At 49.4% G+C, this 57,671-nt stretch carries 45 protein-coding genes; 13 read left to right on the top strand and 32 right to left on the bottom strand.

The window, feature by feature from the left end:
• Nucleotides 1-87: 87 nt before the first annotated feature.
• The 6 genes from ACQ661_RS09650 to ACQ661_RS09625 all read right to left on the bottom strand — a co-directional run bounded on the left by ACQ661_RS09650 (nucleotide 88) and on the right by ACQ661_RS09625 (nucleotide 10,235).
• Complete coding sequence (locus tag ACQ661_RS09650) at nucleotides 88-2,055, bottom strand: S9 family peptidase (protein WP_313932536.1); 1,968 nt, start codon at nucleotides 2,053-2,055, stop codon at nucleotides 88-90.
• Between the two features lie 146 nt (nucleotides 2,056-2,201).
• On the bottom strand, nucleotides 2,202-5,141 hold the full coding sequence (locus ACQ661_RS09645) for a TonB-dependent receptor plug domain-containing protein (RefSeq protein ID WP_313932537.1): 2,940 nt from the start codon (nucleotides 5,139-5,141) through the stop codon (nucleotides 2,202-2,204).
• 300 nt (nucleotides 5,142-5,441) lie between these two features.
• Nucleotides 5,442-6,083 carry a 3'-5' exonuclease gene (locus ACQ661_RS09640; protein ID WP_431668240.1) on the bottom strand — a complete coding sequence of 214 codons (642 nt, stop codon included), beginning with the start codon at nucleotides 6,081-6,083 and terminating at the stop codon, nucleotides 5,442-5,444.
• On the bottom strand, nucleotides 6,083-8,179 hold the full coding sequence (locus ACQ661_RS09635) for a DUF294 nucleotidyltransferase-like domain-containing protein (protein ID WP_431668239.1): 2,097 nt from the start codon (nucleotides 8,177-8,179) through the stop codon (nucleotides 6,083-6,085). Before ACQ661_RS09635 ends, ACQ661_RS09640 begins: the two co-directional genes overlap by 1 nt.
• 62 nt (nucleotides 8,180-8,241) lie before the next feature.
• The gene (locus ACQ661_RS09630; protein ID WP_153825954.1) at nucleotides 8,242-9,957 is read right to left on the bottom strand and encodes a sodium:solute symporter family protein; all 1,716 of its coding nucleotides are present in this window, start codon (nucleotides 9,955-9,957) and stop codon (nucleotides 8,242-8,244) included.
• Nucleotides 9,958-9,968: 11 nt separating this feature from the next.
• On the bottom strand, nucleotides 9,969-10,235 hold the full coding sequence (locus tag ACQ661_RS09625; protein ID WP_110076073.1) for a DUF4212 domain-containing protein: 267 nt from the start codon (nucleotides 10,233-10,235) through the stop codon (nucleotides 9,969-9,971).
• Between the two features lie 410 nt (nucleotides 10,236-10,645).
• Here ACQ661_RS09625 and ACQ661_RS09620 point away from each other — a divergent pair, with 410 nt between their 5' ends.
• The gene (locus ACQ661_RS09620; RefSeq protein ID WP_431668238.1) at nucleotides 10,646-14,098 is read left to right on the top strand and encodes a hybrid sensor histidine kinase/response regulator; all 3,453 of its coding nucleotides are present in this window, start codon (nucleotides 10,646-10,648) and stop codon (nucleotides 14,096-14,098) included.
• Nucleotides 14,099-14,132: 34 nt separating this feature from the next.
• On the opposite strand, the gene ACQ661_RS09615 is transcribed toward ACQ661_RS09620, so the two are convergent.
• The 5 genes from ACQ661_RS09615 to acs form a co-directional block, all read right to left on the bottom strand.
• Complete coding sequence (locus tag ACQ661_RS09615; protein ID WP_153825956.1) at nucleotides 14,133-14,585, bottom strand: hypothetical protein; 453 nt, start codon at nucleotides 14,583-14,585, stop codon at nucleotides 14,133-14,135.
• 101 nt (nucleotides 14,586-14,686) lie between these two features.
• Nucleotides 14,687-18,631 carry a S8 family serine peptidase gene (locus ACQ661_RS09610; protein ID WP_431668237.1) on the bottom strand — a complete coding sequence of 1,315 codons (3,945 nt, stop codon included), beginning with the start codon at nucleotides 18,629-18,631 and terminating at the stop codon, nucleotides 14,687-14,689.
• A gap of 135 nt (nucleotides 18,632-18,766) precedes the next feature.
• Nucleotides 18,767-19,246: a hypothetical protein gene (locus tag ACQ661_RS09605; protein ID WP_431668236.1), complete on the bottom strand. Its 480-nt coding sequence runs from the start codon at nucleotides 19,244-19,246 to the stop codon at nucleotides 18,767-18,769.
• A 358-nt stretch (nucleotides 19,247-19,604) separates the two neighbouring features.
• Nucleotides 19,605-20,249, bottom strand: a complete 645-nt coding sequence (locus tag ACQ661_RS09600; protein WP_110076068.1) for a response regulator transcription factor — start codon at nucleotides 20,247-20,249, stop codon at nucleotides 19,605-19,607.
• A 92-nt stretch (nucleotides 20,250-20,341) separates the two neighbouring features.
• Entirely contained in the window at nucleotides 20,342-22,285 is a 1,944-nt protein-coding gene (gene acs, locus ACQ661_RS09595; RefSeq protein ID WP_431668235.1) for an acetate--CoA ligase, read from the bottom strand.
• A gap of 353 nt (nucleotides 22,286-22,638) precedes the next feature.
• Here acs and ACQ661_RS09590 point away from each other — a divergent pair, with 353 nt between their 5' ends.
• The 3 genes from ACQ661_RS09590 (at nucleotide 22,639) to ACQ661_RS09580 (ending at nucleotide 24,596) form a co-directional block, all read left to right on the top strand.
• Nucleotides 22,639-23,817, top strand: coding sequence for a DcaP family trimeric outer membrane transporter (locus ACQ661_RS09590; protein ID WP_431668234.1), 1,179 nt, complete (start codon nucleotides 22,639-22,641; stop codon nucleotides 23,815-23,817).
• Between the two features lie 124 nt (nucleotides 23,818-23,941).
• Nucleotides 23,942-24,301: a type II toxin-antitoxin system RelE/ParE family toxin gene (locus ACQ661_RS09585; protein WP_110076065.1), complete on the top strand. Its 360-nt coding sequence runs from the start codon at nucleotides 23,942-23,944 to the stop codon at nucleotides 24,299-24,301.
• Nucleotides 24,294-24,596 (top strand): helix-turn-helix domain-containing protein, encoded by a 303-nt coding sequence (locus ACQ661_RS09580; protein WP_110076064.1) that lies wholly within the window; start codon nucleotides 24,294-24,296, stop codon nucleotides 24,594-24,596. The genes ACQ661_RS09585 and ACQ661_RS09580 overlap by 8 nt, the downstream gene beginning before the upstream one ends.
• 74 nt (nucleotides 24,597-24,670) lie before the next feature.
• Here ACQ661_RS09580 and ACQ661_RS09575 read toward each other — a convergent pair whose 3' ends face one another.
• Genes ACQ661_RS09575 through ACQ661_RS09535 form a run of 9 tightly spaced genes read right to left on the bottom strand, consistent with a single transcriptional unit; the run spans nucleotide 24,671 to nucleotide 33,012 of the window.
• Entirely contained in the window at nucleotides 24,671-25,258 is a 588-nt protein-coding gene (locus ACQ661_RS09575) for a hypothetical protein (protein WP_110076063.1), read from the bottom strand.
• Entirely contained in the window at nucleotides 25,255-26,466 is a 1,212-nt protein-coding gene (locus tag ACQ661_RS09570) for a transglycosylase SLT domain-containing protein (RefSeq protein ID WP_431668233.1), read from the bottom strand. The genes ACQ661_RS09575 and ACQ661_RS09570 overlap by 4 nt, the downstream gene beginning before the upstream one ends.
• Nucleotides 26,420-27,148 carry a hypothetical protein gene (locus tag ACQ661_RS09565; RefSeq protein WP_431668232.1) on the bottom strand — a complete coding sequence of 243 codons (729 nt, stop codon included), beginning with the start codon at nucleotides 27,146-27,148 and terminating at the stop codon, nucleotides 26,420-26,422. The genes ACQ661_RS09570 and ACQ661_RS09565 overlap by 47 nt, the downstream gene beginning before the upstream one ends.
• On the bottom strand, nucleotides 27,148-28,419 hold the full coding sequence (locus ACQ661_RS09560) for a hypothetical protein (protein ID WP_313932546.1): 1,272 nt from the start codon (nucleotides 28,417-28,419) through the stop codon (nucleotides 27,148-27,150). The genes ACQ661_RS09565 and ACQ661_RS09560 overlap by 1 nt, the downstream gene beginning before the upstream one ends.
• 24 nt (nucleotides 28,420-28,443) lie before the next feature.
• Nucleotides 28,444-29,883 (bottom strand): hypothetical protein, encoded by a 1,440-nt coding sequence (locus ACQ661_RS09555; RefSeq protein WP_431668231.1) that lies wholly within the window; start codon nucleotides 29,881-29,883, stop codon nucleotides 28,444-28,446.
• Nucleotides 29,880-31,004, bottom strand: coding sequence for a hypothetical protein (locus ACQ661_RS09550; RefSeq protein WP_369743479.1), 1,125 nt, complete (start codon nucleotides 31,002-31,004; stop codon nucleotides 29,880-29,882). Before ACQ661_RS09550 ends, ACQ661_RS09555 begins: the two co-directional genes overlap by 4 nt.
• Before the next feature lie 15 nt (nucleotides 31,005-31,019).
• Nucleotides 31,020-32,042 carry a hypothetical protein gene (locus tag ACQ661_RS09545; RefSeq protein ID WP_431668230.1) on the bottom strand — a complete coding sequence of 341 codons (1,023 nt, stop codon included), beginning with the start codon at nucleotides 32,040-32,042 and terminating at the stop codon, nucleotides 31,020-31,022.
• Nucleotides 32,042-32,260: a hypothetical protein gene (locus ACQ661_RS09540; protein WP_431668229.1), complete on the bottom strand. Its 219-nt coding sequence runs from the start codon at nucleotides 32,258-32,260 to the stop codon at nucleotides 32,042-32,044. Before ACQ661_RS09540 ends, ACQ661_RS09545 begins: the two co-directional genes overlap by 1 nt.
• Before the next feature lie 59 nt (nucleotides 32,261-32,319).
• Entirely contained in the window at nucleotides 32,320-33,012 is a 693-nt protein-coding gene (locus ACQ661_RS09535; protein WP_431668228.1) for a hypothetical protein, read from the bottom strand.
• A 301-nt stretch (nucleotides 33,013-33,313) separates the two neighbouring features.
• Between ACQ661_RS09535 and ACQ661_RS09530 the strand changes: the two genes are divergently transcribed.
• The 3 genes from ACQ661_RS09530 to ACQ661_RS09520 all read left to right on the top strand — a co-directional run bounded on the left by ACQ661_RS09530 (nucleotide 33,314) and on the right by ACQ661_RS09520 (nucleotide 36,338).
• Nucleotides 33,314-34,030 (top strand): hypothetical protein, encoded by a 717-nt coding sequence (locus ACQ661_RS09530; RefSeq protein ID WP_313932551.1) that lies wholly within the window; start codon nucleotides 33,314-33,316, stop codon nucleotides 34,028-34,030.
• A gap of 92 nt (nucleotides 34,031-34,122) precedes the next feature.
• Nucleotides 34,123-35,118, top strand: a complete 996-nt coding sequence (locus ACQ661_RS09525; protein ID WP_431668227.1) for a hypothetical protein — start codon at nucleotides 34,123-34,125, stop codon at nucleotides 35,116-35,118.
• A 38-nt stretch (nucleotides 35,119-35,156) separates the two neighbouring features.
• Nucleotides 35,157-36,338, top strand: coding sequence for a hypothetical protein (locus ACQ661_RS09520; RefSeq protein ID WP_431668226.1), 1,182 nt, complete (start codon nucleotides 35,157-35,159; stop codon nucleotides 36,336-36,338).
• On the opposite strand, the gene ACQ661_RS09515 is transcribed toward ACQ661_RS09520, so the two are convergent.
• The 3 genes from ACQ661_RS09515 to ACQ661_RS09505 form a co-directional block, all read right to left on the bottom strand.
• The gene (locus ACQ661_RS09515; RefSeq protein WP_431668225.1) at nucleotides 36,307-36,939 is read right to left on the bottom strand and encodes a hypothetical protein; all 633 of its coding nucleotides are present in this window, start codon (nucleotides 36,937-36,939) and stop codon (nucleotides 36,307-36,309) included. The genes ACQ661_RS09520 and ACQ661_RS09515 overlap by 32 nt on opposite strands.
• Before the next feature lie 26 nt (nucleotides 36,940-36,965).
• Nucleotides 36,966-39,686 (bottom strand): putative bifunctional diguanylate cyclase/phosphodiesterase, encoded by a 2,721-nt coding sequence (locus tag ACQ661_RS09510; RefSeq protein WP_431668224.1) that lies wholly within the window; start codon nucleotides 39,684-39,686, stop codon nucleotides 36,966-36,968.
• Between the two features lie 279 nt (nucleotides 39,687-39,965).
• Nucleotides 39,966-40,220, bottom strand: coding sequence for a hypothetical protein (locus ACQ661_RS09505; protein ID WP_431668223.1), 255 nt, complete (start codon nucleotides 40,218-40,220; stop codon nucleotides 39,966-39,968).
• 486 nt (nucleotides 40,221-40,706) lie between these two features.
• Here ACQ661_RS09505 and ACQ661_RS09500 point away from each other — a divergent pair, with 486 nt between their 5' ends.
• Both ACQ661_RS09500 and ACQ661_RS09495 read left to right on the top strand, forming a co-directional pair.
• Nucleotides 40,707-42,206: an MBL fold metallo-hydrolase RNA specificity domain-containing protein gene (locus tag ACQ661_RS09500; protein WP_431668222.1), complete on the top strand. Its 1,500-nt coding sequence runs from the start codon at nucleotides 40,707-40,709 to the stop codon at nucleotides 42,204-42,206.
• A 198-nt stretch (nucleotides 42,207-42,404) separates the two neighbouring features.
• The gene (locus tag ACQ661_RS09495) at nucleotides 42,405-42,998 is read left to right on the top strand and encodes a hypothetical protein (protein ID WP_153825977.1); all 594 of its coding nucleotides are present in this window, start codon (nucleotides 42,405-42,407) and stop codon (nucleotides 42,996-42,998) included.
• A 92-nt stretch (nucleotides 42,999-43,090) separates the two neighbouring features.
• Here the strand turns inward: ACQ661_RS09495 and ACQ661_RS09490 are convergent, their stop codons facing one another.
• From ACQ661_RS09490 to ACQ661_RS09470, 5 genes are read right to left on the bottom strand one after another with little or no spacing between them, the layout of a single operon-like run.
• Nucleotides 43,091-44,125, bottom strand: a complete 1,035-nt coding sequence (locus ACQ661_RS09490) for a cyclase family protein (protein ID WP_153825978.1) — start codon at nucleotides 44,123-44,125, stop codon at nucleotides 43,091-43,093.
• Between the two features lie 32 nt (nucleotides 44,126-44,157).
• On the bottom strand, nucleotides 44,158-45,600 hold the full coding sequence (locus tag ACQ661_RS09485) for an NAD-dependent succinate-semialdehyde dehydrogenase (RefSeq protein WP_431668221.1): 1,443 nt from the start codon (nucleotides 45,598-45,600) through the stop codon (nucleotides 44,158-44,160).
• Nucleotides 45,593-46,972 carry a sigma-54 interaction domain-containing protein gene (locus tag ACQ661_RS09480; protein WP_431668220.1) on the bottom strand — a complete coding sequence of 460 codons (1,380 nt, stop codon included), beginning with the start codon at nucleotides 46,970-46,972 and terminating at the stop codon, nucleotides 45,593-45,595. Before ACQ661_RS09480 ends, ACQ661_RS09485 begins: the two co-directional genes overlap by 8 nt.
• A complete protein-coding gene (locus ACQ661_RS09475) occupies nucleotides 46,969-48,312 on the bottom strand; it encodes a hypothetical protein (protein ID WP_128352372.1) in 1,344 nt (447 codons plus the stop codon). The genes ACQ661_RS09480 and ACQ661_RS09475 overlap by 4 nt, the downstream gene beginning before the upstream one ends.
• A 10-nt stretch (nucleotides 48,313-48,322) precedes the next feature.
• A complete protein-coding gene (locus ACQ661_RS09470) occupies nucleotides 48,323-49,486 on the bottom strand; it encodes an iron-containing alcohol dehydrogenase (protein ID WP_431668219.1) in 1,164 nt (387 codons plus the stop codon).
• Between the two features lie 362 nt (nucleotides 49,487-49,848).
• On the opposite strand from ACQ661_RS09470, the gene ACQ661_RS09465 reads away from it, so the two are divergent.
• On the top strand, nucleotides 49,849-51,021 hold the full coding sequence (locus ACQ661_RS09465) for a porin (protein ID WP_153825983.1): 1,173 nt from the start codon (nucleotides 49,849-49,851) through the stop codon (nucleotides 51,019-51,021).
• A 148-nt stretch (nucleotides 51,022-51,169) separates the two neighbouring features.
• On the top strand, nucleotides 51,170-52,684 hold the full coding sequence (locus ACQ661_RS09460) for an IS1096 element passenger TnpR family protein (protein ID WP_431668218.1): 1,515 nt from the start codon (nucleotides 51,170-51,172) through the stop codon (nucleotides 52,682-52,684).
• Between the two features lie 26 nt (nucleotides 52,685-52,710).
• Here ACQ661_RS09460 and ACQ661_RS09455 read toward each other — a convergent pair whose 3' ends face one another.
• A complete protein-coding gene (locus ACQ661_RS09455) occupies nucleotides 52,711-53,208 on the bottom strand; it encodes a hypothetical protein (protein WP_431668217.1) in 498 nt (165 codons plus the stop codon).
• A gap of 4 nt (nucleotides 53,209-53,212) precedes the next feature.
• A complete protein-coding gene (locus ACQ661_RS09450; protein WP_431668216.1) occupies nucleotides 53,213-54,439 on the bottom strand; it encodes a hypothetical protein in 1,227 nt (408 codons plus the stop codon).
• A gap of 280 nt (nucleotides 54,440-54,719) precedes the next feature.
• Here ACQ661_RS09450 and sugE point away from each other — a divergent pair, with 280 nt between their 5' ends.
• Both sugE and ACQ661_RS09440 read left to right on the top strand, forming a co-directional pair.
• Entirely contained in the window at nucleotides 54,720-55,037 is a 318-nt protein-coding gene (sugE, locus tag ACQ661_RS09445) for a quaternary ammonium compound efflux SMR transporter SugE (RefSeq protein WP_431668215.1), read from the top strand.
• 209 nt (nucleotides 55,038-55,246) lie between these two features.
• The gene (locus ACQ661_RS09440) at nucleotides 55,247-55,402 is read left to right on the top strand and encodes a hypothetical protein (RefSeq protein WP_313933483.1); all 156 of its coding nucleotides are present in this window, start codon (nucleotides 55,247-55,249) and stop codon (nucleotides 55,400-55,402) included.
• 716 nt (nucleotides 55,403-56,118) lie between these two features.
• Here ACQ661_RS09440 and ACQ661_RS09435 read toward each other — a convergent pair.
• Nucleotides 56,119-56,994 carry a hypothetical protein gene (locus ACQ661_RS09435; protein ID WP_431668214.1) on the bottom strand — a complete coding sequence of 292 codons (876 nt, stop codon included), beginning with the start codon at nucleotides 56,992-56,994 and terminating at the stop codon, nucleotides 56,119-56,121.
• A gap of 107 nt (nucleotides 56,995-57,101) precedes the next feature.
• Nucleotides 57,102-57,488 carry a hypothetical protein gene (locus ACQ661_RS09430; RefSeq protein WP_431668213.1) on the bottom strand — a complete coding sequence of 129 codons (387 nt, stop codon included), beginning with the start codon at nucleotides 57,486-57,488 and terminating at the stop codon, nucleotides 57,102-57,104.
• Between the last annotated feature and the right edge of the window lie 183 nt (nucleotides 57,489-57,671).

The following is a 57,671-nucleotide window of genomic DNA, read 5'->3' as shown; positions in this document are numbered from 1 at the left end:
TCATTTAACATGGTTAAGGTCTTGCTTTTGAGCAAAAAAAAGCCTCACTGCAAAACAGTGAGGCTTTTCTCTATCGCGAACGTTTAATTAGTCGCCAATGTGCTCTTCGAAGAAGGCAAGCATCTTCTGCCAGCGCTCAACGTTATTTTCTGGTTTGTAGAATCCGTGGCCTTCACCTTTCTTATACAACCACTCGTACGGATGCTCACGCTCTTTCAAGGCATCACGCAAGCGGAAGGCATGCTCTTCTGGCACCCGGATGTCGGCACCACCTTGAATAATGAACACTGGCGCTTTGAGCTTATCCACGTTATCAATCGGTGATTGCTCAGTACGGCCTTCGCTATCACTAGGTAGTACTTGATCTAAATAGTTACGGCCCGCTTGAGCTTCAGAAATATCGCCCTGTTCGTACATGAGGTTCAAATCATACACCCCAACAAAGCCAACAATACACTTATACAAGTCTGGCTCACGAATACCACTTTGTACCGCAGCATAACCACCATAAGAAGCACCGTACACGCACACACGATCAGGATCAGCTATCTTCTCTTTCACTAAATGCATCACCCCATCGGTCATATCGTTGATCATGGTGGTGCCCCAGTTTTTATAACCAAGTTCCATAAATTTCCGACCGAAACCACCTGAGCCACGGAAGTTAGGCTGTAATACCGCATAGCCATGTTCTGCTAACACTTTGGCATCAGAGTCCATGCTGCCCATGCTGTCGCGAATACCATGCGGGCCGCCATGTGGTAATAAGATCAACGGCAAATCTTTGGCTTCTTTACCGTTAGGCAAGGTTAGTAGAGCATGAATATCTAATCCGTCACGGCTTTTATAGACAATAGTTTGCGTCGTTGGAATCGTATGTCCATCCAACCAAGGTTTAGCCGCAGCAATCGGCGTAAGCGCACGCTTATCGCGGTCGAACAAATAAAACTTTGCAGGAGCATTCACTGACTCTACCCGCACAATCAATTTACGATTATCACGCGTTGACGAGTTAATGCCCACCGACTGACCTGGGAAAGTAGCGATCAAGCTTTGCACCAAGCGGGCGTAATCTTTATCTTCAACATCGTCAAAAAAGAAGGTATCAATACCATTGTATTCAAAGGCAGCACCAATCACTTCGTTGGCACGACCATTCTTCACACTCATGATCGGCATCAAATCGGTATTTGGATGCTCAGCCATCACGGTTTCTTGTTTGGTGCTTAAATCCAACACACTCAACGAGCGAGTATCCGATTGGCTATCACTCAGACCTAACACTTGGTCGGTACCTGGCAACATCAGTAAGGGCATAAAACCGCCATCGGTTTCGTAATAACTGTCAACTTCGTACCAGTCTTTGTTGGCGCCGTCACGCCCTAGGATCACCGTCTTGTTTTTCTCGTTAGGGTCGATCCCTAACACCATCCGCGACACCCCATCGCTATCTAGTACTACCTGCACGTTAGTGCTCGCATAGGCACGCAGCGGGACGCGCCCTTCTGAACGCTTACGCCCAGAAGTAACCTTCATGGTATAAAGATCTAAATAGGGTTCTTTGGAGAAAAACGAGCGGGTGTAGATCATGATAGCTTCAGGATCTTCCGGTAAATAATCTACCACTTGTGCAAACTCGTAGTTGCCATCGCTTGAACGTGGGCCAGTTAGAATCACTTGGTTCGAGCCATCAGCATTCATGGCAAAGATTTCACCCGTAGGTACCGGTGCATCCAAAGAGCCAATCTCGCGCGCCATGGTCATGATTAGACGCTCGTTATTCGCCCACTGAAACGACGATACTGATTCACGCCCATTGCCTTGGGTGATAGATAGAATCTTGCTCTCGTTAATATCTAAGACGGTTAGTAACACCGAGCCTTCTTCATTACGCGATGTTGCTGCTAAATAGTCACCGCGGGGGGAGATTTTTACATCCAAGTATTGCGAATGTTTCGCATAGCTTTCTAGCAGCTCGGTTTTCACCTCAGCGCCATTCGTTAACATGGGTACAGCTAATGCTGCTAACCCCATCACCAATGAAGAATACTTCATATTTGCCTCGTGTTCTGTAGAGAGTGTCTGTCTTTATAATTGTTAATAATACTATCGTTAATTGTAAAACAAAGTAAATAAAAAAGCCCCACCTAAGTGGGGCTTTTATCATTCATCTTGCTTGTTCGTTTCAACGAACCTACCAATTAGAACTGGTAAGAGATGTTGAAGAACGCGCGACGACCTAAGTAGTCGAGCTGTGATGCGAACAATGGTGCGTTACCAGAGGTGTATGCCGCTGCTGGGCTCACCTTAGGTGGTTGCTTATCAAAGATATTACTCACACCGATAGTTACATCAATATTGTCATTGAACGTAGTGTTCGCTGACAAAGTGTGTAACACGTAAGTTGGAGTTTCAGCTACGAAACGCACAGACTCACCACGATAGGTGGTTGAGCTAGTACCTAAGCCGCGGTAGTCAGAAGTAGCATCATAGTAGCTCATGTTCCAGTTAAAGCTCCAGTCGTCACGGCTGAAGGTAGTATTTAACGTACCTACGTTACGTGGGTTACCGATATAACCAATGTACTGCTCTGGCGTATCAGTAACGAACTGTTGGAATGAACGCTCGATCTGGTTGGTGTGGTCTAATTTGATACGTAAATCACCGAAGTCAAACGACTCTTGATAGGTAATCACAATATCAACACCGCGAACGATTTGCTTCGCAGTGTTCAAGTAACCACCACGAACTTCTACGATACCGTAATCACCATCTGTACCGTCGGCACGAGTGAATTGATCACAGAATGGTTCGTTCGCAAAGTCATTCGACGTGTAACACTGGCTCAATACTGCACCACCAGTGACGCTTGAAATCTGATCGCTGATTTCAACATCATAGTAGTCAATTGACGCAGCAAAACCGCCATCTTCAGATGAGTAGACTAAACCAATACCTTCAGAAATCGAGGTTTCAGCTTGCAACTGACCTGCGCCACCGCCGGTAATTGAGGTCATCGAACCACGAATTGCCGCTGTGTAGTCTTCAGGAACGCCATCAGCCGCACAGTTCGCACGTACCAACGGGTTAGTTGACTCAACCCAGTTCAAACATGGATCTGATGTTTGACCCAAGAAACCAGTTTGATTTTCAAGGAACAATTCGTACAGAGCTGGAGCACGGAACGAACTACCACGTGATGCACGTACACGGAAGCCGGCACCGATTTCCCAGTTAGCGCTTACCTTGAAGGTCGTGTCGCTACCGTAGATATCTACGTCAGTCCAACGGCCAGAAGTTGTTAAGTCTAAGCTCTCAACAAATGGCAAGTCACGTAACAATGGAACTTGGAATTCTGCATATGCAGCAGTAGTTTTCGCTTCACCTGCAGTGATACCAGCGCCAGTTAAGCCCCATGAGTTACCTTGTAACGTGTTTTCACCTGGTACGTCTTCGATTTCGTCACGTTGCCAGTACACACCTACCGCAGTACCAACTGGACCAGCTGGCATTTCGAACAAGTCACCAGTGATGTAAGCATCAATCGTATCTTGTGTATAGGTTGTTTCACCAACGTCTTGACCGAACAAGAATTCACGAGCTTCAGCGCTTTGGTTACCCCAAACGTTTTGTGGATCGAACCAGTCGTAGTTCACACAAGCTTTGCCCGAAATTTCAGTCACACGACCTTCACATGGAACGCCAAGCAATGTTTCTTGAGCCATGATCATTGAATCGAAGAAGATGATGTCAGTTTTGTATTCGCCTTTGTTATGCGAACGCTGGTATGACACATCCCAGTTCCAGAAACCAATCGAACCTTCGAAACCAACGACTGCGCGAGCATAGTCGATAGTCGTTTCGTTACCGAAGTGATCAGTATAGTGTACTGGCATGACATAGTTGTCACCCTCGAAACCAGGTGCTAAACCAGACGAAACTGGGAATTGACCGATTTCACGAGTCCAGAACTGACGCGTATTACGTGATTCAGTTTTACGCTGGCTGTACAACAACTCACCGTACATAGAAGTTGTATCGGTAAGGTCATAATCACCTTGGAAATAAACTGAGTTTACAGTCGTTTCAGGGATCATCGTTTGGTTCAAACGGAATGGGTGGTTACCACCGTCCAATAAACCGTCAGATGCAGCATCATAACCAGCCCAATACCAACCATCTGGAGCTGCAGTGACACGCGGGTTCTCGTCAGCAATGTTAGCGAAACCATCATTAAAATAATCGTATTGAATACGACCATCAGATGCTAAACGACCATTAACGACTTGATAGTTGAAGATACCTGGACCTGATTCACTACAGTGGTACTCACCAGTACGTGGATCGATTGGATCAGCGCGCTCACCCGTTTCGATATCGTTGAAAAGGTAGCGAGTTGCACACGCGAAATAATCACGGTCGCCACGCTTCAAACCCGTGTTGACGTTGCGGTCAGCAACCACACGCCATGAACCACGGTCAAAAGAGTCACCGTATGTAGCGTTTAAACGATAAGTTTCGCCGCCACCTTCAAAAGGAGCTGAGCCAGAGAAGTTAACTTCGCCGCCTTCACCTTTTTTGGTGATGATGTTGATTACACCAGCAACCGCGTCAGAACCGTACAAAGATGATGCGCCATCTTTCAAGATTTCAACACGCTCGATGATGCTGATTGGTAATGCGTTCATGTCGAACGCAGAAACTGCGCCACGGGTACCAGCTGGGCCGGCACGACGGCCGTTCAAGAGAACGAGAGTACGACCAGCACCGAGACCACGCATAGAGATTGATTCAGCGCCGCTACCACCGTTGGTTACAAAACCAACAGAGTATGCAGAAATCAACTGGTCAGAACCAGAGGCAACTGTTGACGTACGCAACAATTCACCTAGGGTGTTCAAACCTTGATCGGTAGCAATTTCAGTAGTGATGATCTCAACCGGAGTTGGGCTGTCCAAACCGTCAGTACGGATACGAGAACCGGTTACTTGAATTTTTTCGGCAGCTTTCGCTTGTTCGCCGTCTTCGCTTTCATTGCTTTGGTCTTGCGCCATAGCCGGTGCGCCAGCTAATAGTGCAGAACCAAACCCTGCCATCATGATGGCGCGGATAGAATTTGACAAAAATGACTGCTTAGCCATGTAAGTCTCCCTGATTTTTTTATTGTTGATTTGGCTGATACGGAACTTTTGTAAAAGTTATTAGTCGTAAGCCTTAATAGTGGCTTCCAGTAAGAGATGCATCTACGCATGTCTTCTGAGTTCCGTTGCTAATACAACCACAGTTAAATGCTTTTTACAATAGTTTTGCAACAAGGTTTTTACCTGTTTTTTTGCACAGACTTGTAAACTTTTCGATAATTTGTTTTTAAGATAAATCTGAAATTCACAGCTGAGAGGTCTACTCGGTTGCGCTGAACCGCGTCCAACGGCCCTACAAAATCAACTGCGCGGTAACCTAACTACTTGAGCGCCCGCGTATTTATACAGTTGGGCCAACATCAATTCACCACAAGCAATGGCATCGCTGAGCGCATGATGGGCATCATATTGGGGTAGGCCATAACGGCTGCGACAAGCACTTAAGGTTAAGCTACCTCGCTGAATATGATGTTGAGAATTCTTTAATCTTTGGCCCTCAAAGGTCAAGGTATCAAATCGTAGCAATGGCTTGAACCGCACTTGATGCGCTTTACCCGCTTGTTTTAAAAAAGCCCAATCCAGTTGCACATGATGGCAGACCAAAACCGCGCCATCGAGCACCTGTTGTAGTTCCTTGAGCACCTCAGCCAAGGGCGTCACTTGTTTTAAGTCGCGGCTCACTAAACCATGTACCACCGGCGACTGATTCAGCTCGGTTTGTGCCGTTGCCACGGTGTAATAACGGGCACTTTGGTAATCAAGCAAAGGTGGCGTGAGCTCCACCCAGGCCACCGCAATAATGTTATCGTGGCGCGCATCTAAACCACTGGTTTCAAGATCTAGCGCCACATAGCGCTGCGCTGTCCACGGCTGAGCTAACGCCTGCCGCCGGTGCCACCAAGCCGCGATACGGTTACGCCAACCCGAAGCATTAGCGGCCATCACCCAATCCGTCCAAACTTCAAGCCTACCCCTTGCTGGCATTCTTTAATAATTCGAAAGGCGGTTTTTAATTGGCGTCGCGTTAAGGTACTAAGCTCATCGGGGTCTAACGCGTTTTTAGGCTGGTCACTGCCCCACGTCTGTAATTGGTGCTGTAGTCGTAATTCAGTTAAAAATTGCCAAGCTTCGGCCAACGACTGGTTATCTTTCTTATTAAGTAGCTTACTGCCTCTTAACGCCTCTAAGCGAGCCAAAGTTTGCGGCACCATAATTCCCGCTTGCAAGGAATAAATGCGCACAATATCGTTAATTAAAGCAATGCCGTAGCGCTTGATATTGATCAGATCCGAGTCTTTACCACTCTCGGTACCACGAAACCTATTAAACAAGCCTAACGGTACCTGCACACTCACTTGTAAACGTGCCAAATTTCCTAAGAAAAAGTCCTTACGCGCCAACCCCGCAACTTGCTCACGATAGCGTTGATATAGCCGCTTATTGCCGTAAACTAATCGCGAATCGAAGAAGATTTGGCAATACATCAACGCCTTCGGCGTCGGGCTTTCCGTCCAGCTTTTAAAACGCTCCAGCCAGCCATCCAAGGTGCGTCGACAATCCACATTCGAGGCCATAATATCGCCCGGACACAGCGGAATACCGCATTCATGCAAACCGCCACTCACGTATTCGCCCAAGCCTTTAAACCAATCCAACTGATTGTCGTTAAGCCCATTACCCAGCAATAAACCATTATCTTGATCGGAACTCAGCACCTGGTCTTCACGCCCTTGCGAGCCAAACGCTATCCAGCAATAGGGCCCCGGCGCAACCCCATGTTCTTGTTCATACAAACTGATTAATTTACGCGTCATACTATCGGTTAACGACGCCAGCAGCCGTCCCACCATGGTGGTGTCATGCACGCGCGCAGCAAACGTCTGCATGTAGGCCGGAATATGCGCCGCCTCCGCCACTAGCTGCGCTTTACTCGCCGCTTTGTTCAGCGCACTGATCAGCATGATAGGTTCACTGCGCTGCTGCCGCATCAAATCGATATTGGTGATCATCCCAATCGGCTGGTCAGCGTCATTAAGTACCGGCAAATGGTGGATATTTTCTTGCGTCATAATCGCCAACGCATCCATCAGGGTCTGGCGCCCATATACAGTCGCTGGGGCTTGGGTCATTACCGCATTCACCTGTAAATCGTAGGCCAATCCTTGCGCCACCACTCGGTTGCGCAAATCACGGTCGGTCAAAATTCCGCACAGCTTCACCGCCGCAGCTTCGCTATCTGCAGGGCTATTCACCGCAGTCTCGTTTACCGCAGTGTCGTTTACCACAGTCCCCTTTACCACAGCCCCCTCTGCCGCCGCATTTTCTGCCACAGGTCCTTCTACTACCAATACCGAGGAGACTTTTTCGTCGCGCATGCGCTCGGCTGCTTCTTTGATGGTGGCATGGATAGACAACATCACCGGCGCCCGCACAATCACTTCGGCCACGGGCAATTGCAACGTATCATAACTGGCCACTGGCTCTTGCTTCGGCCTACTGGCCGCCAAGCCCTGCCGACCACGCTCGGCCGCACCAGAATCCACCTGACTCCCTTGACGGCTACCACTACTATTAGCAGTACCTGCCAAACTGCCACGGCGCGTGACATCGCCTTCACGTCGCGCCGTTTCTGAGAGCAAGCGCTGCTCATGCGCCCGGATAAAATATTGCTCGAACGCCCGCACATGCTGGCGTAGCTGGTCAAACACTGCGGCGGTAATAATGTAAATAATGCCGTCTTCAATCACCTGCAGCTTGTTCACCACCGCCCGCCCACTCAGCAAGCTCGGAAAACCAAACAAATCATGGGACTCAAGTCGCTCTATCAAATGCCCATCTGGCGCCAGCAAATCAAAACCGCCTGAACGTACAATATAAAGCGCTGGGCTATGTTGTTTAAACAGCCCATCCACATTGTATTCGTTCACATAAGCAGCTTTAATTTGCCCCGCCACCCACTGGCGCTGCTCCCCATTGAGTTCATCAAAGGGCGGACAATCCAGTAAAAATCGTTGTACTTCTAACAGTTCCGGTTGCATAAGAACCTCGCTTTCCAATCAGAAAAAAGCCCGGCAGTGCCGGGCTTTGCAGTAGCTCATCATTAATGACTAGAGGCAGCGCCCGAGCCTTTCGGATACCGAATCGACTCAACCAAGTCTTGGGTATCCTGCGGCGCATCACCGGTCAGCTTGTGTACCACGTACGACACAATAAAGTTCAGTATCATACCGATAGTACCAATGCCTTCTGGCGAAATGCCGAACAACCAGTTGTCCGCAGTATTGGCAGCCGGGTTTACAAACTTGAAGTAAATAATATACGCCAAGGTAAAGACCACACCCACTAACATACCAGCAATAGCACCTGTGCTGTTCATGCGCTTATAGAAAATACCTAATATAATGGCCGGGAAGAAACTCGCTGCGGCCAAGCCGAACGCGAAGGCGACCACCTGCGCCACAAAGCCGGGCGGATTAATCCCGAACCAAGTAGACAGAGCAATAGCTACAGCGGCAGCGACCCGCGCCCACAGCAACTCTTGCTTATCGGTAATATTCGGCGTTAGCGTACGTTTCAACAAATCGTGCGACACCGACGTAGAGATAACCAACAACAAACCGGCTGAGGTTGATAACGCCGCCGCAACACCACCGGCTGCAACCAACGCCACTACCCAAGCTGGTAAATTAGCAATCTCAGGGTTTGCCAATACCATGATATCGCGGTCAACGGTCATTTCGTTGCGCTCATCACCAGCATAGAACATTTTGCCGTCGTTGTTTTTATCTTCCCACTTAATCAAACCGGTTTGTTCCCAGTTTTTCACCCAATCTGGAGCCGCATCATATTCCACGCCAGCCATATCCGGACCGTTAACGGTGTTGATCAAGTTCACTTTGGCAAAACCAGCAATCGATGGTGCAGTTAAATAAACAACTGAGATAAAGACCAATGCCCAGCCCGCTGAACGACGCGCATCACGTACTTTTGGCACGGTGAAGAAACGTACAATTACGTGTGGTAAACCAGCAGTACCTACCATCAAGGCACAGGTAATAGCAAACACGTCAATCTTAGATTTCAAGCCAGAGGTGTAAGCTGCTAAGCCCAGCTCTTCTGACAAGCCATCCAAGCGCGCTAACAAGTATTGCCCCTCACCTGATACACCATCAGCAATAGTCGCACCAAAACCGGTTTGCGGCAAAATGTGCCCCGTCATTTGGAACGAGATAAAGATAGCTGGCACCAAGTATGCAAAGGCTAATACGCAGTATTGCGCTACCTGAGTATAGGTAATACCTTTCATGCCACCTAACACGGTGTAGAAGAATACAATCACTGCGCCGATGTAAACACCGGTAGCAATTTCAACCTCTAAGAAGCGCGAGAACACCACGCCTACACCACGCATTTGTCCGGCAATGTATGTAAAGCTGATTAAGATTGCACAAATAACCGCAATAGTACGCGCTGTTTGCGAGTAATAACGGTCACCAATGAAATCTGGCACAGTAAACTTACCAAACTTACGCAGATAAGGTGCCAAACACAGTGCTAATAACACATAGCCACCGGTCCAACCCATCAAGTACACGCTGCCATCATAACCAGCAAACGCGATAATACCTGCCATTGAAATAAACGACGCCGCCGACATCCAGTCAGCCGCAGTTGCCATACCATTCATCACTGGATGGACGCCACCGCTCGCAACATAGAAATCAGAGGTAGAACCGGCACGAGACCAAATCGCAATCGCGATATATAAAGCAAAGGTCGCACCAACGATAATAAACGTGAGAGTTTGAATATCCATGGATGGGCCCCTTAGTCTTCGTGAACTTCGTATTTGTTATCAAGGGCCGCCATTCGTTTAACATAAATAAAAATCAGAATGACGAAAGAAATAATCGACCCCTGCTGAGCAAACCAAAAGCCCAGTTTAAAGCCGAAAAAGGTAAATTGATTAAGCCAATCCACCAGGATAATGCCAAAGCCATAGGAAACGATAAACCAGACCGCCAGTAGCTTAAGCACCAGACTGATATTATCGCGCCAGTAGGCTTTTGCGAGTTCTTCGCTTTTGAAAGCCATACGTCCTCCAGGTTGTTCTAGTTGTGTTTGTTATTGTGATTTGTTCACTATGCAATCTAGACGCGTAATGGCAATGTAGGAAATACGACATTGGTCGTAAGGTTGATATTTCACCTGCCAAGTGGCTATCAATTATTAAGCATTGACTCAATCAGGTAAGATTTACTCTTGTCGCAGCCCCAAAAATCAATTAGCTTCGATCCGCAAATATTTTAGAACAAACGTGGTTCGGGAGAACAAACGTGGTTCGTGATTCGTGATTCGTACGCTGCGCTGTTGGTCCGCGCTTCGCGCTGTTCGTAACCGCCAACCGCCAACCACGAACAGCGAACCCCGAACAGCGCAGCGGACGAACAGCGCAGCGCACGAATAGCGCGAAGCGCGCACGAACAACGAACTAGGTATCCAACATGACCCTACTGCTGATACTTGCCTCACTAGCTTATATTGCCCTACTTTTTGCGGTGGCCCATTGGGGCGACAAATCTAACTCGTTGGCCAACCGCATCAGTTATAAGCCCATCATTTATAGTATGAGCTTGGCCATCTATTGCACCAGCTGGACCTATTACGGCGCGGTGGGTAACGCCGCGACAGGCGGGTGGGCCTATATTCCGATTTTGCTGGGGCCGTTTTTACTCTTTATTTTTGCCTTGCCACTACTGCAAAAGCTGGTCAGTGTTTCCAAACAACAGAACATCACCTCGATTGCTGACTTTATTGCGAGCCGCTACGGCAAACGGCAACGATTGGCGCTGTTCGTGACACTTATCGCCGCGTTAGCAACCATTCCATACATTGCCTTGCAGCTCAAAGCGGTCGGTCTAACCTTTGTGGTGCTTACTGAAAACACCTCGGCCTTTACTGAATTTTCCATCAACGAGTTGATTGCCGCGGCGATTATGGCAGTGTTTGCCATGCTGTTTGGTACTCGCCATATTGAGGTCACTGAATATCGTAACGGTATGATTTTAGCCATTGCCTTTGAGTCTGCGGTAAAGCTATTAGCGCTGTTGGCGGCGGCAGTATTTGCCTACATTTTATTTAACGACGCCTCGCCCGTTAGCATGTGGCAACAGCTGGCCAATCCCAGTAGCAAAGCCTGGAGTTGGGAAGCCCTAACAGAATTCGACTTTATCGTGCAGACTTTTATGGCGGCAGGGGTCATTCTCTGTTTGCCGCGCCAGTTTCATGTGGCGGTGGTTGATAACGTGGATGTAAACCATCTCAAAACCGCACGCTGGGGTTTCCCTTTGTACTTGGTGCTGATTGCGCTTGCCATTGTGCCCATTGCCCTTGGCGGCCAATTATTCTTCGGTACCGGCGTGGACGGTGATACCTACGCCTTACGCTTACCGCTCCTACATGATCAAACCTGGCTCGCGGTATTTATCTTTATCGGTGGCTTTTCAGCCGCTACAGCGATGGTGATTATTGCCTCGGTAACCCTCAGCACCATGGTCACCAACGATGTTATCATGCCGATTATTCTGCAGCGCCAACAGCGCTTCCCTACCGGCTTTCAAAACCGCCTGCTGTTGATTCGCCGCGTTGCTATTGCCATTATCTTGCTACTCAGCTACCTCTGCTATGCCTTCTGGGCTGCCAATACCGGCTTAGTAAGTATCGGTTTGCTGGCCTTCTCGGTGGTCTTACAGCTGTTGCCAGCGGTGCTTGGCGGCCTCTACTGGCGTCGTGGTCACGCCCGCGGCGTCTATGTTGGCTTAGGCGCCGGCTTGCTAGCTTGGCTGTTTGCCGTGGCACTGCCCATGTACCTGCCTCACGACGGCAGCGATACCAGCATCATCACTCACGGCACCGTGATCAGTATGGCCATCAATACCCTTTGCTACGTGGTGTTCTCGATGCTGGCTCGGGCGCGCTTAGTCGATCGTATTCAAGCTACCGCCTTTGTGAAGCCGCGTAGTCATCTACAAGAACACACCATAGGTCGTCATCACCAAGCCACTAACGCCGATATGGTGTTGTTGCTGACCACCTTTGTGGGCGAAGAACGCTGTCATCAATTGCTGACGTTCTTTGCTGAAAGTAAAGGCGGCGTTGCCATGACTGCGGCCAACCGCGATGATGTGGCCTCGCGTGAGTTGATTGACTACGTCGAGCGGGCGCTGACTGGGGTACTTGGCGCCGCAACCGCGCGCTCGCTGGTAGAAGCAGCTCTGCGCGACCGCCGCTTGCACTTAGAAGAAGTGGTGCACTTTTTTGACGACACCACCCAAGCCCTACAAACCCAACAATCTATTCTCTTCAGTAGCTTAGAAAACTTAGCTCAAGGCATTTCTGTGGTCGATGCCGAGCTGCGCCTTGTGGCTTGGAACAAGCGTTACCTTGATTTGTTTGAATACCCCGAGGGCATGGTCAAGCCCGGCCAGCCTATCGCCACATTGATACGTTACAACGCCGAGCGCGGCGAATGCGGCCCAGGTGAAATTGACGAGCTGGTCACCAAACGCCTGAACTACATGCAAATGGGCTCGCCGCATCGATTTATTCGTCGCCGCGGCGATGGCAGAGTGATTGAGATGGTTGGCAACCCGTTACCTAACGGTGGCTTTGTAACTTCGTTCACCGACATTACAGAGCACGTAGAAACAGCTCAAGCCCTGGAAGAAGCCAACATCGATTTAGAACAGCGCATTAACGTGCGTCAGCGAAAAATTCGGGAAATCAACAATGAGCTCACCGAAGAAATCGAACGCCGTCGCAAAGTTGAAGTCGAGCTAAAACAGGCCAAACAGGACGCCGAAGAAGCCAACGCCTCGAAGACCCGCTTCTTGGCGCTCGCCAGCCATGACATTTTACAGCCGCTAAACGCCGCTCGCTTGTATTTAAGTGCCATGGATGAGCAAAGTATGACGGCCAATAATCAACAACTGGCTGGTAAGCTGGATACCGCGCTTGCCTCTACGGAACACCTGCTCAGCACCTTATTGCAAATTGCTAAAATGGACCAAGGTGCATTGCAGCCGCAGTTCAGACATTGCGCCCTACAAGATATTCTGGCGCCGCTGATCAACGAGTATGCGGTATTAGCCGAACAACGCGGTATTAAACTACGTAGCCGCCTACAAGAAGCGGTGGTTTACACAGACCCCACTTACTTGCGTCGTATCGTCCAAAACTTTTTATCCAACGCGGTTAAATACAACCGTGATAACGGCCGCGTGCTGTTAGGCGTACGTAAACGGGGAGAGCACTTGATTATTGCCGTATGGGATACCGGGCTGGGTATCACCGCCCAGCAGCGCCATCGTATCTTTGATGCGTTTTATCGGGGCTCCAATACCCGCGTTGAAGGCGTAGGTTTGGGCTTAAGTGTCGCTAAGCGCATGAGTGAACAATTACGCTGCGAACTCACCTTGGTCACCCACGAAGGCAAAGGCAGTTGTTTCTCGGTGACCGTGCCGATGGGCAGTGCCGCCCAAGTCTACGAACGACCTATGGTCGCCAGCGCTGATACGCCCAACTCCAATTTGCTACTAATTTGCGTCGACGATGACCAAGAAAACCTATCGGCCATGCGCGCCCTGCTCGAAAAATGGGGATGTACCGTAGAAACCTTTAATAGTAGTGCCACGGTACTTGAGTATGCTACCACTCATCCGCGCCCTGATGGCCTGTTACTGGACTATCAGCTGGGGGACGATGACTATGATGGCTTACGTCTGGCGAAGGCTTTACGGCAGCACTGGGGCGACAATGTAGCTGCGGCATTAGTTACAGCCATGGGCGATGACAGCGTGCGCAAACAAGCCCGTGAGAGTGGCTTGCATTTCTTAGCGAAGCCCGTTAAACCTGCGGCACTCAAAGCTCTGCTCAAACACATCGAACGCCATCGCTAACAACATAAGGGCGGCCCAGGCCGCCCTTAGCTGTTTAGCGGTCTACCGATTGAACCACTTTACAAATACCACCCTCAAGCATCACGCCTGGCTTAGGCAGCATCTCACAGGTACTCATCTCGCCCGTTTGCGCAATCTGTTGTACCCGTAACTCCGTGTACTCATTCGCGAGTGCTTGCAGCTTAGCCGCATCAGAACTCACCGTTGAATACACCATATAAAACTCTGGGCCACCGCAGGCTCGCTTGCCCACCGCCAATAACTGGCACTGATCAAAACTATCGGCGCGCGCTATCCCAACTTCTTCACGAATGGCTCTATCTAGCGTGGTTAAACGCTCACTCAAGCTCTGCTCTTGCACACTAGCTGGTTCACCAGCCGCATCCGGCATCGCACTATCCAGTTGCACCGTGTCATCGGCACAACCCACCAGCGTCAGGCTAGCAGCTACTAGCATTGCAATTACACTTAAACGTGACATTCCCATGATGTTATTCTCCTGAGTATAAGCAACATTAGCTTAACCTCTACTCTAAAAAAAACGGCGATAGAAAGCTATCGCCGTTTCAATCTTTACACTCGAGTCACTTAGCTAGTGCGACGACGAGCCCATACCAAAGGTAATGCTAACAGGGTTAGCCACCAGCCAAAGGCACTGCTGCTCTTCGGTGGTACAATTTTAACCGAGGTAGGACGTACTACCGAGCCTGCACCGTCACTCACAGTTACTTGCAATTGCAAGGTTTGCTCAGTTTCTACGTACGGCGCAGTAAAGGTGACTGAACTACCGGTTGCGCTACCTAAGGTTACCGCAGGGCCGCTAATCACTTCCCATTGATAAGTCAGGCTATCGCCATCCGCATCAGATGCAGAGACCGACAAGGTGATCTCATCACCTTCCGCTTTCGGTTCAGTTACCCCAGTCACAGTAGCTGTTGGGTTGGTGTTAGTCACCGCAACGGTTACAGTTCCTGCATCAGATACCGCACCAGACTCGTCCACTGCACGATAAGTAAAGCTATCGTCGCCAACAAAGCCTGCCGCTGGGGTGTAGGTTGCGGTCATGCCGTCTAGCTCAACCGTACCATTCGCTGGCTGGTCAACAATTTCAACTGTTAACGCGCCATCTGGGCTGATAGTTACAGGAACCATGTCTGTTACTTCGCCTTCGTCGGTGCTCGCAGCAAGCATAGCTACAACTTCACGGCTTGGCGTGCCCACCGCATCGGTTAAATCAACGGTGATAGCACGGCTATGCAGACCACTGGCTTCGCCAGCACCCACTGCACCAAAGTTAGACACGCTAAAGTCAAAGCTTGCGCTTACTTCAGCGGCTTGACCAGGTACCAAGTTAGCTTGTAGTAACCAGCCATCTTCCGGCATGCTGCCAGCTTGACCGCCTATTAGCGTACCACCAAGATAGACAAAGCCACCAGCGGTGCCGTCCATGGTTTCAACACCACCAGCTAAGGCAGCTCCTGGAGTCTGACCATTAACATCAACGTAGTTAAACATCACGTCGCCTGAATCGTCTAACGCTACCCATGCACTAAAGGTATACGAAGAACCAACTTCGTCATATTCAGACACGTTCACCCATTCCATCACTAAATAAGGTGCGCCGGCATTAACCACAGCGATACGCAATTCACCGCCTACGTTAACATCGTTATTAATCACCATATCCGCCCAGAATGGCGCTAAGACGCCGTTTGGAGCAGTTGGGTCAGGAATAAACGACAGTTGATACGTAGAATCAACGCGAGACTCACCAATTTCAATGATACCGTTAGACCACATCACGATGTTGTTATACTCAACGCCATCGAATACGTAGCTAAGGTCGCCTAACGGAATATTGACGCGAGTTTCATCACAGCCAGGCGCTTCGTTACAGAAGGTTTGATAGTTTGTAACACCTAGTTCATCCAAGGTTGCACCGGCAATACCGCCGCCTAACAAGCCTAGCTCTAACTCAGCAGGAGCATTGGTTTGTACCCCAGTCCACGTATAGGTATTAGTCTCAGTGTTTAAGCCTTTTTCGCTAGCTACTGAACCTACTTCCGTTTCTACCAACGTAGCTTCATCAATGGTCACACCTTCTACTGGCAACTGCGCCGACAAAGTCACATTAGCCCCTTCAAGGGTACCTAAACGACCGGTCATGCTGAAGTTCAGTGGCGTATTGGTAGTTCCGGTATCGGCGTCACCGATAGAGCCACCGATTGAACCTACCGGTGCCATTTCTTCAGCAAACACCGCGATTGGCACGTTTACTGGAGCATAGTCACCGGCATTGTGAGTTAGCGTTAAAGTACCGAACTGCCAGCCACCAGCACTTGCTGAAATATCGATTTCTACGCCTAATTCAGCAGCACCGCCGCCAGCAATAGTCACAGTTTCAGGGAAAGTTGCAGTCACTGCGCTGTCGTTGAAGCTAGCGCTTACGTTCCACACAGTTTCTTCGCCCACCAAACTGGTGATTTGGCGAGTGAACGAACACACATCTTCACAGAAATTATTGGCGATACTGGCTGTATCTAGCGCTACTGCTACACGAGTGGCATTCAGTACATCAATACGACCACCACCAATATCAAACGGATCCGCTGCAGTTTGCGTGTCTTCTTTGGTCACCGCACGAACACCTGACGTCATCAGTACCGATTTTACCTGCGCCGGCGTTAGCTCTGGATTATTAGCTAACAACAAGGCCGCAGCACCAGCCACGTGTGGGCTCGCCATTGAGGTACCGCTCAGTAGGTTAAACTCGCCACCTGGCAATGATGACAGGATGCTTGAACCTGGTGCCGCCAAATCTGGCTTCAACACGTTCGAGTCACCGTTCGGACCACGGCTACTAAAGCCTGATACCGCATCTACGTTAGCTGGCACAACCCAAGCTTCAAACGGATTCAAGCTTACCGTTAAGCCCGGCTCGTACAAAGTCTCTAACTGCTCACCAATAGCTTGAGTGATAGACACGGCAGGCAAGGTGGCATCAGCCATATTCATCGAAATGGTACCGGCAGCATTGTTATACACAATCATACCTACTGCACCTGCGGCTTGTACGCTCGCGGCTTTCTCAGCAAAGCTACATTCGCCTCGCGGTACCATCGCGATCGCACCTTCAAGCGAACCTGCTTCATAAGGCGCACAAGCCAACAAGTTGGTTTCGCTGATTTGCGATACTGGTAACCATTCACCGGTTACGGGCTCATCTAAAGTATACTCATTATCGTAGTTACCTGGTAACGCTGTGATCGGATAAAAACCTTCCAATTCAATGTTGTTACCAAACTGACGGCCATGCTGGGTGCTAGCTACGCTGATGGTATCTTCAACACAACCTGGGCAACCAATGGTATTTGGGCCAGGGCCATCATTACCAGCAGCAGTAACGGTAACTACGCCCATTTCTTGCAGGCTAGTCATGATAGTGCGATACGCACTGTTGGCAGGGTTGCCACCAGGACCACCGCCCCACGAGTTATTGATAACGTCAGCACCATCAGCTGCGGCATCTTCAAGTGCTGCGGCTAGGCTTAATGACGAACCAGAACCTACGCCATCTAAGGTGGTAAACAAGGCTTTATAAGCCATGATATTGGCGCCCGGAGCCATACCGGTAACGTTCACTGCTAAGCCGTTTAAGTTAATGCTTAATGGGTTACCTGCAGCGGTACCGGCAACGTGGCTACCGTGGCCATCAGTATCTTGAGGAGAATCTAAGATTTCATCTTCGCTGATATCTTCAGGATCAAACGGGTCATATACCCGCGCCAACACCACTTTGTCATTACAGAAAGTAGGATCAGTTACGGCACAATAATCGTCAGTAGGTAAACCTTCCGGACGGCTATGGCCGTTATCAGCAAAAATCGGATGTGAACTATCAATACCGCTATCAATAATGGCAATATTAATACCTTCACCAGCGCGATCTTGGCCACCTAACATGCCCCAAACATCATCAGCGTTAATCAACGCCGGTGAGACGTCAGTTTTTAAGCGCATCTCAGTATCACGATGCACAGCTTTGACGCCCGGCATGCCACGTAACTGGGCCGCTAAATCGCCACCAGCATAGTCGACGATCATGCCGTTTAAGGTTACTGTTAGATTTTTCTTCGCTTTTAGCCCTGGTGCACGAGCACTCAGTTGGCTCAACATTTGATTCTGACGCTGCACCAAATAGCTTTGATAATCTTGTACTGGCTTTGCTTTTAGGCTGAGTGTGTCAGCGCCGGTTGCCGCTGCTGAAGTTGCTGCAAAGCCAGCAACGCCGCCTTTATAGGTCGCTACTGGAGCATCTTCAAACTCAATCAAATAACGCGTGCTAGCGCGTTTGTTCTGGCTGGAAATAATGCTTGTTTGGCGTGCTCGTTTTTCAACTTTCAGCGCTTCTTCGTGCGGCTGAAGATCGACCGCTAACGATTGCACGTCTTGTGCGGTCGCCACGCCCAAGCCCGTTGCTGTTGCCACTGCTAATGCAATTGCAGACCAGCGGGTATGGAGAGTTCTGCTCATGTTATCTACCTTGTTTTTGTAATAAGAAAGCGGACTTTATTGAAAAAGTCACAAGATAGAAATTAACACAATTAATTCACATTTGAACAAATATAAATTTGTAATTGTAAGTATTTGTAACCGTACTGACACATGTCATAGCCACTCTCTTGTAAAACTTGCTGCTAACTTATTCAGTTTGCATAAAAAAACGGCACCCGCTAATAAGCTCATTTCAAGGGCTGAGCCATTGGCTGGTAAAGCCGCTGTATTTATGTAGTTAGAACCACCGGCGGTACCGTCGATATTTTCCAAACCAATCACCGCCCCACCATCTGGCGCTTCGCCTTGGTTTACATCAATAAAGTTCACGTACACTTTATCGGTGTTCAGCTCAAACCAAGCGTTAAAGGTATAAGCTGAGCCGGTTGGGTCGTCCCAGTTACGCACGTTGTACCATTCTAAAATCAAGTAGCGGGTACCATCGGTGCTGTTGATTAAGGTGTAACGTAACTCACCGTCTTCAGCAAACACCTCGTAGTCAGCCCAGAATGGCGCAACGATACCGTTTTCCCACATCACCATGCCTGAGTAGTTCACCCCATCTAAGGTCCAATAGGTTTCTTCTTCAAGCACGCTGAGATCGAATTCGATCCTCGCCTCATCACAACCTTCAACGCAGAGCTTCTCGTGGCCAATGTCCGCCAGAGCATATAAGTCATCTAAGCTCAGACCAGCAAATGGGAAGCTTTCTCCTGCTGCTGCAATGGTGGTAACAGCTGGATTGTTTGGCGGCCTGTTTAGCAGCAGGCTCTTTTCAGTAACGCTTTGTTAGCAATCGGCTTGGCACTTTGCTCGGTTACTGTAGGTTGGCTTGGTGAAGAATAGAGGTCTTGTGCAGCAAGCGTTGATACTCCCGTAGCGACATAATGCCGCAGGCTAGCTTACAACGAACAGCAACAAGAAAGTCATCAGCCGAGCAGCCCGTGAATACTTAATGATTAGGTTCTAACTGCAACCGCTCTGCTAGCAACACCGCTTGCGTACGGCTATACACACCTAGCTTACGAAAAATGGCGGTAATATGCGCTTTCACAGTCGCTTCGGTAATATTCAGCTGATATGCAATTTGCTTGTTGAGTAAGCCTTCGTGTAGCAAAAACAGCACACGATATTGCTGGGGAGTTAAGTCAGCCACTTTCTTAGCTAACTCTTGATCTTCATCGGTAATAGAATCAAGACGACCGCGCACCTCGTTCGGCACCCAGGTATCGCCTTGTAAAATGGCATCAATGGCTTCCGCAATCTGCGCCGAGGGTAACGATTTCGGAATAAATCCAAGCGCACCAAAACCAATGCATTTAGCAATCACAGCAGCGTCTTCAGAGCCTGAAATAATCGCCACCGGTAACAACGGAAAGTCTTCTCGAATACGAATCAATCCATACAAGTCTCCGCTACCTGGCATGTGTAAATCCAGTAACAGCAGATCTAAGTCATCATCTTGTTGCAGCGCCGCTAAGGTCGCGTCTAAATCGCCAGCCTCACGCAACTGTAACTCTGGATAATGATTGGCTAATGCCCCTTGTAATGCCTCCCGAAACAACGGGTGATCGTCCGCAATCAAAAATTTGGCCATACTAGCTTCCCGCGGCAATGCTAAGCCACCTAGCTACGGGAGTTAGGTGGCACATTGCATCGTTATTCGTTCATCCGGTACCGCTATAATTATTATTTATTCAAGCGGTTTTGAATTAACGAATCTACCACGCCAGGGTCAGCAAGGGTAGAGGTATCCCCCAAGTTTTCAAACTCATTGGCGGCAATCTTACGCAAAATACGCCGCATGATCTTACCTGAACGGGTCTTAGGTAAGTCTGCTGTCCAATGAATAAAGTCTGGCGTTGCAATTGGGCTAAGCTCTTTACGTACCCAGTCGCGTACCTCTTTGGTCAGCTCATCCGTTACCTCAGTACCAGCCATGGCCGACACATACACATAGATGCCCTGCCCTTTCACGTCGTGCGGATAACCCACCACAGCCGCTTCAGAAATCTTCGGATGCTCAACCAACACCGACTCAATTTCGGCGGTACCTAAACGGTGGCCAGATACGTTCAAGACGTCATCAACCCGACCTGTGATCCAGAAGTAACCATCTTCGTCACGACGCGCGCCATCACCGGTAAAGTACATGTTCTTATAAGCTGAGAAATAAGTCTGTTCAAAGCGCTCGTGGTCACCCCACAAAGTACGGGCTTGGCCCGGCCATGAATCAAGAATAACCAAGTTACCCTCAACGGCGCCCTCTAGCACCTTACCATCAGCATCCACCAAGGATGGTTTCACGCCAAAGAACGGCCGTGTTGCTGAACCTGGTTTCAAATCAGTCGCACCTGGCAATGGCGTGATCATGATACCGCCCGTTTCAGTCTGCCACCAAGTATCAACAATCGGGCAGCGGCTATCGCCAATCACTTTGTAATACCACTCCCAGGCTTCTGGGTTAATGGGTTCACCCACTGAGCCCATGGTGCGCAATGATTTACGCGTTGAGGTTTCAGCCGCAGCAGTACCCTTCGCCATCAACGCACGGATCGCAGTAGGTGCAGTATATAAAATAGTCACACTATGTTTATCAATCACTTCGCCAATACGCCCCACGCCTGGGTAAGTTGGCAAACCTTCAAAGATTAAGGTGGTAGCACCGTTGGCTAAGGGTCCATAAACAATGTAGCTATGGCCCGTGATCCAGCCCACATCGGCCGCACACCAATAAACATCATCTTCATGATAGTCAAACACATACTGATGCGTCATCGACGCATAAACCATGTAGCCACCGGTGGTGTGTAACACCCCTTTAGGCTTACCCGTTGAACCTGAGGTATACAGAATAAACAGCGGGTCTTCAGCATTCATCACTTCTGGTTGGCACTCAGCCGGCACATCTTTCACCAGCTGGTCCCACGCCACATCGCGGTCATCGTGCCAGTCCACCTCACCATGGGTAACCTTGGCCACGACCACATGCTCTACCGTCGGGCACTTGCCATTACGCAACGCCTCATCAACGTTGGCTTTTAGTGGGGTCGCTTTGCCACCACGACGACCTTCGTCAGCAGTAACAATCACTTTTACGCCACAGTCGTTTACTCGGTCCGCAATCGCATTTGGCGAGAAGCCACCAAAAATAACCGTATGCACTGCACCAATACGGGCACAGGCCAACATCGCATAGGCCGCTTCAGGCACCATCGGCATATAGATAGCTACCCGATCACCTTTCGCCACACCTAATTTTTTCAAGCCATTAGCAAACCGCGATACTTCCGCGTGTAGCTGCTTGTAGCTGATTTCATTACTAACGGACGGGTCATCGCCTTCCCAAATAATCGCGGTTTTGTCACCGCGCTCAGCTAAGTGGCGGTCGACACAGTTGTAACAGGCGTTCAAGGTACCATCTTCAAACCACTTTATGCTCACGTTGCCCGGTGCAAAACGGGTGTTTTTAACTTTGCTGTAAGGGCTAAACCAACTGATTCGTTGGCCTTGCTCACGCCAAAAACCCTCTGCATCATCAACACTTTGCTGATACATGGCGAGGTATTGGTCGTTATCAATCAGCGCCCGCGCTTTAGCATCCGCCGGCACTTTATATAAGTCATGTTGCATAAAACCTCCTTTGAACTGCGAAATCGTCATTAGCTATTGGCTATTTGATATTGGTCCACGGTGGGCGCCCTCTAATATCTAATAGCTAATATCTAATATCTAATCGCTAATAGCGCTCTTGTTATTATGTTTTTCAATGCCTCTACCTTCATTTATTCGGGGCTGCGAAGCCATTAGACCATAGTCTAGATTGATAAATCACCCATCCTGCTATTGACTATAACTTAAGAGTGCCAGCGTCAAAGATTGCTGATATTAGCTTGATGTAACACAACAAATTAAAAGTGTAGCTGATATCTAATAGCCGACATCTCAACACGAACTTGATTTTAAAAACAACAAGGAGCACAGCAATGCTGCATAAAACTCTAACCAAATCGCTGATTGCCGGTGCAGTACTCAGCGGATTGGCATTCAATGCCCAAGCCGCAGAGGGCCCCGAATGGTCATTCGGTGGCTACATAAAACTTGATGCCATGATATCTGATTATTCGGATGGTTCAGCCGGCTCTGGTAGCGACAAAAACATCGGTCGCCAGTTCTATATTCCTAGCCTAACCCCAGTAGGTGGTCGAGGTGACGATGCTGTCACCGACTTTCATGCGCGCCAATCACGCTTTTGGTTTGATGTGAAACAGGGCTTAGAAAACGGCGAAACCATCACCGGTCGTATTGAAATCGATTTTTTGACGGTGCCTAGTGGTGACGAGCGTATTTCTAACTCGTACGCGCCGCGTTTACGTCACGCTTTCTTGAAGTACAAGAACTGGACCATTGGCCACACCTGGTCCAACTTCCTAGATCTGAGCGTTTTTCCTGAATCCGTTGACTTTATCGGTGCTACCGACGGCATAGTGTTTATGCGCCAGCCACAAGTACGCTACACCCAAGGTAACCTGAGCTTCTCCCTAGAAAACCCAGAAACCACAGTTAGCCTCGTTTCTGGCACCGGTGCAGTATCACGCTTGGCCACCTCTGAAGGCATCATGCCGGATCTCACCATGAAGTACACCGGTAAAAGCGATAACTTCAGCTACAGCGTTGCTGGTTTAGTGCGTCAATTAGCACATGACATTGACAGTGACGGCGATGATGAAACCGTAGCTGGTTACGGTGTCACTTTTGGTGCTAAATACAGCCTCGGCAATGGTAACGACATTCGTGCCTCCTTTACTGCCGGCTCTGGCGTTGGTCGTTACATGGGTCTAAACACCTTCAACGGTGCTTACATTGCTAGCGATGGCAGCCTAGAAGCACTGGATGTAATGGGCGTAACCTTGGCCTATCGCCACAACTGGAACGAGAAAACCCGCTCTAACTTCGTCTTCAGCCGCGGCTGGGCCGATAATACCGATAATCTCGAAACCTCAAGCGCCACCGATTACACCCAACGTTTTGGCGTCAACGTCATGCACTCTGTAGACAAAAAACTCACCTTTGGTGCCGAAATCTCACGCGCTACTCGTGAAACAGCCAACAACCTTGATGGCGACCTAACCCGTCTCCAATTCATGGCCATGTATTCGTTCTAACAGCCCTTTAGAACTTCAAATCAAAAAAGGCAACGCCATTATCGCGTTGCCTTTTTCTATTTCGTCACTTGACAACTCCAATGTTGATATATAGGCTAAAACCTATAAAACAAGGATGTTAATCATGTGGACAATACGAACTACGGATAGGTTTGATGCTTGGTTTGATGCATTAGATGATACAGACAAAGAAAACGTTATCGCTTCGTTGCTTCTATTGCAAAGTGAAGGACCTTTTCTGTCGAGACCTTATGCAGATACTTTATATGGTTCTGTTCACAGCAATCTTAAAGAATTACGAATTCAATCAAAAGGTAAGCCCATCAGGGTCTGTTTTGCATTTGATCTAAGCCGAACGGCGATTATCTTGTGTGCAGCGCATAAAAACCGCAACACTCGGCTTTTTTATCAAACGATGATCGCGACAGCAGACCAAGAGTTTACTCGACATTTAATCGCTATGGGGCAGAAAGACAATGGCTAGAACACTCGAGCAATTAATAGCCAACGAAAAACCAGAGCTCATTGCAAGAGCCAGCAAGAAGGCTGATGCTATGCTGCTAACTATTCGGCTAAGTGAGATCAGGAAGCTGGTTAATAAAACCCAAGTTGATCTAGCAAACTCTATGGGAATTAAACAACCCACGGTAGCAGGTATGGAAAAAACTGGAGCCGATATTAAGTTATCTAGCTTAAAAAAATATATCGAAGCTTGTGGTGCTCATTTAAAAGTGGATATTGAACTTCCTGACGGGAGCCATCACCAATTTAGCTTGTAAGCGATAAACTTCAAATCAAAAAAGGCAACGCCATTATCGCGTTGCCTTTTTATTTGTATCAACAAATAGGTGAATTACTTCAGCATCTCTTCTAATTCAGCTTTGGTTTTCTCAATCATAAATTGTTCAAACAAAGCCTGCTCAGAGGTTGGGTCTAATTGCATGCCGCTCATGCCCACCATCTGGTTAAAGACTTCTTCTGGCTGTTCTAGCGCAACCAGCGCACACAGCTGTTTTTGGCCATCGATTTGCGCCAACGTCACTTCTTTCGGAATCGCACCCTCAAGTACTTCAGAGCTTAATTGGGTGCTAGCTTGCGCAAAACTACTGCTCACCATGGCGCTCACGCCCTCAATGGTTTTAGCACTGACAGACTTATCTAACACCGCCGCGCGAGTGCGAATTTGTTGCGCCAAATCAGCACGTGCGGCCGCGATCACTTGGGCCCGGTCCACTTGCATTTGGCCACTCCACTGCACGCACTGAGAGCTCGCAAGAGCTCCTTCTACTTCCGGCAAAAACACCCAGCTAGGCGCATTATCCGTTTCGTTTTTAGTTACCTCGCGCATGGTTTGCGCGCCATCATTAGAACTACAAGCCGCTAAGGTGGCAGCTACAGCACCGGCTAACGCCAATTGTAAAACTTTAGAGTGTTTGTTCATGATTGTAATTCCTCTTTATAAAACTGCTGTCGCTGCACAACTTTGCGCAGATAATTCTTGGTTTCAGTAGCCGGCAAATGTTGCATCAAATGCTCATACACAGCTGCTGCGCTCATGCCATTAGCTCGCTGCGCCGCATCGCTCAGCGATTTCGTTTGGGCCATCGCCAAACTCACGTTACCTGGCCCCGTATTGTAGGCCGCAATCGCCAAATACATTCGGCTCACGGGATCTTCCACCTGCTTAAAGTACCTGTTACCAAGCAGATGCAAATACACGGTACCAGCCTGCACATTTTGCTCAGGGTCATACAAGTATTCCGCTGATAACACCCGTTGCTGCCCGGTTAAAAACTCAGTCACATCACGGCCCGCCGAGGTAGGCACAATTTGCATCAATCCAAAAGCAGGAATCGGCGACCGCGCCAACGGATTAAAACTCGACTCAGTGTGCATAATCGCCATCACCAATTCAACCGGCAAACCGCGTTGCATGGCATATTTTTCAGCAATCGGAAACATCCGTTGCGCCCGTTCACTGCTCACTTTCGTGGGCAATTGAATGGTCACTGAGGTGGTCTTGCCTTGGCGCTTTACTTGCGCTGGTTGCTGCGTCACCTCAGCTGCCGACACCCCGCCTAACAACGAACTTTGCTGCATCTGCTGGGAATTTTTAAGCTGAGCTAGATTCACCCCAGCATTCACATGAATAGGATCTTGGGCCACAGCTTCTGCTAACGAGGTTCCGGTCGCTTTGGCTAACACTTGTTCAGCCTCAGCGCGCACTGCTGCCTCAGATTTACCGGCCGTCTCAGAGGCTAAAAACTCCACCGTCACCGTGTCATTTTCATAATCGATGATGGTACGCTGGCTTTGGTCATCGGAGTAGCTCACCCACTTGGTTTTACCCGACACCATGCCATCGTTCCAGCGCTCTTTAAGCTGCTCTACGTAGTTCTTTTCGGCATCTTGCCAGCGTTTCACAAAAGCTCGAAATTCAGCTTCGCGCTGCTCCGAAAACTTCTCAAACTGGGCCTTATTTTGCTGCTTAAAACGTTCAAAATCCGCTTGCTGGGCATGACCGTGCAACACCGCACCTGGCATCGCCACGGCCAACAACAAGGCCACCGCACTCATGCGCAAAGCACCAGTAGGTTTCATGCTAGTTGCCAAAGTAGCTGTTGAGGTCCATCGCTTGTTTCGCTTCATACGCGCGTAACTCCTGTTTGATTTGCGGCAGCAATTTTCTGCAGGCCACGCTACCACAGCTGTTAGCCAGCATCATGGCCGTTGCGATCTCGCCGCCTTGTAGCATCAACTCGGCCACCGCTAAGCGCGCATCATCCAATTGCAGCGCCGCTAAGTCTACGTTGGCTTTGGCATACGCCAACCCCTGTTGCGCAGGCGCCAATTTAGCAATCAGAGCAGCTCCATCAGCAGCAGTCGCACCATGGCTTAAGGCAACCTGTAACAACTGTTTTAACTGCTCTGGGGTTAACTCAGGGTATTGCGCCCAAGCAGCACGTACCGCTGTGGCGGCAATGCTCAGCGGCATATCGGTAATACTCACCATGCCCGTACAAACATGCGCATCGGCGTTGCTACTCAGCTTAAAGTTAGTCACCTCAGCTTCAACGTAACCCACCTGCTCGTCTATCGCAAAACCGACCTGCTCCGCCAAACGAGCTCTCACCTGCGCCATGTCCTCAGCTTGCATGGCTGTAGTACAAGCATTGCGCAGCATGCCATCGGGCATATTCTTACTTTTTAGGATCTCACCTTGGCGTTGCTGCGCCGGCTCGTTGATACCAGCCGCCATCGCCGTAAAGCTAGCTAGGCTAAGCCCAGCTAGCAGCGCTAACACCCCAACTTTATGAGCTGCGGCTAGCATTACAAGTTATCTTCATCGCTAACTTTGCCAGACGCGCCTTGTGAGTTCTTGGCACGCTCGTTCAATCCGCCACGGGCATTAGACTTGCCTTGCCCTGGTGCATCAGTGGCGTTCTGCCGCGCCGTAGCTTCTAATGAGGGTGCATACACAGCCACCGTGTACTGCCAAAAGCCATCTTCAGAGACAAACGAACGCAAACCTACTCCCGGCGGTAACTGGCCTTTGGTCAAAGTACCGTAGTCATCGCTTTGCTGCATTTGGTTTAAGAAAGTCACTTTATCTTGCTCTAAGCGAGTAACATTCTCAGGATCAGCCAACACCGGATCATCGTAAGTAAATTGCTCAGTGCTCTCTACTTGGCTTTCATCAAAGCTACCACGCCAGTAAACTTCTTCGCCTTGCATGGTACTTAACAAGGCAGCGCGCGCCCGCGTTTGCGACTGACGCAAGGCCGCATCCGCTAAACGCGAAGCCAGCCGTGGGTTGCTATTCTGGCGAATAATTGACGAACCAAAGCCCATCACAATCACTTCGCCGGTATTGGCATGAGTTAATACCTTAGCGCCCATCGGCGGCATCACCCCATCTTGAATGTCGCTTACCACTTGCTTGAACACTTCGTTCGGGTCGGTCACCACATTCAACGCACCCACGTTGTCACGAATAATCGAACGGGTTTTTGGAGTTGAAATCACACTCACCCGTACCCGCTTGGTGTCCACGTCATCAAACACATCGTAAGTAACGTAACCTGCCACCGAGCCGTTCACCGACTCGCTACAAGCTTCTTCTGAACTCACAGATTCGTTACCCATACCATCGGTACCGCTGTCAATAAAGTCCATGCTCATGCTCACGAGGTTACTACAAACCACGTTCACACCTTTCTGGTGCTCTACTAAGCCTTTTTTAGCCACCAAAAACGCTTGGTTGTAGGCGGCACGTTTGCTCAACAAACTGGCATTCGGGTTATCAAACAATTGATAGCTTGCCGAACCTGTAGATAACACCCCAATCCCACTACCTACCGCGATGGTCATCACCCCATCTTGGGTATTTTCCATCAGATTTTGGTGCGCAACGGTCACCGCTGTGGCTTCATCGTTGGCTACCACCACATTATCTTTGACTTCATAGTCACCGCTGGTTGGCGCTGCTTGGCCTGGTCGCGCTGGCATCATGTCGGTTAAATCAAAATCTTGTGCCATGGTAGCTGCTGAGCTCAAACCCATCACACTGCTAATAACCACCGCAATCAACGAATGTTTCATAATTTGTCCTTAACTTACCTAAACTTATAGAAATTTAATTTTATAGGCGTTATCAATTCGCGCCTGCGGTAACGGTGCTGCTAATAACGGCGGCAGTACTTGGCTCAATACCGAGGCCAACTCCGCTGCACTGCCGTTATAGCGCAACTGCGCCGTAACTAACTGCTCATTGCCACCTACCTGCACATCGCGCACACCGCCGATGGTCTGCAACACACCAGGCAACTCTGCGGTACTACTCAAATAGCGCCGAGCAATGGCGATTTCATGAATCAGTCCGCCCTGCGCTACCATCTGGGTAAAAGCCTCATGCAACGCGTTGGCTAAGGCCGCGCGCTGTTGCTCATGGCTTAAATGAACATCCAGTAAATCGCGATGAATACCTGTTTTGTTAGGCAGCGCTAATAATGCCGGGTTATTGTTCCACTGGCCATAAAGATTGCCGGCGGCATCTTCTACCTGCACACCTAAATGCAGTCGCGCACTATTGCCACTCACACGCACATCGGCATTGGCATTCACCAATAAACTGGCATTCTCACTCACTTCAATACCTTGGCGATTCAGCCACAAGCGCAAATGATCAGCCAGCGGTTGCGGTGCCATCACCCGTACCCGTGGCGAGCCAATCGCAGTCAAAATATCTTGCGCCGCTTGCGCTAGCTCTTGCTTTTCAACCACTGCTTCTAGGGTTAACTTAACGCCGCCATCACTCAGCATCTGGGTATCCAATAACTGCCAACGTTTTACCAAGCCATTGCTGCGAGTGTGCAACTGTTGCGCCACCACATCCTTAAGGCTTTCGTTCACTTCGTCATTGGTTTGTTCAATCGACGAGTTAGAGTACTGGCTGTAGTTTTGCTGCAACCACACCCCAACCACTTGCGATACCGCCCGACGCAAGCCATCAACTTCCGCCACTTGTTGCGCGCTTAAGCCCTTGGCTTTATTCGGCCAACCTTCGCCGTTCACCACCACCGCAACTTCACGGCTGGCATCATCCCATACGATATCGCCATCCAAGGCATCAGCGCCACCGACATCCGTACCTCGCACCAGCGTCATGCTAACGCACGTATCTGAGCCCTGCAGCCAAGGTTGGCCACTTTGCACAAATAAATTAGCGACCGTGATGCCACTTTGGCTGGCCTCTTGCAAACTCTGTACCCACTGCGTCGCTTCAGCGGCACTGGTGGTAGTTAGCGAGTCAGCTACCTCATTTAATTGCAGCAGCGCGGGCCCTTTCACAAAGGCCGCTAATTCTGCCGCTGCCTGCGCTTCAGCTTGTGCAATGGCTGCTGCACCGCGTCCATAGGCACAAGCCTGCACGGTAATATCGGCATTACTATTAAAACTAATCGAGCTGGCGTGTGCTGCCGGGGCCGCCCCAAACGCAAGCGCTACCAGCCCCGAAAGCATCGCCACTGCTGGTAATTTAGCAGTATGGTTGCGTGCTTTTATCATGTTCTATTCTCCAAGAACCCCGCTGGAGTTCCGACACTGATGGCGAAAATCTTAACGCCATTGCTTGGACGATAAATACCATTGCTGGCTGAACGTTCAATCTGATCGGCCAAGCGCGAATTTTTCCAACGCACGATAGTACCGTTGGCGCTATTAATCGACGGCTGCACTCGAGCAACCCCAATCGGCTCCACAAACCCTGCTTCGTATTGAAACACAATCATGGTTTCGTTAGGTAACACACCGGCATTCTGGCCCCGATCTAAACTAATTTGGTCGCCTTTAATGCCTAACACCTGTGCCGAGGCTGGCATTTCTGACAGCATCCGCGTCAGCAAAATATCAATACCGCGAGACGCCATATCATTGATCACTGCGTTTACATGAGCGCTGTCGTTATAGCGGAAGCCCGAAACGTAACGGTTATTGGCCATGATAAACTTCAGCTCGCTACGGTCGCGCACTTCTTCTGATTTCACCCGCACTTTACCTAGGTTGGGATACGACATGATCTCACGGGTACGCGGATTGATGGTAGCCGCAGTAAGCTCCAAGGTGTAATCCATCCAGCCGGTAATCGAACCTTCGTTCTTAACCGTGCGTAAAGTATCAATTTTCACCACGTAATCAGGCAGTAACGGGCCTGAACCACTAAAGTATTCCGCCGCTTTTGCTGCACCCTGCTGCTCTAACACAGTGGCGCTTTCAGCATCAATCACCGCATCATCACGGGTTACAATCCGGTAGCGGTTAATGCCACTGAATTGGTTTTCTAGCATAAACAGCAACTGGGTATCGTCGTAGGCCCGCAGAGCATCAACGCCTTGGCCTTCGCCACCCACGTCAGTGCCAGAAAAGTACATGCGTACAATCGGCTTTTTCAAAGGACACGCAGGATGTTCGTTATCCACATCAAAGGTACAGTTCTCTAGCCCTTGTGTGTTAAAAAATGCCGGTACCGAAATATCGCTATCATTGAATTGTTCAGGTGCCTTGGCAACATTTACTCCAGATGACCGATTCGACACCTTGGTGCTTTGCGTTTGGCTAGGTGCGGTAGATTGGCACGCCACCAACACACTCAAGGCGATAGCTGATACGGCTAATTTGGCAAACTTCATATTTGTTGTCCTTTACTATAAAAATAACCATGCCCGCAGGGGCTGTTCTAATTGTTGTTGCATGCTGCGCAGCGCAGCTTGCTCAGCGGCACTGGCGCTAGCTCCTTCACCGATACTACGCAACTGTTGTTGCTGATACACGGTAAAAGGCGCGGTAGGGCTGGTTAACTGCACCTGCACCACGCGCTGTTCTAAAAACTTACCTTGTTTTTGGCCGCGCTTACGCTGTTCCGTTAACCGTAACCAGAGTACGCTGTCGGTAGCTGCTGGCAATTGCGTCGATAAGGCGCCTACCAGGGGCTGCAATTCATAATTGGCAACCACCCGTACGCCCATATTCTGCCACACTTGCTGCACCTCGCGCTGCAATTGTTCTAAATGCATCCGCGCCATCGGTTGGCCACCATCTAATGCCGCCATGGCGCGCTCTAAGCGCAAGCCATCGTCGATACTCTGCCGATACTGTAAACTCCACAATAACTGTTGTGCTCGCCCTTGCTCGCTGGCGTCATCCATAAATGGAAAATTCAACGCCTCTAAGGGCCGCAAACGGTCATGCAAACCCGCAACAATCGCGGCCTTAGGCACCGCCAACAACACTGCAACTTGGCTGCCATCAGCATTTTCTAACAGGGCACTTTGCTGCTCTTCTACTTGCTCTAATTGCAAACCCAGCGCCTCTAACAGCGTCACTTGGCTGAAATCATCCTGAATTTCAGTAGCACCTGCGCTACGTTTACGCGCCAACACACTGCGCTGTAAGGTATTCACATCAGCCGATACTTGCAGGCTAATCTCAGCCAGCGCATGCTGCCGCGCCGTCGCCTTAGAAACGCCAAAACCCACTGCATACAAGTGGGTTGATGGATAATCCGAGACGGGAGCAAACACCCAATCCGGCCAGTCGGCCTCGGTTGGGGTAGCCGGCTGCAGCGTTGCCGATTGCGCTGCCGACTGCTGCGCCGCCGCGCTGGGCAGCGCTAGTAGCAGCCCCAACAGCATCGCCATCTTACCTGTGTGCATCCAAAATGTGTGCATCAATTCAGTTCCGTTCCTAAATGATAAAACTCATTATCTTTACTCAACGCATCGTGCAGGTTGTTCTCAGCTTGCTGCCGCACAACTATAGAATCTTCGCCACTCGCTATCAGCCGTTCTGCGCGCTGTTGCGGTGTCGGAGATAACGTACAACCTGCCAGGGCTACAGCCACAACAATGAGCAGGATTGATCTTGATTTTTTTAGCATGAATGCCATAAAGGTCTCAACTGCAACAGTAGGCACTGGCCTTATCAGCCAGTGCCGTACTTAACAGCTTATTTAGCTTCTAATTCAGCTTGCAAAGCATCAATCGCCAACATGGTATCTTGGTCAATCGAAATAAGGTCGCTTGCTTGAGTCGCCAGTTCGATTTGATCCATAGCCCGAGTCATGGCCAGGTAAATGTTATTATTCACGGTTTGCTCTTCACCGCCACCTAGCATCAGCCTTTGTGCTTGATAAATTGCGGTAGCTTCGGCAATTTCAGTACCATATTGACTCATTAGGTAAGTACCTTGAGCACCTTGAATCAAAATCTCTTCAAATAATTCTTGGTTAGCTGCAGAAACTTCTGCGATCGCGCCACGATAAGCATCGATCTTCGGACCAATTTTTTCTGCTTCAGTGGTTGCGCCTAAATCAAATTCCATAATAGCTGCTTTCAACTGCTCTGGCGTTGCTTCACGCTGCGCATACAAGAACGCCTGCACATCAGCATGGTTTTCTGCTTGGGTGCGATATAAGCCCATCACTTTCTTCTGACGCTCAGTGATATCTACTACGATATTTAAGAAGTCTTGAATACCAGGAAACGCAGTGATGCGCTCGTAGCCAAGCTCATCCATTTGTTCAGTTAATTCGGCAATCGCAAGATTACGATCTAACTTGGCTGCATCGCTGGTAGTAGCGCCACAACCGGCAAGCGTTAACATTGAAGCCAACAAAGCAGGAATGATTAATTTTTTCATAATAAGAGTCTCTCCGTAAGCTCCAACGAGCTTTCCATACGTTCCCCCAACCTAGCCTGTATACCAATAACTAACTAAGCTGAGAGAGGTCCAAGGCAAATTGTTATATAATTGTATACTTTGCCACAAGGGTTAAGGTAAATAATTTGTAAACGCATTGCAACAAAAAAATCTGAAATAAGCCAAAAAGTATTTGGCAGCTATTGAATGGTGCTTCTATTACAGGCATAGTAGCCCATAGCTACGCAATCTTTACGAAAGATTAACAGAGTAATAGCCGTTTTACAGGACGAAACTGCTGATGAAATATGTCAAAAAGCTAACAAAAATCGCACTTGGTAGCCTAACCTTAAGCGCAGTGGGCCTCTGCTCTAGCGTGAGTTTAGCTACCCCTGTTCAAGAATTACGACTGGCACAAGAAGCCTTCACTGAGTCGTACGCCTCCAACGTACCAGTAAGTGGGCGTATCTTAGTTGGGGTGGTGTATGCTTCTCCCAACCTTAGCGGAAACCTTGCCGTACGAGTGCCAAAAGTTGATTTAGATCAACCTATTTGTTTAAAGGTGCATTCGCGCGATGGTAGCTACAGCTCAGAAAATGAATACCGCATGGCCGCCGCCGCAGAGGCTGAGTTATATTCAGTAGAATATCCTAGTAAGCATACAGATGTGTTAGATAAGCTCTCAGCTGACGAGATGGCTATGGTCGCCGTACCCGGCTCTTGTGAGCAGAGTAACAGCATTCAACAAGTGTATTTAAGCTATCGCGGCGAAGAGCCAGGCGGCAAAGTATACGTATTCGCTAACTCAGGGCGTAGCGATGTGTTCATGCAACTGCAGCTCGACTCTGGCAACCAAAATCACCGCTGCCAAGCTATCAAGCAAGGCGTCCGCACCGGCTACGATACCCTGTGTGAAATCGACCCAGCATTACTGCGCGATGGCAGCAACGCCATCACCCTCGTCCGCCGCCAAGCCGGCCGCATGCTGCCACCCGTTAAATTTGAGTTGGTGTATTGATAAGAGCAAATGCGCTTTAAGATGTTAGCTATTGGCTCTTGGCGCAGCTACACCGCTCATGCCAGCTTTAGTATGAATAAAAAGAGATACTTATGTCCGTATTGAAAAATAGCGCGATGCGCATGTTTATGGTAACGCGGGTGAAGAACCTGCGCGGTCGCGGCTGGACTCGTAAAAGCGTGATTTTTTTGATTTTGTCGGGGATGGTAGCAGCGCTTGCGTACGTGCTTTTTGCCGACCGAGTCAACATCTACACGGTAAGCGCTAGAACGGACGTGATGAATATAGTGACCGCTGACAGCGCCATCAACCAGTGGCGTATTCCGGCCGATGCTACGGTTTTTAGTGGCCTAAACAACGATGCCTTGATGGACCCCAGCCAAAACCCCGCCGGTGAACTGGATGTTTTTAACCATCAGGCAAAGGAAAACTTCATCATTGTTAATCCTGGCGTTCAGGTCACTTTCTTTGTTAACCATGCTAATAACGAATTTGTGATGACCCTCCAGCACCCAGACTTCGCCAACGGTTCGGTCGGCTATTTAGACCAGGATATTGTTGGCCGTCAACAGTTAGATTCTTACGTGGATGTGATTATTGGCCAATCACGCCAACTGCTCTTCCCTTTTATGGGAGAAGTGGTGATAGGTGACGACGTGAGTACTTCGGTAGCAGCAACGTTACTCAGTGGCAATATTCGTATCATCGAGCAGGAACTGTTTGGCGACGTACGTTACGTATCGGGTGAGTTTGAGTTAGACCAAGGCGACCGCGTGACGCTACATAACGATATTGAGCGCAACACCAACGCGGTGCTGCGTGGTTTTGTGCGCTATGAACCCGACGACAGCATGTATATCACCACCCATGGTGAGACCACAGTTGCACGGGTAGAGCGCCTTGGCAGCGCCGGTTACGATGCTAAAACCTCGCTATGGAAGCGTTTCGGTAACGATCCTGTGGTGATGGCGCTGACCAGTTTGTACGCGATTATCTTCTTAATGCTAGAGTTTACCGTGATGTTACGGAGCTTATTTGCTCCGAAAAAAGAACAAATCAAAGCAGAAGAAGTGGTGGTGAATCGCTAACAGCTGCACGTATAAAAACAATAGGTGATATCCGAATCATGGCTAAGTTACGACCTACAGCGGCAATCAAGCCGCTGCTAGCCGCCTCGGTGGGGCTAAGCATCGCCACCGCAGCTATTGCCCAAACAGCGGTAGCGCAGAACACCCCTATTACTCCGGTATTTGTTGAGGCCGGCGAGATCGGCCAAGGCTTTTTGCTCAAACGCCTAGACAGCTGTTACCTGATCACCCCCGAGCACGTCGTCAAAGACAACTTTTTTGCCAACCTCACCGCCGCCAACGCTGCACGCAGCAAAGGTGAAGCCGTTGCCATTCAAAACTTCGGTTACGACCTATCGATTATGGGCGTGAGCGGCCCTGCTGCTGAGGGCTGTGGCGCTAGTTTTAACGAGCTCACCAGTACCAGTGCTGATGTCCTCAAACAATTGCAAAGTGCCAGCCAACTCAGTGTTAGCACCGTTAGCGCCGATGGCGCTCGCACCTTAACCCCAGTAAGCATCAGCAGCGTTGATTTGTTGCGTCTTTACGTACAACCCATCGATGCTATCAACACGCCTTTGTATCAAGGCATGAGCGGCAGTACCGTTTATGTCGGCCAAACGCCTGTGGGGATGTTGCAATCAGTGGATGCAGATAGCGGCCAAGGCTTGGTGTTGCGCATCGACCGTTTACTAGAAACCATCGGCCCTTTTTTCAATGATGGCTTGGTCGCAGATCTGGCCAATAATACCGGTCTGAATGCTCTACAACAAAGCGTGACGCTAAGTGCCTGGAGCCATGCGCCCAGCGCCGGTAGCAATAGCAATCTGCTCACCGATGGTGATACCGCCACCCATTGGAGCTATCAGCCGCAACAAGGGCCGAACTATAACAAGCTCGGCAACTATCAAGCACACAATCCTGTGCGGCTCACGTTTAGCCTAGGTGATAACTTACAACAGCTTAATAGCATTACCTTGGCTAACCATAGCAAGCAGCGTAGCAGCTTTATCCGTGATTTTGAGATCCTTGCCAACCGTTCCGAGCGCAGCGCCCAAGGCTGGGTGCCTGTGTATAGCGGAACTTGGATGCTCGGCCAAGAGCAAAAGGAGATCGATCTAAGCAAGGCCAACGTCGCAGCTCGCCAATTTATGCTGGTGGTGCATTCTCATTGGCAAGCCGACGCGGAACAGATCGTGATTTCAGAGGTTAAAACAAGTCAATCGTTGCTGGCAGAGTAACTCCTGCACAAGTCACGCTGCCGCTTAACTCACTCACGTCGTTAAGCTCAAATTTAGCGCTGCAGGCGTTTTGCGATAGGCTAACCTGCAGCCCAGCTACTTCACCATAACCATTGTGGCTACCGCCGAAGTTACGCACCTCAAAGCGGCCATTCACCTCGTTATAACTGCGCACGGTTACGTTCATCACGCCACCTAAACTGCGCCGCAATTGCTCGGCCTTACCGCCATCACCTTCGTTTAAGGTGATCTGCAACGTCTGTACTTCGTTAAATCTATGGCTCAAAGTAATAGCGCGCGCCACGTCGTCGGCACTGCCAAAGCCGACCGCATAGGCCATTTCACGTAGCGCCGTATTATCCGATTGCAACAACTTATTCAGTGCACTACTACGTACGTTGGCATCGGCATGACTCAATAGTTGCCGCGCCTGCGCTAACTGATTGGCATCAGCCTGAATTTGCTGCACGTTAAGCTGGTTAGCCGCCACGGGTGCCGCGCTAGCAGCGGTCGTTCCTGCCGCCAACAAGAGCAGCGCAGTAGCCATGTGGGTGATACCGCGCGCCGACCCAATAACCAACCTTTTATCATCCTGTAACATGCTTACGTCCTTCATTTCTACAACCTTTAACTTTCAAACAAATCGTCTAGGGGTACTGGCCGGCCAAAATAAAAGCCCTGCATGTAATCACAACCCAGCTCAGTAACAAACTCGGCTTGTTGCGGGGTTTCTACCCCTTCTGCCACCACTTTAAAATTCAAACTTTGCGCAATTTTAATCACCGAGCCAATCAACACTCGGTCACTACGATGGGTTTTGATCCCAGCCACAAAACTCCGATCAATTTTTACTTTATCCACCGGCAAACGGCGCAAATAGCTCAAGCTGGAGAAGCCGGTACCAAAATCATCTAACGAGATGCTGATTTGCTTATCACGCAAGCTTTGCAAGATATCCACCGCATAGTCGATGTTCTCCATCAAGATGCTTTCGGTAAGTTCTAACTCTAACCACTGCGGCTGACACCCGGTTTCTTCTAACGTACGCTCTAAAAAGCCTTTAAATTCGCTGCGGTTAAAGTGCAAGGTACTTAAGTTAACCGCTACCTTACATGGCCCATATTGCTGCAATTGCACCGCCGCCTCACAGGCCCGTCTAAACACCCACTCACTTAACGGAATAATCTGGCCCGTCATCTCGGCCAAGGGAATAAACTCCGATGGCGGAATAAAACGCCCAGGCTCACGCTCCCAACGCAACAAGGCCTCGTAGCCCACTGTGGCGGTATCGCTACAGCGCACAATCGGCTGATAATGCAAGGCCAACTGATTACGCTCAATCGCCTCCTGCAAACTCGAACGCATCGCCGCTGATGATTTAAACTGCAAGCTCATACTCTCTTGGTACACTTGCACGTGATTGTGGCCTTGGCGCTTGGCTTGATGCATGGCCATATCGGCCCGCTGTACCAACTCCAATGGCGCATATTGGTCGTCCGTTTGATGCGCCACGCCAATGCTGGCAGTTAAGTATATTTTATGGTGCATGATCCGATACGGCTGTGCGACGGCCGCTAATAACTTATCCGTCAGCTCTTTGACCGCCCGTTCATTGTCATGCACTTTGTCGGTAATGATTAAAAACTCATCACCACCAAACCGGCCTAAGATAGCCTGCTTACCAACCACAGCTTCTAACCGCTGCGCCAGCACTTGGAGTAAGCGGTCACCCACTTGCAAGCCCAAGCTATCGTTGATGTAGGTAAAGCCATCCAAGTCGATAAACAACACCGTTTGCTGCTTGTTTTTATGGAACCTATCCGCTAACACCTGCTCACTGGTGGTACGGTTAAACAGCCCGGTCAGGGCATCATGCTCGGCCTGAAACTTCAGTTGCCGGCCCTGCAACACCAACTCGCGGTTACGCTCTACCGTCAGTGCCATCATCAGCACCAGCAAAATCCCCGCAAACACCACCAACACCTCAAGATTAGCCCGCTCTTGTAAACTGCTGAGATCTACCAAGTAGGTTTGAATCGGGTTACCTGAAGTGTTGTAGTCTGTTACTAACGCACTGTCATACAAAAACAATGCCTTACTGGCGAGGTAAGCTTTTTGCTCATCGCTGATCCAATACCCCGCATAGTCAATCAACACGCCTCGGCCAAGCATGGTGTATGCGGTAATAGGTGATTCCATAATGCGGGTTTGCGGCGCTAACATCAGCGGCACGTCAAACACCACCAATAAAGAGAACTGCCGCTCCGGCTGTTCTTGTTGCGGAGGATGCGCCTCGGTAAATTCCACCGGCAAACGCACAAACAACAAGGTTCCATCAGGCGAGTTATCCCGAGAGGCAACCAACATTTCAACTCGGGTTAAATTCGCAGCGGCACTCGCGCGCAAATAGGGGTCGATGTTCCACAGATGGGTGTAATGGCTGTCGCCGTTTTTATTCTGCTCCCAAACCACATCCGTCCCTTCAAGCAGCATCATACTTTCAAGGAAATCAATATCTTCCAAGTAGGCTTTAACATCTGCGTCAATCAATTGATCATGATGGCTGGCAGGATAGTCACTCCAGCGCTCGGCCAGTCGCTCGAACGTCCGCAAATGCTGCGAACCTAGTGAACGCCTACTCTCGTTTAAATTCTGGGCAACCTCACGACCTTGCTCACGCAAGTTATTCATCTGGTTATGAAAGGTGAGTAAACCGAAACTGGTTGCGGCGGCTAAACCTAACAAGACCATCCCGGTAGTCAAAATACTGACAGGAGGCAGGTACTCATGCCCAGCACGGCTGGCATTCCACACCGCCAATGCCGCCAGCAACACCAGCGTACAACTAATCAAACTGCCAATCGGATGCCGCGCCATCAACGGCTGCTGATAATAAAAATGCAGCACTATCATGGTTAACATGCCCAGCGCAATCGGGGCCGCCAGCAACGCTTGCACGCGCATCGCCACCCGCCCACGTAACCGCAGCGCTAACCACAGCGACAATAACCCCATCAAGCCGTGCGTGATCGGATGCACCTGCGAATCGTAAGGATCAATCACGGAGCCAAACAAGCCGTTGGCAGCTACCACCACCCCAATAACGGCAAACGCCCGCGACAACCAAGGCTGCCACGAGCGTTTTGAATGCAAATCAAAGGTAAGGAGACTCAAGCCATTAAACACCGCACCTAATAGCAACGATGAGCTCATGGAGTGGTACAGCGGCAACTGGGTCGGCTCCCAGTAGCGATAGCCCAGGATAAAAATCCCAGCTAATAGCAGTGAAAGCGACAACACCAAATGGGTCACTGCGCGTGCTTGTTGGTCTACCTGAATTATACGCATTCGGTAATCCTGCTAGTCTAATTATTCTTATTATTATGGGTAGCGCCGTCAGCTCATCACATCAGCATTTACGACATAAGCTTATATAACCATAAGAAGATAACCATGACTAGTCGGATTAGCGAGTTTGCCAACAAAAACCAAAAAAATCCTGATGAAGATAGAGATAACTAGTTTAAAAGTGATAGAGCGAATTTTAGATGTGTAACTACCGTGGGCATACCTTGCGGATTGCCTCATGAAGTCGCCTTAATGCAATAACTAACGCGACAACTAGCTTTAATGCGCTAGAATACTGATATGGAGCCGCTTAAAAATCGAAGCTGAGCGTGGTAACACCCAAAGCTTACCATTACGATCCCGAAACACCGCATGGGTCAGAATCGGTGACCGTTCCATTTCCATCATGGCCCGGCGCAAGGCTTGACCATTCGATTCACTGCTTGGCACCCCAATATCAGATAATTTTTCGTCACCGTTATATAACGATATTTTGCGGTGCCTCTTATAATGACCACTCTGACTAGCTGTCACTGCTTGTTCCCCCATGTCCGTACAGAAAATAGTGCTTATAATTGTAGGTAGTATGTAAAGATTACGCTATAAATCATTTTCGATATAGTAGGCGCAAAATCGTAACGATTTGTTGCGTCTTGGTTAACTTTTAAAGAATAAGGCACGAAAGGGGTAAAAAACAATCGGGTTTTATACGAAATCGTTGTCAGATTGGGGATGATTTGAGCGTCCGTTATTTTAACAGTGTAAAGGTTTTGGTGAGGGCTTGTTTGTTTGGAACTTAGCGGGGGCTTAATCGGAGCTTAATCGGAGCTTGTTCGGAGTTTGCGCTAGCGCATAAAGAGAATTAGAAGAGGCAGCAGTGCGACCAAAGTATGGATTACGGAGTTCGAACAAGGTGCTGCCTCTCCTAATACAAATAGGCTACCTGAGAGATCGGCTATTGTCAGTAATTTTTTTCTGGTCTAGGCTGATTTTTCGCTTATAACTCAAGGAGAAATGTAAATGGATATTACACATCATGGTGCTCATGAAGGGGTCACCGGTTCTTGCCATCAACTTCACCTCGATATCAAAGGTAGCTCCAGTCCATGTTCCGTGTTGATCGACTGCGGTATGTTTCAAGGGATGGATGCCAAACGCCATCAGCTTCATCAACAAATGCTAGCAGTCGCCGAACAAGAGGGCACGCTGGGTTACAGCGACGTTGGTGGCGGCGTTAACGGAGCTGCTGGAGCTGGTGGTGGCGTTCGCGGTGCTAGCAGCATGAGCAGCCGAGATAGCAGCGGGCTTGGCTTTAGCATCGACGACATTGAAGCTTTGGTGCTCACTCATTGCCACATCGACCACGTTGGGCGCGTGCCACAGCTGATCACCGCTGGCTTCAGCGGCCCCATTTACTGCACACCCGCCACCGCTAGTTTGCTGCCGATCGTCTTGAGCGATGCATTAAAATTGCAGCTCGGCCATACCAGCCAGCAAGACGACATGATTGACCACCTGGTGCGCCGCATCCAGCGCCAAGTCATACCCATCGCTTACGATCAATGGTTTACCCTACCCTTTAGCCGCGACCAAGTCCGCTTACGGCTACGCAACGCCGGCCACATCTTAGGCTCTGCCTACGCCGAATTTGAGCGAATCGAAGACGGCTTTCGGGTGGTCTTTTCAGGCGATCTCGGCTGCAAAAATACGCCCTTGCTACCGGACCCGACCCCACTCGAGTACGCCGATATCTTAGTACTCGAAAGCACCTACGGCGACCGCCTGCACGAACCGCGCGAGCACCGCCAAGCACAGCTCAAACAAGTCATCGAGCGGGCCTTTGAAGATAAAGGAACGGTACTTATTCCGGCGTTTAGTATCGGCCGCACCCAAGAGCTGCTGTACGAGCTTGAAGATCTCATCCACAGCCACGCCGATTGGGCCAAGATGACAGTGATTTTAGATTCGCCGCTAGCATCGCAATACACCGCCATGTATCGACGCCTGCGCCAGCAATGGGATGACGAAGCCAAGCAACGCCTGGCCGACGACCGCCATCCGCTTAATTTTGAACGGCTGCACATCGTTGAAAGCCACGAACAGCACGAACAACTGGTGGAACTCTTGCGTGATAGTGGCACCCCAGCGATTGTCATAGCCGCCAGCGGCATGTGCAGCGGCGGCCGCATCGTCAACTACCTGAAAGAGCTGCTGCCCGATGCTCGCACCGATCTGATTTTTGTCGGCTACCAAGCCGAAGGCACCCCCGGCCGCGACATCCAACGCTACGCCGAACACGGCCTCGGCTCCGGCAGTTCCGGCTACGTGGTACTCGACCACCAACGCATCGCCATCAACGCCCGTATCCATACCCTTGGCGGCTATTCAGCTCACGCCGATCAGCGCGAACTGGTCGAATTCGTACAAAGTGCCCAGCGCCCTATCCCCGATATCCGCCTCGTACACGGCGAACCCGCCGCCAAACGCGCCCTGCGCGCCGTCCTAGATAGCTTCGATTGAGCCGAAGAAGGACCTGCGGCCCCAGCTACGGAGCTGGGGCCGCAAGTTCCTCCAAACAATCTAAAACTTTACCAAAGTACGACCAATGTCGTACAATAGAGGCCTGCCATGGGATTTAACAACATTAAAAAGAGAGTCATCAAATGCTTGGATGAGGCAAACAGTGTATTTATCAGCATTCATATGTAAGAGGCTAAAATGAAAATATTCAAGGTTGGTGACTCACACAAAGCAGCCTGTACAACATGCCAATCATTTGGAGACACAACATTCCAGTTACGTGATGTCCCCTTCAGCGATGGCAGCGGTATCGTTAAAAATGTTCTGGTTGGCGTTTGCGACAAATGTGACAGCGTCGTTCTCCTTCCACACCAATCAACTCCCGCGGTTAAGCGCCAGTATGAAACCAAGCGCAAACCGGTCGAGGGACGCTTACCTGCACACCTGATCGATATCCTAAACCTAGCAACAATAGAAATTGGGGCTTCCATCGATTTCGTCCCCAATTTAATGAAATACTATATTCACGCATTGTCTGAGAATGAGATGGCAGCGAAATCTATCACACAGTATTTGAATAGCGAATTAGCAAAAGGTCGAGCAGATAAACGGCTATCCCTAAAAGGGCGGCTACTAGCTAGTGAAATTGAGCGTCTTAAAGTGATAACGGATATAGCAAACACAACTGATTTACTAAAAAGCATTGTTCTTAAGATTAACGAAGACCTTTTACTTAAACGAAAAGCAGCACCAATTAAAGAATTGAGAAATATATCAGCAGCATTGGCGTAGAGACTTAAATACCGGAGCCACCTGCGGCCCCAGCTAAGTAGCTGGGGCCGCAAGTCCCTCCAAGTCCCTGCAGACAGAAAAGAGCAACAAGCCTACTTAATCACAATCGGGTTAATCGGCGAGCCTGAGCCGCGTTCCATTTTCAGCGGCGCCGCGGTGAACATAAAGGTATACTGACCATCTTTGGCGCTATCCGCGGCCAAATCGTCCAGCCAATACAACTCACTCAGCACCACACCTAAATCACGAATAAGCGCACCATGTAAAGGGATCACGTAATCGTCACCCTCAATCTTTTGTGGTACCAATTCAACCGCTAAGTTATCCGCCGCAATCACCGGAATTTCCATCTGATCAATCCAGCGCACCAACTCTTTGCTGTAGCACAAACCTGGCTCAGTGGTAGCGCTCCATGGCGCATCTGGCGCATCGCTATAAAAACGGCCAACGGAGCCCGTACGAATCAGCAAAATATCACGCTTCTGAAGCGTTACGCCTTGGGCCTTTGCTGTCTCTTTCAGATCTTGCAAAGTCACGCAACTGCTAGGTGGCAAACGCCCGGCGTCACCGCCTTTACGCAAACCAACATCCAACAACACCCCGCGTCCCACAATACCGTGACTCGCCAAGCTACCAATATCCACATGGTCATGCCCATGCACCGTACTATCAGCGCTCACCCCACCGTAAACTTGGTCACCGTACCAAGCGTGGCCTAACGCATCCATGTGCGTGGTTCCTTGCAGATACATAAATACCGCATCATCAGAATACTTCACGCCACCCGCCAGTTTTTCCAACTTACCGGTGTCGTACATGCTCTCATCTTGAGTCATATAGTGCATGGCCGGCACTCGACCAGGAAAGACCGGTCCCACGCCATGAATCATCGGCAACTGTAAAGTAAATGTCTTACCTTGCTTCACAGCTTTTACCCCACGCATCGCCTGCGCGTCATCAAGGTAATTCAGCGCACCAATTTGGTCGTCATCTCCCCATTTGCCCCAGTTCTTCGGCATATCGGCCTGTAATTTCTCAATCGGTGTTTGTTGTGCCAGAGCTGCTGTTGATAATCCCATCAGCATGGCTGCAATCGCTACTGGTAGTACTTTCTTTGTTGTTTTCATAATGTAAGTCCTTATTGTTATTGGAATAAAACTTAGTAACTCAATTTAATGTATTTGGTTTCGAGGTATTCCTCGATCCCTTGACGGCCGCCTTCACGACCCATACCCGACGCTTTGACTCCGCCAAATGGCACCGCAGCATCTGAGATAAGGCCCGTGTTGACACCCACCATGCCTACCTCAAGCTCTCGTGCAAAGCGTTGAATTCGTTTTAAATCTTGGCTGTAGACATAGGCAGCCAAGCCTGCCTCTTGCTGGCGTAACTGCTGAATTAATTGGGTCTCGTCAGTAAAGCGCACCAAAGGTGCTACCGGCCCAAAAATCTCCTCTTGCACGCACTCCATAGCAAAACTGGCGTCAGCCAATACCGTGGGTAAAAACCAATTAGCATCGCTCTGCCAACGTTTACCACCGCATAACAGCTTGGCCCCTTTGGTGAGCGCATCTAACAACAGCTTTTCTACTTTATGCAGGGCCGCCCGGTTGATTAACGGCCCAATCGTGACATCAGTCTGATCGCCACAGCCCAAGCGCAACTGCTGCACCTTCTCAACTAAGCGTTCAGCAAATGGCTGATACACTTCATCGGCAACAAACAGGGCATTGGCGCACACGCAGGTTTGCCCAGCATTACGAAACTTAGCCGCAATAGCTCCATTCACCGCAGCCTCAATATCCGCATCGGCGCAAACAATAAAAGGAGCATTACCACCCAGTTCTAACGACAGTCGCTTCAAGGTTGGAGCACATTGAGCCATCAACAAACGCCCCACCGCAGTCGAGCCAGTAAAACTCAACTTACGAACCTGCTTGGAAGCCGTTAATTGAGCTCCTACCTGCTGTGCATCGCCGGTGATCACATTCAGCACCCCAGCTGGTAGCCCCGCGCGTTGGGCGAGTTCAGCCAAAGCCAATGCTGTAAAAGGTGTGTCCGGCGCTGGTTTAACAATCATGGTGCAGCCCGCAGCTAAGGCCGGCGCTACCTTCCGAGTGATCATCGCCGCCGGAAAATTCCATGGGGTAATGGCCGCACACACCCCTACCGGCTCTTTAACGACCAACATTGATAATGGGGTTTCGCCGTAGGGCAAGGTCGCCCCACCATCAAGCAGGCTCGGCTGCGCAAACCATTGAATGTAGCTCGCAGCATAAGTTATCTCACCGAGCGCTTCAGCCAACGGCTTACCCTGCTCCAGCGTCAAAATCCGCGCCAAGCGCTCGCGCTCAGCCATAATCAACTCATACCAAGCCAGCAATAGCGCACAACGCTCACGAACCGGTACCTCCCGCCACAGGTAATAGGCTTGTTCGGCAGCAGCAATACAGGCATCAACTTGCGCGCCACTGAGTTGTGGCACCGTGCCTAAGCGCTCTCCTGTTGCTGGGTTGACGACCCCCTCTACCGCATCGGCATCAAGCCACTGGCCATTCACTAATGCCTGCTGGCGTAACTCAATCACGTCGTTCTTAAACATCTTTAAACTCCACTGTATTGCGGTTTTCCTCAGCTTGCTGGGCCCGCCAGCGTTGTTGCTTTTTCACCAAAGTAGATTGATCAATGCCCAGCGCTGCCGCCGCTTGGCGGGTAGTGCCGTACATGGCCAGGGCCTGCTCAATCAGCTCGCGCTCTAAACCTTCTACTTGTTCTTTTAAACTCATACCAAGGGCCGTAAAACCTGTATCTACTCGCATTTCGCGTGGCAGTTGCGCTGTGGTAATCAGAGATTGCTCTGCAGTCACCACCAATCGCTCGGTCAGGTTGATCAACTCGCGAATGTTGCCCGGCCAGTGATAGCGTTGTAACCGAGCAATCACATCGCTGTGCCAACGACAGTCAAACTCGTACTTAGCATTAAAATGGCTTAGATAATGCTGCAGCAAGGCTTCAACTTCTTCAGCCCGCTCGCGCAGCGGTGGCAATTCCAGTGGCACCACACTCAAGCGATACAACAAATCTTCACGGAATTGGCGCTGTGCCACCAATTCATGCAAGTTATGGTGGGTTGCAGAAATCAACCTGAAATTGGTATTTTTGAATTGAATACCACCAACCGGAATAAACCGGTTTTCAGCAATCACTTTGAGCAGTTTGGCTTGCAAGCTCAGCGGCAAATCGCCAATCTCATCAAGAAATAAAGTGCCGTTATTAGCGGCCTCCAACAGCCCCGTCTTGCCTTTCTGAGCAGCCCCAGTAAAGGCCCCCGGCACATAGCCGAACAATTCTGCTTCTAACAGACTCTCTGGCATGGCAGCACAATTCAACTCAATAAAGGGCCCTTGCGCCACGGCGCTGTAATCATGAATGGTGCGCGCCAGTAACGTCTTACCAGTGCCGGTTTCACCCTGAATCAGAACCTTGGCGGCGGTGGGCGCAACTCGTTTAGCGAGATCGTAGCAACGCTGAGTTGCCCGACTGATAATCACCGCATCGTTGGCCTCGTGCGCACCATAATGGTCACGCACATGTAAGATCTGCTCCAACTGTTCTTCGGCGCGTTTGGCCTGCAGCAACTCGGTAACGTCACGCACGGTCGTAACTATGTATTCAAGTCGCCCTTGCGGGTCGAACATGGGCGTACCCGAGACTAAAATCTTATGATCATTGCCAATGGTCTGAGTGAGCGTGACCGGACCTTGCTCTTTCAACACCTCCAACGACACCGAACGCGAGATGTAGCCTCGCTGTACCACTTCAGACATGTGTAAGCCCACGAGCGCACTACGTGGGATGCGGGTAATACGCTCGTACGCCTTATTCACAGTGACCGTCACGCCATGACCATCGGTGATATAGACACCATCACTTAACGCATCAATCACTCGCTGTAAATTATCGCCGGACATCATGCGCGTTGCTCCCTTAGGCGCCAGCCGTACACTAAAAAGCACAGCAACAGCCCGGCTGCAAAGGCCCAAGTAGCACCTTTCACCACCAAAATGGCAGCAATCACCCCAGCAATCCCTAAATCACGCTCGGAGCGTGCCTCTTGAATGCCAATACGCACGCTCACATAGCCTTGAATAAGCAGAGTGAGCGCTAAAGCGATCCCCAAAATCGGCTGCACCAAACTCACCACCGGCAACAACAACAAGCCGGTATTGGTGCCCCAACGAAACGAGCCGGCGCCACCAAAAATCGAGTCCATCGCTTGCCGCCCCTTTTTGAAGCGCTCCACAATCACCACATGCATGGCCGCCCACAAGGGTCCGCACATAGTCACATCGGGTCCGATCACGCTCATGCCGAGGTTGCGCGCACCAAAGATCAAATGCGCACGATTAGGGTCGTAATCAATTTTCTCATCTTGGCGCACCTCGTCTGCTTCATCCAAGATAGCCTTGCTTTGCAACACATCACCAAACAACACAATGTACGCCGCAAGCACCGTCGGAATCGCACTCAAGTACATACTCCAAGGCGGAAAACCCACTCCGAACAAGGTGTATTGACTAAACATGGTGGCAAAATCAGGCGAGGTGAACCCCCACTCCAACTGCGGCCAAGGCGCTTCTGAAAACAGCGGGGCCAGTACAATCGCCAAGGCAATAATCGGGAAAATACCTAGCTTACCTAACGCCGCAAACACCCAATGACGATCTTGCAAGGCTGCAAAATGCTTAGAAAAGATCAGATAAAAGGCAATACCCACCGCAATAGAAATGGTAAATGGATAACTTTCAAAGCGCCCACCATCGTCAAACACCACAGCAACCGCTGCTAGCCCAGCCCCCATAATAATGCCGGCTTTGATGGCACTGGGTATCAACTGCACTACCCGCTTAGCAGCGCCCGAGGCGCCCAGCAAAATAGCAAACAACCCCAGCAACATCTGAAACGCAATCAATGCATGCACGCGCGCCTCACCTTCCGGGAACATCGACACATACATCATCAGTAACGGAATCGCTGGGGTTATCCACCCAGGGACCACAGGATCACCAAGCAAATGGTGCAGTAAATAGAACAAACCATTGAGCACCACAATCGCTAACGCCGCCTCGAACGGCATGCCCAGCAGTTCGGTCATTAATGAGATGGCGGCAAGGTCAACCGCACACATCAACAGCCCTTGAAAATAGTCCGGCCATTCAAAGCGATAATGCACAAACGGCAACCGCACTTTAAACGGACCAAGGGCAAAAAACGGTGCTTCAGCGCCGCTAACGCGTTGTTTCCATAACGACATCAGAGGCTCCTTAGTAGGCTTCGCGATAAATGGCTTCGATATCTTGCACCGAGAGCTCGCGTGGATTATTGCGCAATAGCCGAGTGACCCCACTTGCGGCTTCCGCAAGCTCAGGTAAGGCCGACTCAGGGATGTCAAACTCGCGCAGTTGCGCCGGAATATTGACCGCCGCACACAACGCCTGCATTTGCTGTAAGACATAATTCCCAGCCGCTTCTACGCTGATACTATCCGCCGCACCAAAAGCTTTGGCTAATTCGACAAAGCGCTCAGGACAAGCCGCTTGGTTCCAACGCATCACTGGCACCAACATCACCGCATTGCTCATACCGTGTGACAAATGATAACGACCTCCTAGCGGGTACGCCAAAGCATGAACAGCACCCACCCCAGCATTACCAAAAGCCAGCCCAGCCATCAAACTGGCGGTGGCCATTTCTTCGCGGGCGACCATGTTGTCAGGCTCTTGATAAGCCTGCACCAAACTGGCTTTGATTTTACGGATAGCCGCCAACGAATAGGGCTCGGTTAACGCCGTCGCAAATCTTGAAAGGTAACTTTCTACGGCATGCACCAACGCATCAATACCGCTGGCCGCAGTAACACCTGGCGGACAGCTCAAGGTGAGCTCTGGCGCCACAATGGCCACATCAGGCAACATCTCATTACTCACAATGCCCTTTTTTAACTGGGCTTGGGTGTCAGCCAAAATAGAAATGTTGGTGACTTCTGAGCCGGTACCTGCGGTAGTAGGTAAACAAATCAGCGGGTATTGCCGAGGTTTCACTTGGTCTTCACCGAACAGCTCCGCTAACGGGCGCGTATCACCAGCGTAAACCGCCACGGCCTTGGCCGTATCCATGGCACTACCGCCACCAATCGCCACAATGCCATCGCAACCTTCTGCCATAAACAGCTCGCGACAGGCTTCAACCACCGCCATCTCAGGTTCAGCTGAAATCGCATCAAAGACAGTCACTTGATGCACACCAGCTTGGTTTAACTGGGCGGTAACCGTAGCGATAATGCCCGCCTCACTCACCCCGCGATCACTCACCAATAACGGGCGCTGCATAGCAAGCAGTTGCATCTCGTGCGCCAACTGATGACTAGCATGGGCGCCAGTTAGCAACCGTCGAGCGGTTTTAAAGGTTTGAACCGTTGAAGTACTCATGATCTTCCTCTCGTTGTTCTTGTTCTTGTTATTGGCGTTCGATAGTCGGTACCTTGGATGACAAACATAGATGCAAACGACGTACCAACTTTTACAATATTTATAACACCATGTTTTTAAATGTTTTTTTGTTTCAAGCCTAAGAGTCTCGCCCATCTTGTTGATGACAATTATCATCAAACTACACCCAATGATGATAATTGTCATCAAGATTGTTTGTATCTCAAAAAATAAATGGCTTTAAAAACATATAGTTATAAATAGCTACCGACTTGGCACAGCCATTGCACCTATCACCCACATCAGCATCATCTCATTCTGAGAGCTGTCACCAACGATAATAACAACAAGAGGCAATGGTTATGACTGACAAAACAACACGGCTTTATCTTCCAGCAGTAATGAGCGCTCTGTTACTGGGCACCGCTCCAGCCTATGCCAACAGCAGCAGCGAGCCCGTTTGGGATTTTGGCTTTCACGGTTATGTGAACGCCCATGCAGTATTCGCCGATTGCGATGACTCCGGGGCCGTCGTTGCAGGCAATGCCCTGCTCTGTACCGGCGAAGATGCTACCTCGGTATCCAACGGCTACAGCCCCGCTAGTTTCCAATTCTCCGCCAGCACCCAACGCGAAGGCTTTGATATCAAAGCAGTGATCGCCATCGAGCCCGGCACCACCGATAACAGCGCTTTTAACGGCAACGGCGACAACCGTGCTTATCGCGCCTTCTTTACGGTAGGCAACGCAGAACTAGGAACCATCAAAGTGGGTCGTGATTACGGCGTATTCGGTATCGATGTAGTACTAGAAGATATGGCATTAGGCGGGGTTGGCGCACCAGCGTCCATTCGTAGTCCTCTGAACACCACTCTAGGTGCGGCTGGCTACGGCTACGTATTTGCAGATAGGCTGTCACAAATCACATACAGCCGTCAGTTTGGCGAGCAATGGCAGGCCGATATCGGTATTTTTCAGCCGTTAGATCCAGTCAGTTTCGGCGGTAACGGCTATGTCGGCGACTCAGGCTCTGAACGGCCAGGTATTCATGGTCGATTGCGCTACAACTACGAGCAAGGGTTTGTCTCTAGCACCTTCTACAACCAAGATGTTAGCACCCCAAGCGGCAGCTACAGTGCCCGTGGCATCGATATCACTGCGGCGCTGCAGTTGGGCGATACCCGCTTCATGGCATCAGCGTTCGACGGTCAAGGTTTTGGCTATTACGGACTTTTGATTGATGCAGCCGATAGCAATGGCGCTCCACGCGATAGCTCGGGCTGGTTAGCCCAAGCCACCCACACCATAGGAGCCACCAAATTTGGCATCAACTACGGCGTCTCACAAGTCGACCTCGCTGGCGTTGATACCTTGGCGCAAGTAGAACAACAAAGCAAAGCCAGCATCGGCGTCTGGCACACCCTCTGGAGCATGTTCACCATCTCTGGTGAAGTCTCTCGCATGGATGCCGAAAGCCACGCCGGCGACAGCATCGAAAACACCGCCATCAGCGTCGGCCTCGCCCTCAGCTTTTGAGGAACTTGCAGACCCACCTCCGGACCCCGCTCCGGAGCCACCTGCGGCCCCAGCTACGGAGCTGGGGCCGCAAGTTCCTCAAAGCCCCTCCCGATGCTCGCAAACTTCTGCTATCCTACCCACCACCACCCCGCAGCGAGCACTATCCATGGCCAAATACATCACACTCAACATTAATCTTGAAGATGCCCCTTACCAAGTGTCGCGCCAGCTGTTGGTGCCAGCTAAAATCGATTTATACCGGCTGCATTACTACATTCAGCTAGCAATGGGGTGGACCAATTCCCATCTGCATATGTTCAAAACTGCAGCAGGCTTCTTCTCGAATAACGATGACCCTTTTGATGTTCCTTTTGATAACGAGCAACCTGAAATAGGTGCCAAGCTAGTCGCCCAGCTGCCACGCAAAGGCGATAGCCTGCTTTACGTTTATGATTTTGGCGATGACTGGCGTCATACGGTGACTCATGGAGGCAGCAGCATTCAGCCTCGGCACAGCTCGGTTAAAATCATCGCTGCGGTAGGTGCTTGCCCAGCAGAAGATAGCGGCGGCGTTGCACATATGCCCGAGCGTTCCAGCAACAAGCCGAACCTAGCGCAGATCCAGCAGCGCCTCGATCAGTTTATCGAACTAACAGAACAACAAGCCCACGACCACGACCGTGCTTTTGCATTTGTAATGGGTGACCAAGATGCACTAGATGAGACTGACGAAGAGGCGTTAGCAGCCTTTATAGCGGCCGATGAAGCCGAAGAGTTTAACGAGGATGAACTCACGCCCGAGCAGCAGCAAGCATTTGCTGAGCTGAAGCTGGACATGCAAAAGCAAGCAGCCCAAATACTGTTACAACAAATTATCGCGAACATGCATGCGCAGCAGCGTTATCAGCATGTGAACGAGTTTATCAACAAGCCATTTACGCACACGCCGATGCACCTTGCCCCGCCACCTAACGAGCTGGTCGCTGAGGCGCCGATTATGAAAGCTCTGCTGCCGCTACTGCAAACCATGTGCGACAAGCCCATTAAGCTCACGGCTGCAGGCTATCTGCCGGTAGCTTGGGTCAAACATATGTGGACTGAGCTCAATAGCCCCGACACTCCGTGCATTGGCAAACAGCAATACGAAGTACCTAACTCAGAATCAAAAGTCACCATGGTTGCTGCTGCTCGACACATTATGGCGCAGAGTAGCTTAGTTAAAGCCAACAAAACCAGTTTAACCATCACCGCGAAAGGCAAAAAACTAATAGCTAGCCAAGCGCTGGGCGAGATTTATCACGAACTATTAAAAGCCTGCTTAACCACGTTTCATTGGGGTTTTGTGTTCGGTGACCAGGTGTGTCCACTGCAACGTGCCGTAGCTCCTTCGGTGCTTGCCATCAGCCACTATCTGCCGCAGCACGAGTTTCCGGTTAACATGCTGTACGACATGACCAGCACCTTAATACCCGCGCTTAACGAAGAGCCGATCCCGGCTAGCGCGTGGCGAGATGATAGCGATCATAGCGAACGACAATTCTACTTTGCCTATCGCTACCTCACGTTGTTCGGCATCTTCGGCATCTGGCAACACCAAGCCACCAACGACTACCGCCGCTTCGACACCCAAGCCTACCAAGTCACAGTTACCGATCTTGGCCGCAGCTTGCTGGCGCCATGATGTGAGGTATCTAAAGTGGCATCGGTTTAAATACTAATCAGCGGGTTGAGTTTGACGTTTTTAATTCCAACTTCATCTTTAAATAAAGCTAGCTGTTGTTGTTTAATAACATGCGTGTATGGCTTCAAAGAGTTACTCAACTGTGCGATGATTTTTTTCCTGTCGACTTGTCCATTTTGAGACTCAATGAAAAGATAAATTGTCGCGCGAAGCTGCTTAAAGCCTTTTGACATCCAGCTACCCTTTTTTCGAGCTTTAAGCTCAACAAAATGATAGATGTCGCGATAATGCAAAATACCATCACACCGGGTCACCTGATTGCCTTGTTCGTCTGAGCAATCAACACAATTATCGATAGCCCAAAATGCGATATCTAAGCATTGAGGATTAGTTACCGTTGCAATCCACTTTACTTTGTCGGTTGAATCGGTATTCAAATATGCAGGATTGTCATCATCATCGTCACATATTCCAAATAACAAGTCTGTGAGACTACTTTTACACTCATCCTTGAGTAAATTCATCGGATCACTCCATCCACAATAGTTCAGAAAAAAGCTGATTCGTTTCTTCCAGCTCATTATTAAGTTGGTTATCGTCGGCAACCAACCCATTGTACCTTTCGACTACTTCAATACTGCCATTCTCACAAAACGCATAAACATTAGTTGTGCTCGGATCAATACTTGATGCTTCCGGACAAATGTCTCGTATCGCATCAATATTCTTCAATTGTTTGTTATTGAATCTTTCATATACATCAAAGGCTTGTATTGCAATATTTAAATAACTGATGATAAACGGGCTATGTGTAGTGATGACAAGTCTGTTGCCCGCCTTATCTTTTACCGCTCGCAATACCTCAAAAAGTGCTTGTTTCTGCGATGTTGGAAACAGATTCTGCTCTGGTTCTTCGACAATATTGACAAAAGAGTTATAGGTGTAACGACGAACAAGTGCATCAAAAGCGCTATGGATACTTCCTAATTCCTCACCTTTTTCAATGGTCGCTTCGAACAACTTAATAAGCTCTTTGTTTAAGCGTTTCTCCAAAGCCACACTGAGATCTCTCTGTTTGACCTTATCGGATTTGAGCACAAATTGTGATAAATATTTAGTCACTATCACTAATGGCACATAACTTTGATATCCGCTTGAAGCATGCAATAAATTAACTCGGAAGCTTGCCCCAGTGATAAAAGACTGCTTACTCTTACTCTCATAAGCAAACACTGCATTCCCTAGCGATAGCGGTAGCGCTTCATTAGCATAATGCTCTTTGGCTTCAACATACTCTGATAAAAAGGCCTTTAGCGCTTTAGGTAGCTTAGAAATCAATTCCGGCCTATCAATTGCAGCAAGAAAATTCCGCTCAGCTGGAACGTACATTATTTTCGGTGAATCATAAGGGGCATCAGTTAGACGTTCTGAAGTAAAAGTTTTATTCAATAAAAGAAAGCGAAAGGCCTGCCCTTCGTACTCCACATAAGACTGTTCACTGAAATAACTCTGTAAACCATGAAATGAGACAACTTCATTCATGAAATACTCGTAATCAAGAGTTTCATGAATTTCTAGATCACCCCGTTGTAAAGATTTCTCGAGCCATGCAAGCGACGAATAAAGCTTTGCAACTGTACTTTTCCCAGATCCTTGGGTGCCAGTAAATAAAGTAACGCCGTCAAACTTGATTGCGGCACCATTTTCTACTCCAGCTTTTATTGGTCCGACATTTCTAATCCGTAAGCTCGTCATTTTTACATTCGCTTTATTTCAGAGGTAAGGTTTGATTATTTAAAATCGATGCATTTAAGCTCTGACACTATCAGATGAAGTTCATTATGGGCATATTTGAGATGATTATAAAGAGGAGAAGGCGCTAATTCGTGTCAGCATATTCGTCTTACATACCATCAATGGTTGTTAGGCTGTCTTTCGCAAGATAAAATACTCTTTCTTCAAAGGAGGACGACCTCCCCCGCCTTGGGAATAAATGACTAGGACGACCTAGCACCTTTATATTTCGGAGGGGTCAATGCCTTGGATCTATCTTCTCATTGCCGGTGTACTTGAGATTGTGTGGGCTTACACAATGAAGCAGTCTCATGGCTTTAGTAGGCTCATGCCATCAGTCATTACGATTGTTGCAATGGTGGCCAGCTTCGGGCTGCTAGCCGTTGCCATGCGAACCATTCCGCTTGGAACGGCCTACACGATTTGGACAGGGATAGGGGCTGTAGGAGCTTTTCTTGTCGGTATTGCCTTTTTGGGCGAACCCGTCAACGCAGCGAGAATCATTGCGGCAATCCTCATTGTTTCAGGGCTGATATTAATGAAGCTATCTAGCGCGTAAAAATTAACAGCAGGAAGTAGCGGCCTTAACGGAACGGAACAGGCCACTCCTCCTGCGCCTTTGATGACCGGCGATGAAGGCAAATAGCCTAAGGACTTCTCACGCTGCGATGATTCATCAATGAGATTCAGCAATTTGCTATAACCCAAATGACTGTGTAAAATTTCATCGATATTTTAACAGGACGTTAGATACAAATCGGAGCATTGATGATGTTAACCAATGAACATAAGGAAGTGTGTAAACTGGCAACCTGTAAAGATGTAACCAAAGCAGCAGCTTCAGGTAACACCCAGTTTCAGTACTTTCTCAAACATGGCAAACTGCCAACCAATAAGGCGAGTATTAAGAAAGCGCTACGTTAATCGTGCGTTTTTTCACAAGTCCTTATTTTAGGCAACTCGACTCTTGGGTCGAGTTGTTTAACACATCCATCTCGCACAAGACGCTGATACTCGGAAACGCTCGTCAAAAATTACTGAAGTTCATTACAGAACCAACTCAATACATGAAGAACACAACGATTACTGGCTACTTTATGCATATGACAATGTCGAGGAAAGCTATTTGCTGCTAACCGTAGTTGGCCCAGAAGCTCATAGCCACAAAAAGTGGCGGTCGTACCTAAACCACATCCACATCAACATCGTTGAACCATGGATAAACGGCAAACTAGATGGGGTTAAATGACGAGGACCACGTTCTCAGCGTTCTGAATGCTCATATGCAGCTCAATTGAATGACTGATAACCTTCTTGGGCAAGCAAGTCGTCATAGGGCATGCAATATCTCCGCAGTGATTGGCCTTGTTAACACTTAGCTCCGGCATCAAGATGTTCGCTCGCCTACATATGCGACGACCTTCCACTCTTCGTCTTCGTTTTTACGCGAATAAAGCTCTCGGTCAGTCCCCGCTGAATTGGGGATGCTAATACACTGCTCCGCATCATCGTCACTGCATATCACTGGTTGGTGCTGAGCTGAAGCCCCTGCATACTTGTCAGCCTTTACGTTATTCCAGATTTCGTTTATTTCTTCTTGAGTGTGCTTCATCGTTGTATCCCCTTGAGTGCTGGCATTTTTAGAAGCTGATATTCCCTTGCTTGGGCGGCTTAATGATTTCATAAACCTTTTCGACTTCATAATGGCGGTGCACAATTTCACCTTCATATCCATATGATATTTCCTCGTAAAGCATCACTCGTAGTGAGTCCCCAGGCTTAACGTCTAGCTTCCGACCTTGAAACAAAAAAAGCCAATCAGCATCTGTAATTTTTGCATCAATTGAACGACCGTCATACTGCAAGCCCCACATGGACTGGCCAAGATAATCAGGCTTTTTCACTTTTACTACGCCCTTGCCTGAAGACTGAACCACCTCTTTGGTTAAGACATCTCTAACAATTTCATTAGAAATCTGAAGCTCACGGTTGAAATTAACTACATTTTCACCGTACCGATAAGTGGCTGAGTCCCCCTCAGATAGATACGACAAGCTTTCTTGCACACCAAGTATGTCTGAAAGCAGAACCTTAGCAGATGGTGATTTATAGGCAGGCAGCTGCTTCAAATCTGTCTCTTCTGCAATTCTAACAAGCTCTCGTTCTAGAACCCTAACATCATCACGGTGGGATATTTCCTTTTTATCTTTTAGCCACTCCAGAATTGCATACTTCGCTTTGAGCAAAAAATGACCTAATATTTTCTTCCACTCAGCTTCTTTCAATGCCTCGTCAGGAAGGCCTTCAATGAGATCTCTGAACTTTGCCTTTATGGAGCCAGCGGAAATATTATCCAAAACCAATGATGCATCTAGAGCTACATCAAACGAAGATGCCAAATGGGAATCTAAGGATTGAAAAGAGTCAATAAGACCAGACATGGCCTTGAATATTCTTGCGGGGTCGCCCTCTCCTGGCCTGAAGTCTATTTTTATCTCGAATTCGTTTTCTTTCATTTCAACTCCTCACCCACAGGCTTAAAGCTTCTAACGCCAGCCAGCATGCGCGGCTACGGAATGGAGGCGAAGCCGCAATGTAGTAGGCGTCGCCGTGCCTGGCCTTGTTAGCGACTCCATGGCACCGGGTTATCTCTCCAATCTAGACCATCGCCCAGAGCATCCTCAGCGGATTTTAGAGCCTCGGAGTGACTACCACCTTGGCCATAAATACCGCAATCCTGACACTCGCTCAGATAGAAGGTGTCCTTGATTTTATAGATATTCAACGCCTCCAACCCACACTGCGGACATTCATCAACCTGAACAAAAGACCGTTCTTTCTCTGCCTTCCAAGCATTAGCGAGCATCTGCGTGATCTCTGCGCTAGCTGCTGAACGTTTCCCTTCTGCCTCCCGAACTCTTTTGGCCCCTTCTGGGTCGAACTTTCCACCGACATAATTGCCAGGATTCTCTTCAGGAAAATCCTCGAAGTATTCAGACCATTCACCCATTTTTAACCCCTCCTGTGGGTTTGTTTACTGCTCGCTAACGCTTTGCTAATTGGCTGCCGCAGCGTAGCGTAGGCAGTCCAGTGGAGGCCACGCCGTTTGTGGCCAGAACGAAATTAAGCAACTTGTTATAAAGTCGATTTGCATAGATGGTAAATGTAATCATCAACAAGTTGCCCCTTAATT

The sequence above is a fragment of the Pseudidiomarina sp. WS423 genome (assembly GCF_050750165.1).
Lineage (GTDB): Bacteria > Pseudomonadota > Gammaproteobacteria > Enterobacterales > Alteromonadaceae > Pseudidiomarina > Pseudidiomarina fusca.
Note: the sequence above shows the minus strand (reverse complement) of the source record. Positions and strands in the feature narration are given on the sequence as shown.

Bases quoted from the DNA above. Each gene is read 5' to 3' on its own strand.
- ACQ661_RS09650 (WP_313932536.1), bottom strand. From the start codon at position 2,055: ATGAAGTATTCTTCATTGGTGATGGGGTTAGCAGCATTAGCTGTACCC.
- ACQ661_RS09645 (WP_313932537.1), bottom strand. From the start codon at position 5,141: ATGGCTAAGCAGTCATTTTTGTCAAATTCTATCCGCGCCATCATGATG.
- ACQ661_RS09640 (WP_431668240.1), bottom strand. From the start codon at position 6,083: ATGGCCGCTAATGCTTCGGGTTGGCGTAACCGTATCGCGGCTTGGTGG.
- ACQ661_RS09635 (WP_431668239.1), bottom strand. From the start codon at position 8,179: ATGCAACCGGAACTGTTAGAAGTACAACGATTTTTACTGGATTGTCCG.
- ACQ661_RS09630 (WP_153825954.1), bottom strand. From the start codon at position 9,957: ATGGATATTCAAACTCTCACGTTTATTATCGTTGGTGCGACCTTTGCT.
- ACQ661_RS09625 (WP_110076073.1), bottom strand. From the start codon at position 10,235: ATGGCTTTCAAAAGCGAAGAACTCGCAAAAGCCTACTGGCGCGATAAT.
- ACQ661_RS09620 (WP_431668238.1), top strand. From the start codon at position 10,646: ATGACCCTACTGCTGATACTTGCCTCACTAGCTTATATTGCCCTACTT.
- ACQ661_RS09615 (WP_153825956.1), bottom strand. From the start codon at position 14,585: ATGGGAATGTCACGTTTAAGTGTAATTGCAATGCTAGTAGCTGCTAGC.
- ACQ661_RS09610 (WP_431668237.1), bottom strand. From the start codon at position 18,631: ATGAGCAGAACTCTCCATACCCGCTGGTCTGCAATTGCATTAGCAGTG.
- ACQ661_RS09600 (WP_110076068.1), bottom strand. From the start codon at position 20,249: ATGGCCAAATTTTTGATTGCGGACGATCACCCGTTGTTTCGGGAGGCA.
- acs (WP_431668235.1), bottom strand. From the start codon at position 22,285: ATGCAACATGACTTATATAAAGTGCCGGCGGATGCTAAAGCGCGGGCG.
- ACQ661_RS09590 (WP_431668234.1), top strand. From the start codon at position 22,639: ATGCTGCATAAAACTCTAACCAAATCGCTGATTGCCGGTGCAGTACTC.
- ACQ661_RS09585 (WP_110076065.1), top strand. From the start codon at position 23,942: ATGTGGACAATACGAACTACGGATAGGTTTGATGCTTGGTTTGATGCA.
- ACQ661_RS09580 (WP_110076064.1), top strand. From the start codon at position 24,294: ATGGCTAGAACACTCGAGCAATTAATAGCCAACGAAAAACCAGAGCTC.
- ACQ661_RS09575 (WP_110076063.1), bottom strand. From the start codon at position 25,258: ATGAACAAACACTCTAAAGTTTTACAATTGGCGTTAGCCGGTGCTGTA.
- ACQ661_RS09570 (WP_431668233.1), bottom strand. From the start codon at position 26,466: ATGAAGCGAAACAAGCGATGGACCTCAACAGCTACTTTGGCAACTAGC.
- ACQ661_RS09565 (WP_431668232.1), bottom strand. From the start codon at position 27,148: ATGCTAGCCGCAGCTCATAAAGTTGGGGTGTTAGCGCTGCTAGCTGGG.
- ACQ661_RS09560 (WP_313932546.1), bottom strand. From the start codon at position 28,419: ATGAAACATTCGTTGATTGCGGTGGTTATTAGCAGTGTGATGGGTTTG.
- ACQ661_RS09555 (WP_431668231.1), bottom strand. From the start codon at position 29,883: ATGATAAAAGCACGCAACCATACTGCTAAATTACCAGCAGTGGCGATG.
- ACQ661_RS09550 (WP_369743479.1), bottom strand. From the start codon at position 31,004: ATGAAGTTTGCCAAATTAGCCGTATCAGCTATCGCCTTGAGTGTGTTG.
- ACQ661_RS09545 (WP_431668230.1), bottom strand. From the start codon at position 32,042: ATGCACACATTTTGGATGCACACAGGTAAGATGGCGATGCTGTTGGGG.
- ACQ661_RS09540 (WP_431668229.1), bottom strand. From the start codon at position 32,260: ATGGCATTCATGCTAAAAAAATCAAGATCAATCCTGCTCATTGTTGTG.
- ACQ661_RS09535 (WP_431668228.1), bottom strand. From the start codon at position 33,012: ATGAAAAAATTAATCATTCCTGCTTTGTTGGCTTCAATGTTAACGCTT.
- ACQ661_RS09530 (WP_313932551.1), top strand. From the start codon at position 33,314: ATGAAATATGTCAAAAAGCTAACAAAAATCGCACTTGGTAGCCTAACC.
- ACQ661_RS09525 (WP_431668227.1), top strand. From the start codon at position 34,123: ATGTCCGTATTGAAAAATAGCGCGATGCGCATGTTTATGGTAACGCGG.
- ACQ661_RS09520 (WP_431668226.1), top strand. From the start codon at position 35,157: ATGGCTAAGTTACGACCTACAGCGGCAATCAAGCCGCTGCTAGCCGCC.
- ACQ661_RS09515 (WP_431668225.1), bottom strand. From the start codon at position 36,939: ATGTTACAGGATGATAAAAGGTTGGTTATTGGGTCGGCGCGCGGTATC.
- ACQ661_RS09510 (WP_431668224.1), bottom strand. From the start codon at position 39,686: ATGCGTATAATTCAGGTAGACCAACAAGCACGCGCAGTGACCCATTTG.
- ACQ661_RS09500 (WP_431668222.1), top strand. From the start codon at position 40,707: ATGGATATTACACATCATGGTGCTCATGAAGGGGTCACCGGTTCTTGC.
- ACQ661_RS09495 (WP_153825977.1), top strand. From the start codon at position 42,405: ATGAAAATATTCAAGGTTGGTGACTCACACAAAGCAGCCTGTACAACA.
- ACQ661_RS09490 (WP_153825978.1), bottom strand. From the start codon at position 44,125: ATGAAAACAACAAAGAAAGTACTACCAGTAGCGATTGCAGCCATGCTG.
- ACQ661_RS09485 (WP_431668221.1), bottom strand. From the start codon at position 45,600: ATGTTTAAGAACGACGTGATTGAGTTACGCCAGCAGGCATTAGTGAAT.
- ACQ661_RS09480 (WP_431668220.1), bottom strand. From the start codon at position 46,972: ATGATGTCCGGCGATAATTTACAGCGAGTGATTGATGCGTTAAGTGAT.
- ACQ661_RS09475 (WP_128352372.1), bottom strand. From the start codon at position 48,312: ATGTCGTTATGGAAACAACGCGTTAGCGGCGCTGAAGCACCGTTTTTT.
- ACQ661_RS09470 (WP_431668219.1), bottom strand. From the start codon at position 49,486: ATGAGTACTTCAACGGTTCAAACCTTTAAAACCGCTCGACGGTTGCTA.
- ACQ661_RS09465 (WP_153825983.1), top strand. From the start codon at position 49,849: ATGACTGACAAAACAACACGGCTTTATCTTCCAGCAGTAATGAGCGCT.
- ACQ661_RS09460 (WP_431668218.1), top strand. From the start codon at position 51,170: ATGGCCAAATACATCACACTCAACATTAATCTTGAAGATGCCCCTTAC.
- ACQ661_RS09455 (WP_431668217.1), bottom strand. From the start codon at position 53,208: ATGAATTTACTCAAGGATGAGTGTAAAAGTAGTCTCACAGACTTGTTA.
- ACQ661_RS09450 (WP_431668216.1), bottom strand. From the start codon at position 54,439: ATGACGAGCTTACGGATTAGAAATGTCGGACCAATAAAAGCTGGAGTA.
- sugE (WP_431668215.1), top strand. From the start codon at position 54,720: ATGCCTTGGATCTATCTTCTCATTGCCGGTGTACTTGAGATTGTGTGG.
- ACQ661_RS09440 (WP_313933483.1), top strand. From the start codon at position 55,247: ATGATGTTAACCAATGAACATAAGGAAGTGTGTAAACTGGCAACCTGT.
- ACQ661_RS09435 (WP_431668214.1), bottom strand. From the start codon at position 56,994: ATGAAAGAAAACGAATTCGAGATAAAAATAGACTTCAGGCCAGGAGAG.
- ACQ661_RS09430 (WP_431668213.1), bottom strand. From the start codon at position 57,488: ATGGGTGAATGGTCTGAATACTTCGAGGATTTTCCTGAAGAGAATCCT.